This window comes from Actinoplanes sp. NBC_00393, assembly GCF_036053395.1.
In the GTDB taxonomy this organism is placed as follows: domain Bacteria; phylum Actinomycetota; class Actinomycetes; order Mycobacteriales; family Micromonosporaceae; genus Actinoplanes.
This window is the reverse complement of the sequence record NZ_CP107942.1, coordinates 1,092,496-1,149,541: the sequence shown is the minus strand read 5'-3', so window position 1 is coordinate 1,149,541 and position 57,046 is coordinate 1,092,496. Positions and strand designations below refer to the sequence as shown.

At 71.3% G+C, this 57,046-nt stretch carries 48 protein-coding genes and 1 pseudogene (2 of these 49 running past the window's edge); 24 read left to right on the top strand and 25 right to left on the bottom strand.

What is annotated here, in order from left to right:
- Positions 1–273, top strand: the 3' end of a protein-coding gene (locus OHA21_RS05090) for a TetR family transcriptional regulator (protein ID WP_442875069.1). 306 nt of this gene lie to the left of the window's left edge; only the last 273 of its 579 coding nucleotides appear in the window; the start codon falls outside the window, past its left edge; the stop codon is at positions 271–273.
- Here OHA21_RS05090 and OHA21_RS05085 read toward each other — a convergent pair.
- Positions 221–1,258 (bottom strand): Ppx/GppA phosphatase family protein, encoded by a 1,038-nt coding sequence (locus OHA21_RS05085; protein WP_442875068.1) that lies wholly within the window; start codon positions 1,256–1,258, stop codon positions 221–223. The two genes, OHA21_RS05090 and OHA21_RS05085, sit on opposite strands and share 53 nt — an antisense overlap.
- A gap of 52 nt (positions 1,259–1,310) precedes the next feature.
- Here OHA21_RS05085 and OHA21_RS05080 point away from each other — a divergent pair, with 52 nt between their 5' ends.
- Positions 1,311–1,832, top strand: coding sequence for a sigma factor (locus OHA21_RS05080; RefSeq protein WP_328470645.1), 522 nt, complete (start codon positions 1,311–1,313; stop codon positions 1,830–1,832).
- Positions 1,833–2,088: 256 nt separating this feature from the next.
- Here OHA21_RS05080 and OHA21_RS05075 read toward each other — a convergent pair whose 3' ends face one another.
- Positions 2,089–2,673: a TetR/AcrR family transcriptional regulator gene (locus OHA21_RS05075; protein WP_328470643.1), complete on the bottom strand. Its 585-nt coding sequence runs from the start codon at positions 2,671–2,673 to the stop codon at positions 2,089–2,091.
- A 75-nt stretch (positions 2,674–2,748) separates the two neighbouring features.
- Between OHA21_RS05075 and OHA21_RS05070 the strand changes: the two genes are divergently transcribed.
- A complete protein-coding gene (locus OHA21_RS05070) occupies positions 2,749–3,528 on the top strand; it encodes an SGNH/GDSL hydrolase family protein (RefSeq protein ID WP_328470640.1) in 780 nt (259 codons plus the stop codon).
- Here OHA21_RS05070 and OHA21_RS05065 read toward each other — a convergent pair.
- Positions 3,514–4,215 (bottom strand): TetR/AcrR family transcriptional regulator, encoded by a 702-nt coding sequence (locus OHA21_RS05065; protein ID WP_328470638.1) that lies wholly within the window; start codon positions 4,213–4,215, stop codon positions 3,514–3,516. The two genes, OHA21_RS05070 and OHA21_RS05065, sit on opposite strands and share 15 nt — an antisense overlap.
- Positions 4,216–4,303: 88 nt before the next feature.
- Here OHA21_RS05065 and OHA21_RS05060 point away from each other — a divergent pair, with 88 nt between their 5' ends.
- Together OHA21_RS05060 and OHA21_RS05055 are read left to right on the top strand one after the other, a co-directional pair.
- Positions 4,304–5,575 (top strand): saccharopine dehydrogenase family protein, encoded by a 1,272-nt coding sequence (locus tag OHA21_RS05060; RefSeq protein ID WP_328470636.1) that lies wholly within the window; start codon positions 4,304–4,306, stop codon positions 5,573–5,575.
- Positions 5,576–5,698: 123 nt separating this feature from the next.
- Entirely contained in the window at positions 5,699–6,583 is an 885-nt protein-coding gene (locus tag OHA21_RS05055; protein ID WP_328478302.1) for an NAD(P)-dependent oxidoreductase, read from the top strand.
- Between the two features lie 397 nt (positions 6,584–6,980).
- Here OHA21_RS05055 and OHA21_RS05050 read toward each other — a convergent pair whose 3' ends face one another.
- Together OHA21_RS05050 and OHA21_RS05045 are read right to left on the bottom strand one after the other, a co-directional pair.
- Positions 6,981–8,468, bottom strand: coding sequence for a sodium:solute symporter family transporter (locus OHA21_RS05050; protein WP_328470634.1), 1,488 nt, complete (start codon positions 8,466–8,468; stop codon positions 6,981–6,983).
- A gap of 110 nt (positions 8,469–8,578) precedes the next feature.
- Positions 8,579–9,223 carry a TetR/AcrR family transcriptional regulator gene (locus OHA21_RS05045; protein WP_328470632.1) on the bottom strand — a complete coding sequence of 215 codons (645 nt, stop codon included), beginning with the start codon at positions 9,221–9,223 and terminating at the stop codon, positions 8,579–8,581.
- Positions 9,224–9,359: 136 nt separating this feature from the next.
- On the opposite strand from OHA21_RS05045, the gene OHA21_RS05040 reads away from it, so the two are divergent.
- The 5 genes from OHA21_RS05040 (at position 9,360) to OHA21_RS05020 (ending at position 18,032) form a co-directional block, all read left to right on the top strand.
- A complete protein-coding gene (locus tag OHA21_RS05040; RefSeq protein ID WP_328470630.1) occupies positions 9,360–10,280 on the top strand; it encodes an urea amidolyase associated protein UAAP1 in 921 nt (306 codons plus the stop codon).
- On the top strand, positions 10,277–10,873 hold the full coding sequence (locus tag OHA21_RS05035) for an urea amidolyase associated protein UAAP2 (RefSeq protein ID WP_328470628.1): 597 nt from the start codon (positions 10,277–10,279) through the stop codon (positions 10,871–10,873). The genes OHA21_RS05040 and OHA21_RS05035 overlap by 4 nt, the downstream gene beginning before the upstream one ends.
- Positions 10,866–14,432 carry an urea carboxylase gene (gene uca / locus OHA21_RS05030; RefSeq protein WP_328470626.1) on the top strand — a complete coding sequence of 1,189 codons (3,567 nt, stop codon included), beginning with the start codon at positions 10,866–10,868 and terminating at the stop codon, positions 14,430–14,432. The genes OHA21_RS05035 and uca overlap by 8 nt, the downstream gene beginning before the upstream one ends.
- Positions 14,429–16,126, top strand: a complete 1,698-nt coding sequence (gene atzF / locus OHA21_RS05025; protein ID WP_328470624.1) for an allophanate hydrolase — start codon at positions 14,429–14,431, stop codon at positions 16,124–16,126. The genes uca and atzF overlap by 4 nt, the downstream gene beginning before the upstream one ends.
- Positions 16,127–16,973: 847 nt before the next feature.
- Positions 16,974–18,032, top strand: coding sequence for a hypothetical protein (locus tag OHA21_RS05020; RefSeq protein ID WP_328470622.1), 1,059 nt, complete (start codon positions 16,974–16,976; stop codon positions 18,030–18,032).
- Between the two features lie 120 nt (positions 18,033–18,152).
- Here OHA21_RS05020 and OHA21_RS05015 read toward each other — a convergent pair whose 3' ends face one another.
- Both OHA21_RS05015 and OHA21_RS05010 read right to left on the bottom strand, forming a co-directional pair.
- Positions 18,153–19,088, bottom strand: a complete 936-nt coding sequence (locus tag OHA21_RS05015) for a hypothetical protein (RefSeq protein WP_328470620.1) — start codon at positions 19,086–19,088, stop codon at positions 18,153–18,155.
- A gap of 310 nt (positions 19,089–19,398) precedes the next feature.
- Positions 19,399–20,514, bottom strand: a complete 1,116-nt coding sequence (locus tag OHA21_RS05010) for an epoxide hydrolase family protein (protein ID WP_328470618.1) — start codon at positions 20,512–20,514, stop codon at positions 19,399–19,401.
- Positions 20,515–20,623: 109 nt separating this feature from the next.
- Between OHA21_RS05010 and OHA21_RS05005 the strand changes: the two genes are divergently transcribed.
- Positions 20,624–21,241, top strand: a complete 618-nt coding sequence (locus tag OHA21_RS05005) for a TetR/AcrR family transcriptional regulator (protein ID WP_328470616.1) — start codon at positions 20,624–20,626, stop codon at positions 21,239–21,241.
- A gap of 195 nt (positions 21,242–21,436) precedes the next feature.
- On the opposite strand, the gene OHA21_RS05000 is transcribed toward OHA21_RS05005, so the two are convergent.
- Entirely contained in the window at positions 21,437–22,723 is a 1,287-nt protein-coding gene (locus tag OHA21_RS05000; protein ID WP_328470614.1) for a S8 family peptidase, read from the bottom strand.
- Between the two features lie 136 nt (positions 22,724–22,859).
- Here OHA21_RS05000 and OHA21_RS04995 point away from each other — a divergent pair, with 136 nt between their 5' ends.
- Complete coding sequence (locus OHA21_RS04995; RefSeq protein ID WP_328470612.1) at positions 22,860–25,481, top strand: CHAT domain-containing protein; 2,622 nt, start codon at positions 22,860–22,862, stop codon at positions 25,479–25,481.
- Here OHA21_RS04995 and OHA21_RS04990 read toward each other — a convergent pair.
- Together OHA21_RS04990 and OHA21_RS04985 are read right to left on the bottom strand one after the other, a co-directional pair.
- The gene (locus tag OHA21_RS04990; RefSeq protein WP_328470610.1) at positions 25,459–25,911 is read right to left on the bottom strand and encodes a hypothetical protein; all 453 of its coding nucleotides are present in this window, start codon (positions 25,909–25,911) and stop codon (positions 25,459–25,461) included. The two genes, OHA21_RS04995 and OHA21_RS04990, sit on opposite strands and share 23 nt — an antisense overlap.
- The gene (locus OHA21_RS04985) at positions 25,889–26,485 is read right to left on the bottom strand and encodes an RNA polymerase sigma factor (protein ID WP_328470608.1); all 597 of its coding nucleotides are present in this window, start codon (positions 26,483–26,485) and stop codon (positions 25,889–25,891) included. Before OHA21_RS04985 ends, OHA21_RS04990 begins: the two co-directional genes overlap by 23 nt.
- A 170-nt stretch (positions 26,486–26,655) precedes the next feature.
- Between OHA21_RS04985 and OHA21_RS04980 the strand changes: the two genes are divergently transcribed.
- The 4 genes from OHA21_RS04980 to OHA21_RS04965 all read left to right on the top strand — a co-directional run bounded on the left by OHA21_RS04980 (position 26,656) and on the right by OHA21_RS04965 (position 29,429).
- Positions 26,656–27,870: a hypothetical protein gene (locus OHA21_RS04980; RefSeq protein WP_328470606.1), complete on the top strand. Its 1,215-nt coding sequence runs from the start codon at positions 26,656–26,658 to the stop codon at positions 27,868–27,870.
- Positions 27,870–28,076, top strand: a complete 207-nt coding sequence (locus tag OHA21_RS04975; protein WP_328470604.1) for a hypothetical protein — start codon at positions 27,870–27,872, stop codon at positions 28,074–28,076. The genes OHA21_RS04980 and OHA21_RS04975 overlap by 1 nt, the downstream gene beginning before the upstream one ends.
- A gap of 139 nt (positions 28,077–28,215) precedes the next feature.
- Complete coding sequence (locus OHA21_RS04970; RefSeq protein ID WP_328470602.1) at positions 28,216–28,707, top strand: SigE family RNA polymerase sigma factor; 492 nt, start codon at positions 28,216–28,218, stop codon at positions 28,705–28,707.
- Positions 28,704–29,429 carry a hypothetical protein gene (locus OHA21_RS04965; RefSeq protein WP_328470599.1) on the top strand — a complete coding sequence of 242 codons (726 nt, stop codon included), beginning with the start codon at positions 28,704–28,706 and terminating at the stop codon, positions 29,427–29,429. The genes OHA21_RS04970 and OHA21_RS04965 overlap by 4 nt, the downstream gene beginning before the upstream one ends.
- Before the next feature lie 144 nt (positions 29,430–29,573).
- Here the strand turns inward: OHA21_RS04965 and OHA21_RS04960 are convergent, their stop codons facing one another.
- A complete protein-coding gene (locus tag OHA21_RS04960) occupies positions 29,574–30,164 on the bottom strand; it encodes a hypothetical protein (protein WP_328470597.1) in 591 nt (196 codons plus the stop codon).
- 372 nt (positions 30,165–30,536) lie between these two features.
- Here OHA21_RS04960 and OHA21_RS04955 point away from each other — a divergent pair, with 372 nt between their 5' ends.
- Positions 30,537–30,788 carry a hypothetical protein gene (locus OHA21_RS04955; protein WP_328470595.1) on the top strand — a complete coding sequence of 84 codons (252 nt, stop codon included), beginning with the start codon at positions 30,537–30,539 and terminating at the stop codon, positions 30,786–30,788.
- A 79-nt stretch (positions 30,789–30,867) separates the two neighbouring features.
- On the opposite strand, the gene OHA21_RS04950 is transcribed toward OHA21_RS04955, so the two are convergent.
- From OHA21_RS04950 to OHA21_RS04930, 5 genes are all read right to left on the bottom strand, one after another.
- Positions 30,868–31,326 (bottom strand): hypothetical protein, encoded by a 459-nt coding sequence (locus OHA21_RS04950; RefSeq protein ID WP_328470593.1) that lies wholly within the window; start codon positions 31,324–31,326, stop codon positions 30,868–30,870.
- Positions 31,323–31,844: an RNA polymerase sigma factor gene (locus OHA21_RS04945; protein ID WP_328470591.1), complete on the bottom strand. Its 522-nt coding sequence runs from the start codon at positions 31,842–31,844 to the stop codon at positions 31,323–31,325. Before OHA21_RS04945 ends, OHA21_RS04950 begins: the two co-directional genes overlap by 4 nt.
- Positions 31,845–31,955: 111 nt before the next feature.
- Positions 31,956–33,422 carry a GGDEF domain-containing protein gene (locus OHA21_RS04940; protein WP_328470589.1) on the bottom strand — a complete coding sequence of 489 codons (1,467 nt, stop codon included), beginning with the start codon at positions 33,420–33,422 and terminating at the stop codon, positions 31,956–31,958.
- Positions 33,423–33,459: 37 nt separating this feature from the next.
- Positions 33,460–34,539, bottom strand: a complete 1,080-nt coding sequence (locus tag OHA21_RS04935) for a hemolysin family protein (protein WP_328470587.1) — start codon at positions 34,537–34,539, stop codon at positions 33,460–33,462.
- Positions 34,536–35,891, bottom strand: a complete 1,356-nt coding sequence (locus OHA21_RS04930) for a hemolysin family protein (protein ID WP_328470585.1) — start codon at positions 35,889–35,891, stop codon at positions 34,536–34,538. The genes OHA21_RS04935 and OHA21_RS04930 overlap by 4 nt, the downstream gene beginning before the upstream one ends.
- A 167-nt stretch (positions 35,892–36,058) precedes the next feature.
- Between OHA21_RS04930 and OHA21_RS04925 the strand changes: the two genes are divergently transcribed.
- Positions 36,059–36,712, top strand: a complete 654-nt coding sequence (locus OHA21_RS04925) for a hypothetical protein (RefSeq protein ID WP_328470583.1) — start codon at positions 36,059–36,061, stop codon at positions 36,710–36,712.
- A gap of 159 nt (positions 36,713–36,871) precedes the next feature.
- On the top strand, positions 36,872–38,041 hold the full coding sequence (locus tag OHA21_RS04920; RefSeq protein WP_328470581.1) for an MFS transporter: 1,170 nt from the start codon (positions 36,872–36,874) through the stop codon (positions 38,039–38,041).
- On the opposite strand, the gene OHA21_RS04915 is transcribed toward OHA21_RS04920, so the two are convergent.
- From OHA21_RS04915 to OHA21_RS04885, 7 genes are all read right to left on the bottom strand, one after another.
- Positions 38,038–39,828 (bottom strand): thiamine pyrophosphate-requiring protein, encoded by a 1,791-nt coding sequence (locus OHA21_RS04915; RefSeq protein WP_328470579.1) that lies wholly within the window; start codon positions 39,826–39,828, stop codon positions 38,038–38,040. The genes OHA21_RS04920 and OHA21_RS04915 overlap by 4 nt on opposite strands.
- A gap of 28 nt (positions 39,829–39,856) precedes the next feature.
- On the bottom strand, positions 39,857–40,858 hold the full coding sequence (locus OHA21_RS04910) for an ABC transporter permease (protein WP_328478300.1): 1,002 nt from the start codon (positions 40,856–40,858) through the stop codon (positions 39,857–39,859).
- A gap of 2 nt (positions 40,859–40,860) precedes the next feature.
- The gene (locus OHA21_RS04905; protein ID WP_328470577.1) at positions 40,861–41,817 is read right to left on the bottom strand and encodes an ABC transporter permease; all 957 of its coding nucleotides are present in this window, start codon (positions 41,815–41,817) and stop codon (positions 40,861–40,863) included.
- Positions 41,814–43,346, bottom strand: a complete 1,533-nt coding sequence (locus tag OHA21_RS04900) for a sugar ABC transporter ATP-binding protein (protein ID WP_328470575.1) — start codon at positions 43,344–43,346, stop codon at positions 41,814–41,816. The genes OHA21_RS04905 and OHA21_RS04900 overlap by 4 nt, the downstream gene beginning before the upstream one ends.
- A 58-nt stretch (positions 43,347–43,404) precedes the next feature.
- Positions 43,405–44,487: an ABC transporter substrate-binding protein gene (locus tag OHA21_RS04895; protein ID WP_328470573.1), complete on the bottom strand. Its 1,083-nt coding sequence runs from the start codon at positions 44,485–44,487 to the stop codon at positions 43,405–43,407.
- A gap of 395 nt (positions 44,488–44,882) precedes the next feature.
- On the bottom strand, positions 44,883–45,839 hold the full coding sequence (locus tag OHA21_RS04890; RefSeq protein ID WP_328470571.1) for a hypothetical protein: 957 nt from the start codon (positions 45,837–45,839) through the stop codon (positions 44,883–44,885).
- Positions 45,840–45,841: 2 nt separating this feature from the next.
- Positions 45,842–46,825, bottom strand: coding sequence for a helix-turn-helix transcriptional regulator (locus OHA21_RS04885; RefSeq protein WP_328470569.1), 984 nt, complete (start codon positions 46,823–46,825; stop codon positions 45,842–45,844).
- 62 nt (positions 46,826–46,887) lie between these two features.
- On the opposite strand from OHA21_RS04885, the gene OHA21_RS04880 reads away from it, so the two are divergent.
- Together OHA21_RS04880 and OHA21_RS04875 are read left to right on the top strand one after the other, a co-directional pair.
- Positions 46,888–49,191 carry an excinuclease ABC subunit UvrA gene (locus OHA21_RS04880; protein WP_328470567.1) on the top strand — a complete coding sequence of 768 codons (2,304 nt, stop codon included), beginning with the start codon at positions 46,888–46,890 and terminating at the stop codon, positions 49,189–49,191.
- 426 nt (positions 49,192–49,617) lie between these two features.
- Positions 49,618–50,708 (top strand): annotated as a pseudogene (locus OHA21_RS04875) (TIGR03619 family F420-dependent LLM class oxidoreductase).
- Positions 50,709–50,712: 4 nt separating this feature from the next.
- Here the strand turns inward: OHA21_RS04875 and OHA21_RS04870 are convergent.
- Positions 50,713–51,798: a serine hydrolase domain-containing protein gene (locus OHA21_RS04870; protein ID WP_328470565.1), complete on the bottom strand. Its 1,086-nt coding sequence runs from the start codon at positions 51,796–51,798 to the stop codon at positions 50,713–50,715.
- 131 nt (positions 51,799–51,929) lie between these two features.
- Between OHA21_RS04870 and OHA21_RS04865 the strand changes: the two genes are divergently transcribed.
- The gene (locus tag OHA21_RS04865; protein WP_328470563.1) at positions 51,930–54,182 is read left to right on the top strand and encodes a putative bifunctional diguanylate cyclase/phosphodiesterase; all 2,253 of its coding nucleotides are present in this window, start codon (positions 51,930–51,932) and stop codon (positions 54,180–54,182) included.
- Here the strand turns inward: OHA21_RS04865 and OHA21_RS04860 are convergent.
- Positions 54,142–55,062: a TetR/AcrR family transcriptional regulator C-terminal domain-containing protein gene (locus OHA21_RS04860; protein WP_328470561.1), complete on the bottom strand. Its 921-nt coding sequence runs from the start codon at positions 55,060–55,062 to the stop codon at positions 54,142–54,144. The genes OHA21_RS04865 and OHA21_RS04860 overlap by 41 nt on opposite strands.
- A gap of 103 nt (positions 55,063–55,165) precedes the next feature.
- Here OHA21_RS04860 and OHA21_RS04855 point away from each other — a divergent pair, with 103 nt between their 5' ends.
- Together OHA21_RS04855 and OHA21_RS04850 are read left to right on the top strand one after the other, a co-directional pair.
- On the top strand, positions 55,166–55,915 hold the full coding sequence (locus tag OHA21_RS04855; protein WP_328470559.1) for an ABC transporter ATP-binding protein: 750 nt from the start codon (positions 55,166–55,168) through the stop codon (positions 55,913–55,915).
- A protein-coding gene (locus OHA21_RS04850) for an FtsX-like permease family protein (RefSeq protein ID WP_328470557.1) crosses the window boundary here: on the top strand, positions 55,912–57,046 show its 5' portion. Its footprint extends 185 nt past the window's final position; only the first 1,135 of its 1,320 coding nucleotides appear in the window; the start codon lies at positions 55,912–55,914; its stop codon lies off the right edge, out of view. Before OHA21_RS04855 ends, OHA21_RS04850 begins: the two co-directional genes overlap by 4 nt.

The window sequence follows — 57,046 nt, the reverse complement described above, 5'->3', positions numbered from 1 at the left end:
GAGGCCTACGCGCGGTCGCTGGTCGAGCCGGACGGGGCGTGGGGCGGGTTCGCGCGGGCAACCGTGGAGGACTGGCTGGGGGTGCTGGCGGCATGCCAGCCGGCGGCGGAGCGGGACAGCGCGGACGGGGCTGCGCAGCGTACGCTCGCGCTGGCGGTGCTTCGTGGTGCGCTGCTCGATCTGCTGGCGACCGGCGACGCCGAGCGGGTGCGGGCGGCGCTCAGCGTGCTCGGCGACGCTCGTGGAGACGGGATACGCCGGGCGGTGCGGTGAGGCGTACGGCGCGAAGAGCGTGACCGCCGGGCGGTGGGGAGATCCGGCGCAGCAGGACGCCCTCGCGCAGGCCCCAGGGGCAGACTTCCAGGCGTTCGACGCCGAGCGCGGCCATGGTCGTCTCGGCGATGATCGCGCCGGCGAGGAGTTGCCGGGCGCGGCTGCGGGCCACGCCGGGGAGTTCGGCGCGCTGGGCGGGGGTCATCCGGGCCAGGCGGGGAATCCAGGAGCGCAGTTCACGGCGGCGCAGAGTCCCTGCTTCACCGGCGAACCGGGCCAGCTGCTTGAACGTCTTCGAGGTGGCGACCACCTTCTGCGGGCGTTGCTCCCAGTCGAGGCGGCGGACTGCGGGGGTGAGTACGTCGCGTACGTGCCGGCGCAGGCGCTTGACGTCTTTCCCGTCAGCCGGGTGGTCCGGCAGGTGGCTGTGGGTGAGGCGGCGGGCGCCCAGCGGGAGGCACAGGGAGACCGCGGGATCCTCGTCGCGGCCCTGGACGATCTCCATCGAGCCGCCGCCGATGTCGAGCAGCAGGAGGGGGCCGGCGGACCAGCCGTACCATCGGTGAGCTGCGAAGTAGCTGAGCCGGCCCTCGTCCTCGCCGGTCAGGAAGCCGATCTCGAGGCCGGCCTCGGCTCGCAGCGCGGCGACGATCTGGTCACGGTTGGTGGCGTCGCGCACGGCGGCGGTGGCGTACGCGAACAGCTCGTCGACCTGGTGTTCCCGGGCTGAGCGCACGGTCGCGCAGACCGCGGCGACCAGGCGTCGCACGCCCGCTGCGGTGATCGCGCCGTCGGCGCGGATCGCCGGGGCGACCCTGGTCAGGCGCTTCTCCCGGTAGACCGGCAGCGGCGGGGAGCCCGCACAGCTGTCGATCACCAGTAGCTGGGCCGCATTCGACCCGATGTCCAGAACCCCCATGCGCACGGAGCGGCGCGTACCCCGATCCTCGCTCGACATACCGGTGCTGAAAGTGAGGTCGGTCACTTGAACCTTTCGGGGTCTCAGATGAGTTGACACATCGACAGCGGACGAGAGGGTGTGCAGGGTGGCTGAGCCGGACGCCGAATTCGCGGCATATTTCGCCGGGCGGGTGAGTTCCGTGCGCCGTCTCGCCTTTGCGCTGTGCGGAGACTGGCACACCGCGGATGATCTGGTCCAGGTGACCTTCGTCAAGCTCTATCCACGCTGGGCAAAGATCAGAGACGGACAGATTGATGCGTACGTGCGACGCGTCCTCGTCAACACCCTTCCTGAGTCACCTGCGGAAGAACCGCTGGGAAAGGGTCGTCGCCGACCTGCCCGACTCCCCCGCTCCCGAGCCGGAGCGACACGACGACCGGCGGCCCGTCCTGGGAGACTCTCGACCCGGCGCCGTACTGCGCGGCTGCGGCGGCCGAGCCGAGCAGCCGGGCCACCGCGCCGACCACCCATGTCAGCGAGAACGGCTATCGGATCCGGATCCCGACCGAGCCGCCGGATCATGCGGCGGCGCGGATCAGCTGCTATCTGGCCAAGGCGGTGCCGCCGATGCTGTCCGGGGTCACCTATCACCCGGTAGCAGGTACGCCGCCGCTGCAGGCGTATCCGGCCCAGGTGTTCGATCCGGCCCAGCCGGGCGAGACGACACCACCGGGGTGACACGGTCGCGTTCGCCACCAGCGCGAACGGTGTCCCGGCTGAGCTGCCGGTTCCGGGCGAGGTGATCACCGAGAGCGAGTTGAAGATCGGGCGGCCGGATCTGCCGCTGAGTGCGGATCAGCTGGTCGAGCTGGCCCCCGCGCCGGACTTCGATCTCTTCCCGTGACCCGCGGGACCTATGTCGACACTCCGCGGAGCAGGGTGGTCAGGAGGTTGGAGGCGAACGCTTCGGGCGCTTCGGTGTTGGGCTCGAAGTGGCCGAGGAAGGCCCGCTGAAGGCAAGCACCGAGCAGCATGTCGGCGGCAGCGGCGGGGGCGAAGTCCCGGTTCAGGCGGCCGAGTCGCTGTTCCTTCGACAGATAGGCGGCCAGTGCCCGGCTGGGCGCGTGCGGGCCGGCGCCGCGCTCCTGCAGTGCGGTGCGGTGGGCGGCCAGCAGAGCCGGCTCGGAGAAGAGTGAGGCAGCCATGGGGAAGCCCTGCTCGTAGAAGTCGATCGCGGCCAGCACCACCTCGCGCAGCACGGTTTCCACCGGGTCTGCTCCGGCGCGCTGCGGAAGCCGGGCGAGGACGGCGCTGAGCGCGGTGGGACCGCGTTCGCCGAGCACCGCCAGGAACAGGTCGGTCTTGTCCCGGAAGTGCTTGTACAGCGCCGCCTCGGACAGGCCGGCTGCCCGGGCGATCTCCTTGGTGGTTGCCCGGGCCAGACCGTGACTGCGGATGACGTCCGCTGCGGCGGTGATGATGCGGTCGCGGGTGCTCAAGCCTTCTCCCTTGACGTGTGGGTGAGTGTTCACTAACTATAGTGGTTAGTAAGCACTCACTAACCAGGAGCCGATATGAAACGTCGCTGGACACTGACGCTGGTTGCCGTTGCCGCTCTGCTGGGCGCGACGGCGCCGGCCGGATACCTCGCCTTCCTCCGGGCTCCGACGGGCAACCCGGCGGACGCCTGTCCGGCGGCGGACGGGCGGCCCGTGGTGGTTGCCGCCGGGGCCAGCATCACCCAGGGCACCCTGGGCGGCGACTGGGTCGGCGGTCTGCGCCGGAAGCCGGAGCTCGCCGGATACGACCTGGTCAACGCCGGGATCAACGGCAACACCTCGGCTGATCTGCTCGGCCGGCTGGACACCGATGTGGTGGCCTGCCGGCCCGAGGCGGTGGCCGTGCTGGTCGGGACGAACGATGTGCGGGGCGAGGTGCCGGTCCCGGAGTACCGGGCGAACCTGGTCGCGATCGTCGAGCGGATCCGCGCCGGGAGCGATGCCCGGATCGCGCTGGCTTCGCTGCCGCCGCTCGGCGAGGATCCGGGCACTGAGATCAACCGGCGGCTGGAGGGGTACAACGCGGCCGTACGCGAGGTGGCGGAGCAGACCGACGCGGGTTATCTGCCGGTGCATGAGCGCATGACTGCACTGCTTGCCGGCCAGACCGAGCCCTTCGCGTTCTCGTTCGGGGTGGCGTTCTGGGCGGCGGTGCAGCACTACACGTTCCGGCGCAGCTGGGACGAGGTCGCGGAGGCGGGTGGGCGGACCCTGTTGGTGGACCACATCCATCTGAGCGACCGGGGTGCCGCGCAGGTCACCGACCTGGTGGCTACGTGGTTACTGGCGGGATGAGCTGTGGGCTATGCCGTTCAGCAGAAGGTCGAGGGCGGCGGGGTAGGCGCTGGTCACCATCTCGGCGGCGAGCAAAGGTGCCACCCGGGCGATGTGCGGGTGGCTGCTGGCGGGCAACCGGGCGTAGGTGGACTGCCACACCACCTCCTCGGCCCGCAGAGCGGCGTTCGGCAGGGCGACCGACGCCGCGTCGAGAGCGGCGAAGGCGAGCGTCTGGTCGATGAAGGCGTGATAGACGCGGACGGTGTCGGCGGGTGGGAGGCCGGCGGAATTCAGCACGGTCAGGACCACCTCGTCGGCGGCCAGCTCGTTGGCCCGGCCGGTGACCCGGCTGGTGGTGAGGACGGCGGCTTGCGGGTGCGCCACGTACGCGTCATGGATGCGCAGGCCGAGCGCGCGCAGGTCGGCCCGCCACTCGCCGCTCGGGGTCCACCCGCGCAGGGCTTGGCCGATCAGAGCGTCGCCGATCGCCAGGATGATCTCGTCCATGCCGCGGAAGTAGCGGTACAGCGTGCTCGGGTCGCAGTCCAGCGCCAGGCCGAGCCGCCGGGCGGTGAGACCGGTGCTGCCGTGTTCGCGCAGCAGGCGCAGGGCCGCCTCGACGATCAGCTGCTCGGACAGGACCGTGCCGCTGCGGGTGGGACGGCGACGGCGCCGCTTCTCCTCGGGGACGACGGCCTTGGGCATCGGTGCTCCTCCTTATGCCAACGCCGTTGACCTTACGACACCGGTCCGCGTTTCATCTAGGCGAGGACGACGAGAGGAGTTCCACGCCATGCGAGTACTGCTGGTGGGAGCGGGCGGTGTCGGCACGGCGATCACCAGGATCGCGGCGCGGCGGCCGTTCTTCGACGAGATGGTGGTGGCCGACTACGACCTGGCCCGGGCACAGGCGGCGGTCGCGGCAACCGGTGACAGCCGGTTCCGCGCCGAGCAGGTGGACGCCTCGGACACCGCGGCGGTCGCGGCGCTGCTCCGGGAGCACGCCTGCGACGCGCTGCTGAACGCGACCGACCCGCGGTTCGTGATGCCGCTGTTCGACGCCGCGAAGACCGCCGGGGTCACCTACCTGGACATGGCCATGTCACTGTCCCGGCCGCACCCCGACCGGCCGTACGAGCAGGTCGGCGTCAAACTCGGCGACGCCCAGTTCGAGCAAGCGCAGGAGTGGGAGCAGGCGGGCCGGCTGGCGCTCGTCGGCATCGGCGTCGAGCCGGGACTCTCCGACATCTTCGCCCGCTACGCCGCCGACGAACTGTTCGACGAGATCGACGAAATCGGCATCCGGGACGGGGCGAACCTCACCGTCGACGGCTACGACTTCGCGCCGTCGTTCAACATCTGGACCACCATCGAGGAGTGCCTCAACCCGCCGGTGATCTACGAGCGGGACCGCGGCTGGTTCACCACTCCCCCGTTCAGCGAGCCCGAGGTGTTCGACTTCCCCGAAGGCATCGGGCCGGTCGAGTGCGTGAACGTGGAACACGAAGAGGTCCTGCTCATCCCGCGCTGGGTCTCGGCGCGACGGGTCACCTTCAAGTACGGGCTCGGGGAGCAGTTCATCGGCACCCTCAAAACCCTGCATCAGCTCGGCCTGGACCGAACAGAATCGGTCATCGTGCCAGGCAAGGCCGGACCGGTGACAGTCTCACCGCGCGACGTGGTCGCGGCGAGCCTGCCGGATCCGGCAACGCTGGGCGCACGCATGCGAGGAAAAACATGCGCAGGAACATGGGTACGGGGTACGCGCGACGGCGTCGAGAAGGCGGTCTACCTCTATCACGTCGTCGACAACGAGTGGTCGATGGCGGACTACGGAAGTCAGGCCGTGGTGTGGCAGACCGCGATCAACCCGGTTGTGGCGCTTGAGCTGCTTGCCGGTGGGGTTTGGTCCGGGGTGGGCGTTCTCGGTCCGGAGGCATTTCCGCCGCGGCCCTTCCTTGATCTGCTTACGGAGTACGGCTCGCCTTGGGGGCTGCGCGAGGAACCAGCCACCGGTGGGCAGCACGCCCCGCAACAGGTCGCGCGGGAACAGCGGGCCGCGTGAGTCGCAAGTCGCGGCCGGCCGGCGGCTGACGGGCAAAGCGGCCGCCCCGTGCCAGCGGCGATGGGCCCGCGCCGCAGCGGGATTGGGTGAGCAGCAGACCAATTCCGGCCGGATTGGCATCGGCTGCTTTCTCCGTGGCTGCGTAACGTCCGGTCGGTGACCACGGGATTTCTTGGCCTCGGCGTGATGGGGCAGCCGATGGCGCTCAACCTGGCCCGCGCCGGCACCGACCTGATCGTCTGGAACCGCACGCCGGAACGCGCCGGGCCGCTCCGCGAGGCGGGCGCGGTCGTTGCCGCCGACCCGGCTGAAGTCTTCGCCAAGGCTGACGTCGTGATCGTGATGCTGGCCAACGACACCGTCATCGATCAAGTGCTCGGCCGGTGCGACCTCGCCGGGCGGACTGTGGTGCATATGGGCACTACCGCGCCGGAGTACTCGGCCGGGCTCGCCGCGCGGGTCCGGGTGGCCGGCGGGTCCTACGTCGAGGCGCCCGTGTCCGGATCGCGCGGCCCTGCCGAGGCCGGCGAACTGGTCGTCATGCTGGCCGGCGAAGAGCCGGACGCCGCTCGGGTGGAACCGCTGCTGCACCCGATGTGCCGGGAGATCGTCCGATGCGGCGCGGTGCCCGGTGCCCTGCTGATGAAGCTCGCCGTGAACACCTTCCTGATCAGCATGGTCACCGGCTTGGCCGAGGCGTTCCACTTCGCTGACCGGCACGGCCTGGACCGGGGAACACTGCTCGCCACGCTGGATGCAGGGCCGATGGCCAGTCCGGTCTCCCGGGTGAAAGGCCGCAAGTTGCGCGATGGAGACTTCGAGGTGCAGGCCGCGGTCAGAGACGTGCTCTACAACAGCGAGTTGATCGTGCGGGCCGGGGTGGAGTCGCCGCTGCTGGAGGTGTGCCGGCAGTTGTATGCGGAGGCAACCGCTTCAGGTCACGGCGGCGAAGACATGGCCGCGGTGGTGCGAGCGTTCGAGGCCCGATCGCGCGGCCGACACCAGTGACCGCCGGCTGCGGTGCGGGACCGACAACGACCCGCAAGCCGCGCTCAAGGGTCCAGCTCGTCATGGCGGCTGTACCGGAGCTACGGAAACTGCCGTGAGCGCCAGCCACGAGACCCCAGCTGGCGCCGAGGGCTGCTTCCGGCCCGAAGAAACAACCGTGAGAGCCAGCCAGAAAGATCAGCTGACCCTCACGGCTGTATCCCGGCCGCGGAAACGACCCTGACAGTCAGCCGGGCTGGGTCAGAGTGACCGGCAGTTGGAGTGAAGGCGGAAGCGAGTGAAGGCGGAGGGTGATCGGTGGCAGGGATCGGGCGAGCGGGTGACCGGCCGCAGCGATGAGGCGCGGGGAACGTAAGGGCGGCCGGCGAGGGGATGGTCGCCGCTAAGGGTGCCGGGGTCAGGCCGCGGGGACGGTTTCGGCTGTGCGGTCGGCGTGGCGCAAGTTGTGTTCCTCGGTGTGGTGGGACGTGGTCAGCAACGCCGTGACCACGAACGAACCGACCCCAGCCACCGCAGCAACCATCGTGGCCCAGCCGTCGAATCCCGCCCCGACCAGCGAATTCTCGATGTAGAACAGGTCGTTGGGAACGCCGTACAGGGTCGGGGTCAAGGCCAGCAGGACCAGCCGGACGACCAGGCCGACCCCCGCGCCGACCAGGGCCGCCGTGGAAGTGGCGCGGCTCCAGAACAGACCCAGCAGGAACGGCGCGATCAGGCAGGCCAGCATCAGGTCGAAGGCCAGGGTCAGCAGGATGCCGGTCTGGCTGACGCGCAGCGCGAGGAACACGCCGAAGACGACGATCGGGAGCATGGCGACGCGGGTCCAGCGCAGCAGCGGGTCGTGGTGGCCGGGGGCGACTTCCCGGCGTACGCCGAAGACGTTGCGGACGGCGACGGCCGCGGTGGCCAGGATGGCGCCGGAGGCGGTGGAGAAGGAGGCGGCGACGATGCCGGAGAGTACGAGGACGGCCAGCAGGATCGGCGCATGGTCGTCCAGCAGCTGGTAGATGATCGGCGCGTTCTCGGCGGACAGGCCCAGGGCGGAGACGCCGGTGAGGGCTACCAGGGACCAGATCACGCCGACGACCGCGGTGGCGCCGGCGCCGATGAAGCAGGCGCGCTGGGCGACCTGCGGGGTACGCGCGGCGAAGATCCGCTGCATGAAGTCGATGGCGACCAGGTCTCCGATGCCGAGGGAGATCAGCGTCGCCCAGTTGACCGGCGCGCCCTGGCTGCTGTCGGTGAGCTGGCCGAAGTCGAACGGGCCGAGGCCGTCCGGGACCGAGATGCCGTATTCGCCGGCCACCCAGAGGAACAGCACGATCGTCGCGACGCCGGTGATGACGGCCTGGATCACCGCGGTGTAGGCGTCGGAGAACAACCCACCGCCGATCGTGTAGGCCAGGACCAGCAGGACCGCGAGGACAACACCGATGGTGTACGACATGCCGGTGAAGTACTCGACCAGGAACCCCATGGCGACCAGGTTGCCGGCGAGCAGGATCGTGAACGCGAAGATCATCAGGACGGAGGCGGTGACCTCGACCCGCCGGTTGTAGCGCCGCGCGAAGAAGTCGCCGAGCGTGAACAGGCCCATCCGGTTCATCGGCTTGGCCAGGAACAGGCCGGCCAGCAGCAGACAGATCGCCAGGCCGAGCGCGAGGGAGGCGCCCGCCCAGAACCCGTAGGCGGAGCTCAGGTCGGTGTTGCCGACGGTCGCGTTGCTGTCGACCGCGGCGGTGGTCAGTGCCACGGCGACGAGGGGGACGCCGAGCTGGCGTCCGGCGACGAGGTAGTTGGCGCTGTCGCCGTCGATCTTCCGGGCCACCCCGATGCCGACGACCAGGACTATGAAGACAGTGAGCGCGACTCCGGTAATGATCATGAGGGCTCCTGGGCGATTATTTCTGTCGGTCGACAGATATTGATCACCATTGAGCCGCCGCCTTGTTACGGCGTTGCTTCCCGGACCGGGACAACTTTGTTAATGGACCGTCACAACGGCTGTGCGGCGCCCCGAGCGCGAGCCACCGCGTCCTCGTCGAGCCCAGCGACGCGCAGCGCGGCGTCAGCGATCCGCGCTTCCATTCCGGGACCCAGGTCGGCGTCCGCACGCCGGCGCAGGATCACGCTCTCCACCAGCCCGAACACCAGGTGGGTCACCGCCGCCAGGTCGGCGCCGGCAAGGTGGCCGGCAGCAGAGACGAGATCGCGGTACGTCTCGAACAGCCGCTGCCGCTCCACATGGAACGGGGCGAACCGCTCATCCCCGAGTTCGGGCAGCAGGTAGAGCGAGCCGAGGTTCTCCTCGCCGGAGAGCAAGAGCCGGGCATCGTACGCGCAAAGTCGCCACAATCGGGTGGCCGCAGGCTCGGTGCTCGCCGTCAAATCCGCGGCGAACTCGACCGACGGCCGGACCGTGTCCAGGAGCAGCGCGAGCAGGATTTCGTGCTTGCCGGCGAAATAGTGGTACATCGTCGCCTGCGAGATCCGGGCCGCCTGGGCGATCTTGTAGGTGCTGGTCGACCCGTACCCCTCGGTGCAGAACAGCCGTGCGGCTGCCGCCCGGATCTCCTGCTCGGTGCTGAGCCCCGAGGCCGGCACACCCGATGCGCGCGGGCGTCCCCGTCCTCGTGCCATGGCAGGCAACGTACCAAGCGGCGACCGCCCGGCCGGACCCGCGGCCCGGGTTACATCGTGTTCATGGAACGGAAACGCGCGCGAGAGCCATAGCCGATTGACTTTCGGTCAATCGACAGAAATTGAGGTGGTGCTCGTGTCGCCCGACCAGCCGCAGCCGACAGCCACCACGGCCGGCGCCCGCACCCAGGAGACGGCCGCGCCGACAACCGGCGCCGGCACTCAGGAAGCGGCCGCACAGCCGACGGCCACCACGGCCGGCGCCCGCGCGCATGCCCGCGCCCAGGAGGCGGCCGCCTCGAACGGCGGCTTCCCGGACCGGCCGACGGTGCCGGCTGCCGCGGCCGACGTGCCCGGCGAGGTCGTCTGGGCCGAGCAGGTGGCCCCCGGCGGCTACGCGCATCGGGTGCTCGCGGCCGGCACCGCGATCCAGCTGACCGATCTGGAGGGTGACGCCTGCGCGTCGCTGCTGCTCTACCACGCGGACATGCCGTGGGAACGGCTCAACGTGGCCGACACCGTCAAGGTGCAGTGGCAGGTCTACACCGCCGCCGGGCAGCTGCTGCTCAGCGACCAGGCCCGAGTCCTGGCCACGGTCACCGGTGACACGTCGGGCCGGCACGACACCATGTACGGCACGTCGGCGCAGGCCCGCAACGAGCAGCGGTACGGCGACGGCTCCCCCGAGGGCCCCTCCCCCGCCGGCCGGGAACTGTTCATCCTCGGCGCTTCCAAACACGGTTTGGGCCGCCGCGATGTGCCGCCGTCGATCTCCTTCTTCCAGGGCGTGCGGATCGACGCCGACGGGCGACCGGAGTGGCTCGGCTCGGCGGGACCCGGTGCGACGGTCACGCTCCGCACCGAACTGCCGGTGATCGTGCTGGTCGCCAACGCCGCGCACCCGCTCGACCCGCGTCCCGCGTACACCTCATCTTCTTTGCGGATCACGGCCTGGCGCGACCGGGTGACCGCGCCCACCGACGACCTCTGGAATGCGACGCCCGAAGGGCGGCGTGCCTTCGAGAACACCGCCGACTACCGCAAGGGACGGGCATGAGCAGAGAGACGGTACGGCCGCGGGCGCCCTGGTCGCGAATTCTCACCCGCGGCCAGACCTTGACCATCGTGGACCTGGACGGGAATCAGGCCGTCGACTTCCTCGCCTACGACGCGGCCGACACCAGCCGTGCCTACAGCGCGCAGGCCACCCTGCAGGCGCAAGAGACGATCTTCCTGACCACCGGCAGCGTGCTGCGCGACAACGAGTACGACCCGCTGCTCACCGTGATCGCGGACCAGGTGGGCCGGCACGACACGCTCGGCGGCGCCTGCTCGAAGGAGTCGAACACGCTGCGGTACGGGCATCACACCTACGCCCAGCACGCGTGCGTGGAGAACTTCATGCGCGAGCTGTCCCGCTACGGCATGGGCAAACGCGATCACGTCTCGAACGTCAACTGGTTCATGAACGTCCCGGTCGACCCGGACGGCGCGCTCGGCATCGTGGACGGCATCTCCGCGCCCGGCCTGTCGCTGAGCCTGCGCGCCGAGAAGGACGTCCTGGTCGTCGTCTCCAACTGCCCGCAGATCAACAACCCGTGCAACGGTTTCGACCCGAGCCGCGCCGAGATGGTGGTGTCCGGTGGCTGAGCCGCGCACCCTGCTCGTCGCCAACCGCGGCGAGATCGCCTGCCGCATCCTGCGGACCGCTCGTGAGCTGGGGTTTCGTACCGTCGCGGTGTTCTCCGACGCGGACCGCGGCGCGGCGCACGTGCGGCTGGCCGACGAGGCGGTCCGGCTCGGCCCGACCGCGCCGGCCGAGAGTTACCTGAACGTCGACGCCGTTCTGCGGGCCGCGGCGGCCACCGGCGCGGGGTTCGTGCATCCGGGCTACGGCTTCCTCTCCGAGGACGCGGGTTTCGCGACCCGGGTCGAGGCGGCCGGGCTGGCGTTCGTCGGGCCGACGCCTGATCAGTTGCGGACGTTCGGCGACAAGCACACCGCGCGCCGGGCCGCGGTCGCCGCCGGAGTGCCGGTCTTTCCCGGCACCGGCCTGCTCGCCGACGCCGGGGACGCGGTCGCGCAGGTCGCGGCGATCGGCTACCCGGTCATGCTGAAGGCGACCGGCGGGGGCGGCGGCATCGGCATGACGGTCTGCCGCGACCCGCAGGAGCTGCGGGCCGGGTTCGAGAAGGTCACCCGGCTGGCCACGGCCAGTTTCGGCAGTGGCGGCGTCTTCGCCGAACGGTACGTGGAACGCGCCCGGCACATCGAGGTGCAGATCTTCGGCGACGGGACCGGCGGGGTCGTCTCGCTCGGCGACCGGGACTGCTCACTGCAACGCCGCAACCAGAAGGTCCTGGAGGAGGCGCCGGCGCCCGCACTGCCCGACGCCGTCCGTTCCCGTCTGCACGCCGCCGCGCGTGATCTCGCCGCGTCCGTCCGGTACCGCTCGGCCGGCACGGTCGAGTTCATCTACGACCCGGTTCGCGAGGAGGCCTCGTTCCTCGAGGTCAACGCGCGGCTGCAGGTCGAGCACCCGGTCACCGAGGCGGTCACCGGCGTCGACCTGGTCGGCTGGATGCTGCGGCTGGCCGGCGGCGAGAACGGTCTGCTGGCGTCCTATCTCGGGGACGGTGTCGTGCCGGTCAGCGGGCACGCGGTCGAGGCCCGGGTGTACGCCGAGGACCCGGCCGCCGGTTTCCGGCCCAGTGCCGGCACCCTGACCAGGGTGGAACTGCCGGGCGGCGAGGGCGTCCGGGTGGACGGGTGGGCGGCCACCGGCACCGAGGTCAGCACCGCGTACGACCCGCTGCTGGCCAAGGTGATCGCGAGCGGGCCGGACCGCGCGACGGCCATCTCCTGCCTGCATCTCGCGTTGACCGGGACCCGCTTCGACGGCATCGAGGTGAACCTCGGACTGCTGCGAGCGGTCGGAACGCTGCCGGACTTCCTCGGCGCGGTCCACTCGACGGCCACGCTCGCTGACGTCGGGGATCCGGAGCCGCGGATCACCGTGGGCCGGCCCGGTCTGATGACCACGGTTCAGGACGCTGCCGGGCGGCTCGGACTGTGGCAGGTCGGGGTGCCGCCGAGCGGCGCCATGGACGACCGGTCGCTGCGGCTGGCGAATCTGGCGCTCGGCAACGACGAGAACGCGGCCGGCCTGGAGTGCACGGCGGGCGGGCCGCAGCTGACGTTCACCCATCCCACGCTGGTCTGCGTGACTGGGGCGCCGGCGACCGTCACCGTCGACGGCTCACCCGTTCCGATGTGGGAGCCGGTGCCGATTCCCGCCGGGGGCACCCTCGACGTGGGTGAGGCTACGGCCGGGCTGCGGACCTATGTGGCGCTGGCCGGCGGGCTGGACGTGCCGGAATATCTGGGCAGCACGGCCACCTTCACGCTCGGGCAGTTCGGCGGGCACGGCGGCCGTGCCCTGCGGCCCGGCGACGTGCTGCGAACCGCGTCGGCCACCGGCACACCCGCCGGGCCGGTCGCCCTGGATCTGCGGCCGGCCTTCGGCGAGCACTGGGATCTGGCCGTCACCGAAGGGCCGCACGGCGCACCCGAGTTCTTCACCCGCGACGACATCGAGCAGCTGTTCGCCACCAAGTACGCGGTGCACTTCAACTCGGCCCGCACCGGCGTACGCCTGACCGGCCCGAAACCCGCCTGGGCCCGCACCGACGGCGGCGAGGCGGGACTGCACCCGTCGAACATCCACGACACGGCGTACTCGATCGGCGCCCTCGACTTCACCGGCGACACCCCGATCCTGCTCGGGCCGGACGGGCCCAGCCTCGGCGGATTCGTCTGCCCGGTGACCGTGGTCAGCGGCGAACGCTGGAAACTCGGCCAGCTGCGGCCCGGCGACACCGTCTCGTTCCGGCCGGTCCGGGCGGTCGACGCGCCGTCGCCGCGGCGGCTCGCCTTGCCGGGGTATCCGGACCGGTCCGGGGACGGCGACGACGGGGTGCTGCTCCGGCTCGACGGCGATCCGGCGGTCACCTACCGGCGGGGTGGGGATGACAACCTGCTGATCGAGTACGGCGACATCGTGCTGGATCTGGCCCTGCGCGCCCGGGTGCACGCGCTGCACACGGCCGTGGCGTCGCTGGAACTGCCGGGCGTCGTGGACCTCACCCCCGGGATCCGGTCGTTGCAGGTGCACGTGGATCCGGACGTGTTGCCCGTACCCAAGCTTCTTGCACTTCTGGTGGAGCTGGAAGCGACGCTGCCGGCCGCGACCGACCTGGTGGTGCCGAGCCGGCGCGTGCGGCTGCCGCTGAGCTGGGACGACCCGGCGACCCGGCTCGCGATCGAGCGCTACATGGCCGGGGTCCGCGACGACGCGCCCTGGTGCCCGTGGAACATCGAGTTCATCCGCCGGGTCAACGGCCTCGACTCCGTCGACGACGTGTACCGCACCGTTTTCGACGCGGACTACCTGGTCCTCGGCCTCGGCGACGTCTACCTGGGTGCGCCGGTCGCCACCCCGCTCGACCCGCGGCACCGGCTGGTCACCACGAAATACAACCCGGCCCGCACCTGGACCGCGGAGAACTCGGTCGGCATCGGCGGCGCCTACCTGTGCATCTACGGGATGGAAGGGCCGGGCGGCTACCAGTTCGTCGGGCGCACCACCCAGGTGTGGAGCCACCACCGGGAAACCCCGTGGCTGCTGCGGTTCTTCGACCGGATCAGCTGGTACCCGGTGACCGCCGAGGAATTGCTCGACCTGCGCGCCGACATGGCCGCCGGGCGCGGCACCGTCGACATCACCGACGACACGTTCTCGCTGGCGGAGCACGCGCGGTTCCTCGAGGAGAACGCCGAGTCGATCGCGGCGTTCCGGGAACGGCAGGGCGCCGCATTCGCCGCCGAGCGGGACGCGTGGCAGGCGGCCGGCGAATTCGACCGGGCCGAGGCGGTCGCGCTCACCGGCGGACCGGAACCGGCCGAGGTCGCGGTGCCTGCCGGTGGCTCGCGGGTCGACGCGCCGTTCGTGTCCAACGTCTGGAAGGTCGAGGTCGAGGTGGGCGAACACGTGCAAGAGGGGCAGACGCTGGTGGTGCTGGAAGCCATGAAGATGGAGGCCGCGGTCACCGCACCGGCGGCCGGCGTGGTCAGCGCGCTGATCGCACGCCCCGGAACGCAGGTGGCGCCCGGGGACGCGCTGGTCGTGCTGGGGCCGGTGGCCGCATGAGCGTGTGGATCGCGAAGCGCGACCCCGCGGAGGTCGCGGCCGAGCTCGGCGCCGCCACCGGGCCGCTGGCCGGGCTGCGGCTCGCGGTCAAGGGCAACGTCGACGTGGCCGGGTTCCCGACCACGGCCGGATGTCCGGCGTACGCCACGGAACCTGCCGCAACCGACGCCGTCGCCGTGGCCCGGCTCAAAGCCGCAGGCGCCACCGTGGTCGGGGTGACCAACCTGGACCAGTTCGCCACCGGGCTGGTCGGGCAGCGCAGCCCGTACGGTGGGGTGCGCGACGCGCGCCGCCCCGACTACGTCTCCGGCGGCTCCAGCTCGGGATCGGCGGTGGCGGTCGCGCTCGGTCTCGCTGACATCGCGATCGGCACGGACACTGCCGGGTCCGGTCGGGTGCCGGCCGCCTTCCAGGGGATCGTCGGGATCAAACCGACGCTCGGCACGGTCTCCACCGACGGCGTGGTGCCGGCCTGCCGGTCCTGGGACGCGGTCACGATCTTCGCCCGCGACCTGGACACCGCGGACACGGCGATGGCGGCGATGGCCGGCGGGCCGGGCACCCGCGCGTGGCCGGCCGATGCGCCGCTCGCCGCGCCCTACGCGGCTCGGGTCGCCGTTCCGGCCTCGCTGCCGGCCATGGCGCCGGGCTGGGCTGCCGCCTTCGCTGCCGCCGCCGACCGGCTCCGGGCCGACGGCTGCACGGTCTCACCCGTCCCGTTCGACGCGTTCCTGGCCGCCGCGAAGCTGCTCTACGAGGGCGCGCTGGTGGCGGAACGGCACGCGGCGGTGGGCGACTTCGTGGATGCCCACCGCGACCTGGTCGACCCGACGGTGGGCGCGATCATTGCTGCGGCCGGTGCGGTGCGCGCGACCGACATGGTGCGTGACCTGCAGCGGTTGGCTTCGCTGAAGGCCGAGGCGCTGGGGCTGTTGGAAGGGTTCGACGCGTTGCTCGTGCCGACGGCGCCCTGCCATCCGACGATCGCCGAGGTTGCGGCCGCACCGATCGCGGTCAACTCGCGGGTCGGCACGTACACCAATTTCTGCAACCTCTTCGACCTGTGCGCGGTCGCGGTGCCTTCGGGCTCGGTCGACGGCGCGCAGTTCGGCGTCACCGTGCTGGCCCGGCCGTTCCACGACGCGGTCGCCCTCGACCTGGCCCGGCGGGTGCACCTGGCCCCCGACCCGGTCGCCGCTGTAGATGCCGCGCTCCCCCGGATTGCCACTGCGGAAGCTGCGGTCCCCCGGATCGCCACTGCGGAGGCCGCGCCCGCGCTGCCCCGGCCGGAGCTGCCCTGGCCCGCACATGCCGGCGCGACCGCGGTGCCGCTTCTGGTCGTGGGCGCGCATCTGCGCGGCCAGCCACTCGAGCACGAGCTGGTCACGCGCGGTGCGCGGTGGGCCGGCCCAGTCAAAACCGCAGCGGCGTACGCGCTACGCGCGCTGACCACGACACCACCGAAACCCGGCCTGGTCCGCACCGGCGCCGGCGGTTCCCCCATCGAAGGCGAGTTGTGGCTGCTCCCGGTCGCGGCACTGGGCTCGTTCCTGGCCGCGCTGCCCGCCCCGATGAACCTGGGCCCGGTCGAACTCGACGACGGCCGCTGGGTGACCGGCTTCGGCTGCGCCGCCGACGCCACCGGCACCGACATCACCGGCTACGGCGGCTGGCGGTCCTGGCTGACCGCCTGATCCGGCCCGGGCGGCACCCTATCGCCGCGCAGGCTGAGCCGTGTCGTTCCCCGCGGCCACCGACATGCCCCTCGCAGGGCTGCGCCCAGAAATCCAGCTGGGTCTGAGGGCTGTTTCCGACCCGCCGAAACAGCCCTCAGCGCCAGCCACCACAATCCGGCTGGCGCTCACGGCTGCCTCCAGCCCAGCGAAACAGCCCTCAGACCCAGCCACTACAATCCGGCTGGCGCTCACGGCTGCCTCCAGCCCAGCGAAACAGCCCTCAGAACCAGCCACCACAATCCGGCTGGCTGGCGCTCACGGCTGCCTCCAGCCCAGCGAAACAGCCCTCAGAACCAGCTACCACGGTCCGGCTGGCGCTCACGGCTGTCTCCCGCGCTGCGAAGCGGCGCTCGGCGTCAGCTGGACCGGCGCATCAGCCCGGGCGCGGGCTGGGGCTTGAGACTTGCGGGCTGCCGCTCACGCCTGCCTCCCGTGCTGCGAAGCGGCGTTTCGCGGCAGCTGGACCGGTGCATCAGCCCGGCACGGGCGGTGGGGCCTGGGGAGGGCCGCGGGCTGGCGCTCACGGCTGCCTCCCGCGCTGCGAAGCGGCGTTCCGCGGCAGCTGGGCCGGCGCATCAGCCCGGCGCGGGCGGTGGGCTTGGGGAGGCCGCGGGCTGGCGCTCACGGCTGCTTCCCGGGCAGGGAGGGGGCGCTTGGTGGCAGCGGGACCGGCGCATCAGCCCGGCGCGGGCGCTGGGGCCTGGGGTGGCTGCCGGCTGGCTTCGTGCGGCGGGACGGGGTAGGTGGGGTTGGGGACGGGGATGCTCGTACCGGGAATGTCGCACTGAAGGGTTAGTGTGCTGGCATGCCGGTGGGGGCGGCGCTGGCCGCGATTTTGCTTGCGGCCGGGTCGGTGCCGGCTGCGGCCGGCGCGCCGGAGCCGGTGTGCCGGATCGAGGATGACCGGCTGGTGGAGATTTCCGGGCTCGTGACCGACGGCAGCGGCTATGTGGTGGTCAACGATGGCGCGGATGATCCGGATGGGCGGCGGATCTTCTTCCTGAACCGGCGGTGTGGGGTCAGCCGCACTGTGGGTTATCCGTCGCGGCCGCGCGACACCGAGGATCTGGCGCGTGGGCCGGACGGCACGCTGTGGGTGGGCGACATCGGCGACAACGGGCGCAACCGGGAGACGATCGCGTTGTGGCGGCTGGCGCCAGGGGGCCGGGCGCCGAAGATCTACCGGATGGCTTATCCGGACGGGCCGCATGATGCGGAGGCGTTGCTGGTTTCGGGGGACGGTACGCCGGTGGTGGTCACCAAGGATCCGATGACGGCTGGGGTTTATGTTCCGGCGGTGGCGCTCAAGGCGGGGAAGACTACGCCGCTGCGCAAGGTCGGGGATGTCGCGGTTCCGTTGACGGCGACCAGCAATCCGTTCGGGCTGCCGGGGCGGGTGGTGATTACCGGCGGGGCTACCAGTCCGGATGGTGGTCGCGTGGTGTTGCGGACCTATGCGGATGCGTTCGAGTTCGATGTGAGCGGTGGGGATGTGGTGCGGGCTATCACCGAAGGGAAACCTCGGGAGATTGCTCTGCCGGATGAGCCGCAGGGGGAAGCTATCGCCTACAGCCGGGATGGGACGGCATTGCTGACGGTTTCGGAAGGTAGGGATGCGCAGTTGTTGCGGTATCCGTTGGCTGGTGTGACGCCGGTTCCGGCGGGGTCGCCGTCGGCTGCCGCGCCCTCGTCGTCGACGCCGTCGCTGCCTTCGGCCTCCGCGCCTGAACAGCAGGCGGTCGAACCGGTTGCGGCATCCGGTAGCCCGGGACTTCCGGTGGGCGCGCTGGTGGCGGGTGTCGCTCTTGCTGGTGCGGCTGGGGTGCTCGCGCTCGTCATGCTTCGGCGCCGCCGCCTCCGCTGAGCCGGCCCGTTGCTCTGCTGCGCCGCCTCGGCTGAGCCGGCGCATTGTTCGGCTTTGGACTCGGCTGGCTCTCAGGGCTGTTTCTACGGCTTGGGAACGACCCTCAGGGCCAGCCGGGGTTCAACGGGCGCAGCCTTCGCACGGCGGGCGGGTGCGCAGGTGGTAGTCGGTTGCGGCGGCGAGCAGGCCGGCTCCGAGGACGCAATAGGCCGACATCGCCACCCAGAGAAAAGCCGCCGGGTAGTCACTGACCGAACCGCTCGCCTGCTGGACCATTCCCATGCCGAAGTAGGCCACGATGCCCGCGCCGAGGCCGAAGCCGGGGATCAGCAACAGCAGGCGCGGGATGGTACGGCCGGCGAGCAGCGGCACCCAGCCGGGCCAGATCCGGCCCCACCGGTGCACCAGCGCAAGCGGCAACAGCACCCCGGCCAGCAGCATTCCGACCTCCAGGCCGATGATCGACGGGCTCTGGGTGAGCCCGTCGAAGCCCACCACGGCCTGCGCCGCGAACCGGATGGCCAGGCCGGCAACAGCGGCGTACGCGGCACCCCATGCCCACCACGCAGGATGAGTCTGTGTCCGTCCCGGCTGCCCGGTCCGGCAGCAGGACGGGCAGTCGCCGCGGGTGCGCCGCTGGTAGCGAGCGGTGGCCAGCCCGAGCAGCACGGCGCCGGTGACACACCCGATCCGGCTGGCGAAGGCGACCGGGTCGAAGTACGGACCGACCACGAAGAGCAGGAAGCCCACGAGTTCGGGCAGCAGGATTCCGGCCGCCGCGACCAGCGCACCGGCGACGGCCCAGGCCGAGCCGGCGAGCGCTGGTCGCCACGTGGCCGCTCGGTCCATGGCGATGGCGAGGACGCCGGCCAGCGCGCACAGCACGACGGAACCCCAGCCGGGAAAGCCGAGCAGGTCCGATCCGAACGGCGCGAAGTCCGGTGCGTCGCCGACCGTCCAGGCCAGACGTACGCCCCCGTACGCCACGGCCCAGCCGAGCGCGACGTACGTCAGACCCCGGCCGGCTTCACGGGAGATCAATACCGAAACAGCCATACCCCGATCGTCGCGGCGCCCGGGCGCGGACGGCTCCCGCCGGCGGGGGTTCGCTCTCCCCCGAGCGAGGGACTCACCGACGAGAAGGCAGGGCCTGCCGGCGAAGGAAGACCGGTGCCGCCGAGCAGCCGGCCGCCGATGGAGGAAAAGCCGACGCCGACGAGATCGGCCGGCGGAGGAAAGCCGGTTCCGGCGAGCAGGCCGGACCGCCGACCGAGGAAGTCCCATCCCGCCGAGCAGGCCGGACCGGCAAACGGAGGAAGGCCGACGCCGATGAGTCGGCCCGGCCTTGATCCGGTGGTGCGCTGCTTCAGATGGCCTGGAAGAAGGCGCGGACGTCGTCGGCGAAGAGTTTGGGCTCCTCGGCGGAGAGGAAGTTGCCGCCGGCCGGCAGCTCGGTCCAGTGGGTCACCGGGGCCTCGCGCTCGGCGAAGCGGCGCACGGTGACGTCGGTGACGCCGAGGGCGACGCCGAGCGGGACCTGCGATTTCGGCTTCGGCGTCCACGCGTTCGGGTCGTGGGTCATCTCCCAGTACAGGTTGGCGGAGGAGCCGGCCGTGCCGGTGAACCAGTACAGACTGACGTTGGCGAGCAGCAGATCCCGGCCGACCGCGTCCTCGGGGAGCTCGGCGGACGGGTCGGTCCACTCCTTGTACTTCTCCACGATCCAGGCGAGCTGGCCGACCGGTGAGTCGTGCAGGCCGAAAGCGAGGGTCTGCGGCCGGGTGGACTGGATGACGTTGAAGCCCATCTTGTCGTCGCGGAACTCCTGCAGCCGGCGCAGCCGGTCCTGCTCGGCCTCGGTGAGGTCGGCGAAGTCGGCCGGGTCGTCGGACGGGAACGTGATGTGCCCGTTGACGTGCACACCGATCACCTTGTCAGGGGCCTGACGGCCCATCTCCACGACGGTCGCGGCGCCACCACCGGTGCCCTGTACGCCATACCGCTCATACCCCAACCGCGCCATGACCTCGTGAAAAGTGGCAGCGATCTTGGGCGCGGCCCAGCCCGGCCCGGTCAGCGGACCGGAGTAGCCGACCCCCGGGGTGCTGATCAGCACGAGGTGGAAATCCTCCCGCAGCGCCTCGACGACCGGCAGGTAGAGGACGAACGAACCGGGCCAGTCGTGGGAGATCAGCAGCGGAACCGCGTCGGGGTTGGTGGAACGGACGTGCGCGAAGTGCAGCGTCTGCCCGTCGACCTCGGTGAGGAACTGCGGCAACTCGTTGAGCCGCGCCTCGACAGCGCGCCAGTCGAACCCGTTCGCCCAGTAGTCGGCCAGGCCGCGCAGGTAGTCCACCGGGACGCCGCGCTGCCAGCCCTGGCCCGGGATCTCCGGGGTCCAGCGGGTGCGGCTCAGCCGGTCGCGGAGGTCGTCGAGGTCGGCCTGGGAGATCTCGATGCGGAAGGGGCGGATCTCGGTCATTGCCAGCTCCTAGATACCTAACGGAACGGAATGCTTCGTTCCGTTCAAGCGTAGCACCGTGCGAGACGGAACGGAATACTTCATTCCGTTCCGGTGTAGGGTGGTGTTCATGACTGGCACCACGGCTGGCCGGGCCCGGCAGGCGGCCCGCAACAACGTGACGATCCTGGCCGCCGCGCGCGACGTCTTCCTGGAGGACAAGCGCGCCCCGATCTCGGCCGTCGCCGAGCGGGCCGATGTCGGGATCAGCGCTCTCTACCGGCGGTATGCCGGCAAGGACGAGCTGCTGCGCACCCTGTGCCACGAGGGTCTGCGCACCTTCATCGAGCAGGCCGAGCGGGCCGGCGCAGAGCCGGACGACTGGGCCGCCTTCGAGACGTTCATGGTCGGCGTCGTCGAGGCGGACGTGCATTCGCTCACCGTGCATCTGGCCGGCACGTTCACGCCGACCGAGGAGATGAGAGCCGACGCCGTCCGCGCCAATGAGCTGGCGGTCGCCCTGTTCGAGCGGGTCCGCCCCCAGATGCGTGCCGAGGCGGTCCCGGCCGACATCACGATGATGCTGGAGATGTGCGCCGCCGTGCGGATCCCCGATCAGGCGCGCACCGCGCAGCTGCGCCGCCGCTACCTGGCCGTGCTGCTGGACGGCCTGCGCGCCGGCGGCCCACTGCCCGAACCACCGCCGACCATCCCCGAGATCAACTGGCGCTGGTCCACCCCCACCTGATCATCACGCCGCCAGGGCGCCGGGCCGAAGGAGACAGCGGCGGGTTGAGGGAGAGTGCGGCGGGTTGAAGGAGAGTGCGGCGGGCCCAAGGAGAGTGCGGCGGGCCCAAGGGGAGAGCGCCGGGCCCAAGGGGAGAGCGCCGGACCGAAGGAGAGGGCGCCGGGCTCAAGGAGAGGGCGCCGGGTTGAAGGAGAGTCAGCGCCGCCGGACCCAGGACGGCCAGCCCAGAGTGTCCGGCTCGATCAGCAACGGTTCCTCCGCCCGCCGGTTCTCCCCGGCCGCCTCCTCCGCCTGCCGCACGATCCATTCATAGGCCTGCCAGGCCGAAGCCCGCCCCGGCACAGTCCGCGCCGCGATAGCCCCGCTGATCGCCGCCGCCGCGAAGGACGTGCCGCTCCACCGGGCGAAGCCGTTGAAGCCGCGCTCACGCCGCGCCCCGTCCGGCTCGTCCCACACCCGCACGGTGCCGTCCAGATAGGTGCTCTCCACGTCCTCCCCCGGCGCCAGCGCATCGATCCAGGCCCCGACCGGTGTGAACGAAGCCGGCTCCCCATCACCGCGAGCACTGGACGCCCCCACCGCGACCACATCGTTGAGCGCCGCCGGCCACGCCACCTTGCGTTCCTGCCCGTCATCGAGGAACCCGTGGTTGCCGGCCGCCGCGACCACGACGATGTCCGGGTCGAGCCGGTCGATCGCCGTCGACAGCACCAGCGGCGGCATCCCGTCGTCGGTGTAGCTGACGAACGACAGGTTCAGCACGTCCAGCCCTTCACGGCCGAGCTGCACGATGCGAACCGCCGCCTCCCACGAGTCGGCGACACCGGAGTCATCAAGCAGGGCGGTCACCGACAGCGTCGCGCCGGGCGCCTGCCGCAGAACCAGGCCGGCGATGAAGGTCGCATGTCCGGCTTCGGCCGGCAGCCCACCCGCGTACGGCAGCCCGTTCTCCTGCTCCCCGATCCACGCGCCCGCTAGGTAGTCGTGGCGGCGCAGAGCGGTGTCGACGATGCCGACCCGCGCGCCCCGCCCGGGCGTGGTGGCCCGCGCCTTCGCCCACCCCGGCTCGTCCACCTTGCGGGGTGCACCGCCGCCACCGTGCGAGACCTCGCCCGCTCCGCTGACGCCGGCCCGCGGGTTGCGCATCCCGGGCACCCGGCCGACCGCACGGTTCTTACCCATGGTCGGCGTCCACCCGCCGTTGAGCGTCGCGAACCCGGCCCGCAGGTCGATCAGCACACGATCGAGGGCCGGTGTGGACGTGGCGGCCGGTTCCGCCCCGGGGCGAACCTGGCTGTACCAGTCCGCGACGTGCTCGGCGACCGAGCGTGGGTCGCGCAGCGTGATCCGGGCCAGGCCCAGGTCAGCGTTGCGATCCGCCATCTCGACCATCCGCCCGGCGCCGGCTTCCTGCAGCACACCGAGGATCAGTTTCTCGTGCGGCAGGGCCACCACCAGGTCGACCGGCTCTTCCGTCTTCATGAGCGCACCTCCGTCGGGCCGCCCCTCACGCTATCGACATCGATCGACATCGCCAGCGTAGAGTCCGCTCTGCGACACCCCGAAGCCGATCTATGATTGCCCCCTCACCTAGGAGGCGGGCATCGAGGCAAGCCCCGTGGAGGCTCTGCGCCTGGCCACGATCGACCCGGCCCGGGCCCGTGTGCTGGCGGTCCGTGCCGAGAGCGCGGCGCGGCGGGCCGGTGACCGGGCCGGTGAGAGCGTTTCCCTGCGGGCGCTGGGTGTGGCGGCCATGCAGTTGCGTGATCTCGACGAGGCGGTGCGCCAGTTGCGCCGCTCGGTGGCCGCCGCCCGCCGGGCCGGTTCCGCGCAGCTGATCGGTGAGGCGCGGATGAGTCTCGCGTCGGCGCTGGCGCTGCGCGGCCTGCCGGCCCGGGCGATCCGCGAGATCGAGGCCGCCCGCCGCGAGCTGGACGGCGTCTCGGCCGCTCGCGCGCTGGTCCAGCGGTCGGCGATCCTGCTGGAGATGGGCCGCCACGACGAGGCCTTGGAGAGCCTGCGGCCGGCCTTGCCGGCGTTGCGGCGCGCCGGGGACGCACAGTGGGAGACCCGGGCGCTGAGCAACCGCGGGTTGCTGCATCTGGCCCGGCGCAGCTTCGCCGCGGCCGAGCAGGACCTGGTGGCGGCGCTGCGGCTGTGCGCGGAGCACGGTTTGGAACTGCCTCGGGCGTACGCGGAGCAGAACCTCGGTTGTGTCAAGGCCTACCGGGGTGAGGTGCCCGCCGCGCTCGAGCATTTCGACCGCGCCGAGCAGCACTATCACCGGCAGGGCATGGAGGTCGGCTCCCTGCTGGTAGACCGCGCGTCACTGCTGCTGTCGGTCCGCCTGGTCGACGAGGCCCGCGCCACCGCCGAGGCGGCCGTCAACGCGTACCGGAAACAGAAAAGAATGCACCTGCCCGAAGCACGGCTGCTGCTCTCCACGGTCGCGCTGGTGCAGGGCGACCTGGAGATCGCCGAGTCGGCGGCGGCGCAGGCGGCCCGCGAGTTCGCCCGGCTCGGCCGGCGCAACTGGGTCGCGCTGGCCCGCGACGCCCGGCTGCAGGCGCTCGCCCGGCAACATCCCGACCGGGTCACCCCCGCACAGGTGCGCCGGTCCGCCGAGGCGTTGTCGCAGGCCGGCTGGACAGTGCAGGCGCTCGCGGCGCGCGTACTCGCTGGGCGGTTGTCTCTTGATCGTGGCCGGCTGGCGCAGGCGCGCAAAGATCTCGCGCTGGCGGGCCGGGCCCGCACGGCCGGTCCGGCCGATTCGCGGGCGCGGGCGTGGCTGGCCGAGGCGATGCTGCGCCGGGCGGACGGCAATCGGTACGGCGCGCGCCGGGCCCTGGCAGCCGGTCTGCGGATCGTCGAGGAGCACCAGGCGACCCTCGGCGCGACCGAGTTGCGGGCGCACATGTCCGCGCATCGCGGCGCGCTGGCCCGGCTCGGCGTGCGGATCGCCCTGGAGGACGGTGACCCGCACGGCGTCTACTCCTGGTCGGAACGCGGTCGCGCGATCGCCACGCTGCTGCATCCGCTGCGCCCGCCCGCCGATCCGGAGTTGGCCGGGCACCTCGCCGACCTGCGCGCCACGGTGACCGAGTTGGAGGAACGCCGTGGTAGCGGGCAGCCGACGACCGCCCTGCTGCACCGCCAGATCACCCTGGAACGGCAGATCCGCGACCGGTGGCGTACGTTCACCGGCTCCGGCGGCGCCCCGACCGGACCGCCCTCGATCGCCCAGCTCGCCGCCCACCTCGGCGACGCCGCGCTGGTCGAGTACGTGCTGCTGGACGACGTGCTGCACGCCGTCACCGTGGTGGACGGCCACGCCCGGCTGCACACCCTCGGCCCACTGACCGCGGTGCTGCACAACCTGACCCACCTGCCGTTCGCGCTGCACCGCCTCGCCGACGCCCGGACCGTCCCGGCGAACGCCGCGGCCGCCCGCCTGGTCCTGGAACGCGCCGGGCGGGTCTTCGACGAACTGCTGCTCCGCCCGCTCGGCGCCGTCGTCGGCGACCGGCCGCTCGTCGTCGTGCCGACCGGGGCGCTGCAGTCGCTGCCCTGGTCGATCCTGCCGTCGTGCGCCGGCCGGCCGGTCACGGTCACACCGTCGGCGACGCTCTGGTACCAGTCGGCGCGCCGGCCGGCCGTCGACCCGGCCGGCGCCGTGGTGGTCGTCGCCGGGCCGGGGCTGCCCGGGGCGCGTACCGAGGCGGACGCGGTGGCCGCCCTCTACGACGCGCCGCTGCTGCTCACCAACGGCGCCGCCGACGCCGCGCACGTCACCGCGGCGATGCGCGGCGCCACCATGGCGCACGTCGCCGCGCACGGGCAACCGCGCTCGGACAACCCGCAGTTCTCGTCGCTGCGGCTGGCCGACGGGCCGTTCACCGTCTACGACCTGGAGATGCTCAGCGAGGCGCCGCGGCACGTGGTCCTCGCCGCCTGCGACACCGGCCGCTCGCACGTCGTCGGCGAGGAGGTCCTCGGGCTCACGTCGGCGCTGCTCAGCCAGGGCACCGAGACGCTCGTGGCGCCGGTGGTGCCGGTTCCGGACGGTGAGACGGCGCCGCTGATGCACGCGTACCACTCGCGGTTGCGCTCCGGGAACTCACCGGCCGAGGCGCTCGCGGCGGCTCAGCAGCGCAGCCGCACCGAAGGTGGGCTGCAGCTGGCCGCCGCAGCCGGCTTCGTGTGTCTCGGGGCCGGCCTCAGAGCCGGATCCAGTCGGTGACCACATCGGCTGTCGGGGATCGCCAGCGCAACCGGAACGCCTCCGGTGGCACCGCCGGCATCGAGAAGCAGCCCAGCTCGTCGGTCTGCAGCCAGGTCGCGTCGCCGCCGGCCAGCAGCACCCCGATCTCGCCCTCCTGAGCCGGGACGACCTGGCCCACCACCAGGCCGGCGTTGCGCTCCACCTGCACGGTCACCGACGAGCAGGCGAACATGACGGTACGGTGCAGCTCGCCGCGGACGGTCAGCTCCTCGTCGAGCAGTGAGTCGTGGATCAGCGTGGCGAACTCGAGTTCCTCGTCCACCCCGTACCAGGCGAAGGCGCCCTCACCGAGCGTCGCGATGCGCTCCTGTCCCGCTGCCGCTCCGCGCAGCGCCGAGGCGAGGTCGCGCAACAGTAGTTCGTCGTCATCCCAGGGTCGCGATACCACCGCGGCCACTCCTCTCGCCGTTCGCGTGTTCCAGGCACTCCCGCAGGCGGCGCAACGCACGGGCGCGGGTCGGCCCGATGCTGCCCACCGGTACGCCGAGCCGCCGACTGATCTCCGTGTACGGGATCGGCGGGTCGGCGGTCAGCAACAGCAACAACTCCCGGTGCCGGTCGGACAACTCGGCGAACGCGGCCAGCAACCGCTGATGGCGCTCGCCGTCGAGCAGCGCCTGATCCGGCTCGGCCGCCTCCCCGACGTGCAGGGTCTCCCCGTCGAGGGTCGGGTCGACCGGCCGCAGCCGCTTGCCCGCCTTCAGGACACGCACGCACTCGTTGCGCGAGATCGTGATCAGCCACATCGGCAGTGCCCGCGGCTCGCGCAGATCCCGCAGGTGCTCGACGAGACGCAGCCACACGGTCTGCGCCACGTCCTCGGCGTCCGCCCCGTACAGCCGGTGTCTCACGATCACCGAGCCGACGAGCGGCGCATATCTCTCGACGAGGGCCTTCCATGCGCCCGCGTCCCCCTCTCCGGCCGCGGCCACCAGCGCGGTCACTGTGGACGTGTCCACCATGCTGGACCTCCTCACGACGAGGGCCGTCGATCTGCGGATGCCTCCACAGGGTTATTGATACTCGGCGACCGTGCCGGATTCCGGTGCAGAGCTGTCGGGGAGCCGACGTATCACCGCGACCGTTGCGGGGCTCTGTCATGTGTTCGAACCCGAGGAAGGGTCAACCGAAGATGCGCATCTTGACCGGCGTCAACATGGCGTCGAAGGAGCTCGTCCTGGTGCACGGCCACAGCGACCGGCTGGTCCGGGTGCCGCTGGCGGGCATCAGCGGCTGGGAGCCCGCCGCGCCCCGGCACGCCTGGATCACCGCAGACGAGCGCACCGTCTACCTTGCGACAGATGCCGTTCCGCCGTACCGGGCCTCGATCGTGGCGCTGCGCCTGCGCTCGGTCGACTGGGACGCGGGGACCGCCGATCTGCGGCTGCTGCAGATCCTGCCGCTCGACCCCGCCGGAACCCCGTCCGACATGCCACACCTGGCCCAGGTGGATCCGCGCCAGCCGATCCCGGCCTGGTCGCGGCCGTTCCACACCCAGACCAACGGGCCCACCTTCCTGCCGCAGGCGCCGTTCACGTACGTCACGCACTGCACCGACGACCGGGTGCGCGGATTCCGGATCGGCGACGACGGCACCCTGACGCCGACCCGGGTCTACGCGGACCGGAGGCTGACCCGGCAGACGCACGGCATCGACTTCAACCCGTCCGGGACGCTCGGGCTCGGCGTCGGCTACGACTACGACCTGCGCGAGGTCCGGGTGTTCCGGCCGGACCGGCACACCGGCCAGGTCCGGGTCACCCAGGCCGTCGAGCTGGGCACGGCTGAGCGGTACGGGTCTTTCGCGCACGCCGCGACGTGGCTTGATGATCGGTACGCGTACGTCGGCGCCATGCAATCCGGACCGACCTCGCGCACCCTGCCCGGCGCCCGGATCGTCGGCCCCAGCATCTGGCTGATCGACACCGTCGAGAACACCGCCACCCTCGTCGTCGCACCGACGAGCCTGGTCGAGGGCGCCGGGATGTTCCGCTGCCCGTCCGACGTCGCGATCGCCAACAGCAAGCTGTACGTGGCCGAGGAGGACTCCTGGACCGGCAGCCCGTGCCGCCCCGGCGACGGCTTCCTCTCCGTCTGGGACCTCGACGACCCCGGCAAACCGCACTTCATCAAGCGGTTCCGCCCGGACGTCGAACTGCCCGCCGACTTCCGCGACGCGCACACCACGACCGCCACCGCCGACGAGGAGTCGGTGTTCGTCTCCAGCTTCACCAGCGACCACCTGATCCGGATCGACACCGGCACCGACAAGGTGGCGAAGGTGTTCTCCGCTTCTGACGGGCTGGCCCGCTTCCACGGCGAGTTCGCCGCCGGGCGCAACCGCTGATGGCCGACAACCCCGCCGACGAGCTGGTCATTCGGCATCACGACGACCGGATCACCCGGTACCGCGACGTGCGCTACTGCCTGTGGTCCGGCGGCGTGACCATCTACCGGCACGGCGCCGAGATCGCCCGGCACACCGACGTGGCCGGCGTGCAGGCGTTGACACTTCTCTCAACCTTGGGACCCTCTACCGCGTGCAGGCGTTGACACTTCTCTCAACCTTGGGGCCCTCTACCGCGGGCAGCGTTGATACTTCTCTCAGCCTTGGGACCCTCTACCGCGGGCAGGCGTTGATACTTCTCTCAACCTTGGGACCCTCTACCGCGTTCAGGTGAGGGAGGCGGGATTGAACGAGAACGAATTCACGGCGTTCGCGGTGGCGAGCGGACCGCGGCTGATGCGGTTCGGCGTGCTGCTCTGCGGCGACCGCGCGCAGGCCGAAGACCTGGTCCAGGAAGCCTTGGCCCGGATCTACGTCCGCTGGTCGCGGATCGGCGCCGACCGCCCGGAGGCCTACGCGCGCCGCATCATGGTCAACTTGCAGACCAGCTGGTGGCGTTCCCCGTGGTCGGCCCGCCGCGCCGCGGTCGTGCCCGACGTGGAAGCCGCCGACGAGCTCAGCGGCGTCCACGACCGGCATCTGGTCCTCGCCGCGCTCCGGCAGCTCCCGGCCCGCATGCGCGCCGTCGTCGTGCTGCGCTACTGGCTCGGCCTGAGCGAACAGGAGACCGCCGACGAACTCGGCGTCTCCCCCGGCTCGGTGAAAAGCCAGGCCTCCCGCGGTCTCGCCCGCCTCCGCGACCTGCTGTCCGACCAGTCCCCGGAGCGTGTCCGATGACCGAAGACGAGCTCACCACCCTGCTCGACCGGGCAGCCGGCCCCGGCGACCTCCCGCCCGGCTTCACCGCCCGCGCCACATCCCGCGGCCGCCGCCGACGCTCCCGCCACCGCGCCACCGCCGCGGTGGTTGCCGCGGTCACCGCCCTCACATTCTTCCTTTCGGTACGTTCGGTACCCGACGAGCCCGCACCCACCGCCTCCCCCCTGCTCTCCCGCTTCACCGCCCAGGTCCCCCGCCTCGCCGACGTCCTGTTCGCCGAGTCGCTGGCCGGCTACGACGTGGTCCTGCTACGCGAACAGCCCGGCCAGGTCGACGCCGCCACCGGAAGCCGCGCAGCCTCGGTGTGGCTCAGCAACGGGGGCCCGTTCCGCGAACTGAGCAACTACATCGCCTACGGCACCAGCTGCTACGAGGGCGACTTCGTCTGCGTGAGCATGCGCCCGGAAACCGGCTTCTTCACCGCCCTCACCACCCCATCCGGCCTGGTGTTAGCGGTCGTGATGCTCCCACCGGGCAGCACCCTGACCGGCTTCGACTTCCGAACCGGCTCCCGCCTGGCCGCTGCGGGCCCCTTGACCCGCTTGGACCTGGCCAGCCCGACCGCAGCCTGGGAGCTGCGCCCGGCGGTCCAGACCCCTGACGGCCGCGAATACCACCTCCCCATCCCAGTGGGTGGCGTAGTCCACGCCGACCCGTTCACCCTGCGAAGCTCTCCCTGATCGGCCGCACCCCGTCGTATAGAATTTGCCGGCGCCGGAAAGCATTTCCGCCATTTCGGTGGGCCGACACCCGCTTCGCCAGATGTCACGAAGACGGCAATAAGAAATCATCATTAAGTTCGAAGGAATTGCTGCATCGCGCGACTATAATCGAAGGAGGCCCGAGACCGGATCAATCCAACCGCTGCCTGCCGGCCCTTGCCCGCCTCCCCCTTTCCGGCGGGCTCCGATTCCGCGCGAATCGGCTCGCTCTTCGAGACCTGCCGCCGATTTCCTGCGCTCTCGGATCGACCCTCGCCGGAGCAAGGTTGCGAGGCTTCCGGCGCGCCCACGGCGAGGGCCCACCGAACCGACTGCCACCAGGGTGCCCGCCCGTCCGATCACCGCGACCACGCTCCGCGTCAGAACAGTCGCCACCACGATGCTCGGCACCCGATCGATCACCGCCACCGGACTCCGCACCGGACCGACCACTGCCACCAGGTTCCGCGCGGGACCAACCACTGCCACCAGGCTCCGCACCGGACCGACCGCCGCCGCCACCAGGCTCCGCGCAGGACCGATCGTCACCAGGATGCTCGACACCCAACCGATCGGGGTCGCCAGGATCTGTGCCGCATCGGCCGCCCTCGCCGGCTCTGCTACCAGCGAATCCCGCATCGCCAATACCGGCACCAGCCAGTTCAGCACCGCCGGGTACAGCACCGCCGGGTACAGCACCGCCGGGTACAGCACCGCCGGCGCCCTCACGAGCGGGCCTGGGCGACGAAGCCATGGCGCCCTCGCTGCACAGAGGCGTTGTCCGCGGGCCACGGCTCGCCCCGCGCGCCCGCCGCAAGCGATCGGCGTGGCGGCGGCGCAGCCCCCACGCACGATGGCGCTCATGCTCGCGACGGAATTCTTCACCGGCCGCTGAATAGTTGCGCGAGGCGGTCCGGTCGCGCATTTCGGCCAATTTCGCCGCGGTGAAGAACTGCATCTGACCCATACAGATATTATCCCTCATCGGCCACGCCGAACGCATCCCCTAATTCGTATTGATCATGCCAGAATTGAAGCAGCCTCCGACCTCTTTGCCGCCCATCACCGACGGGAAGGAAAACGTTATTGGCCGCCAAGATCTTCGCTGCGGCAAGCCCGGGAGTCGGCAAGCAGACGTCAACAAAGGCCGCGCCGGCAATCCGCCAGCCGACGCAGACCGGATCCAAGGCAACACCAGCAAGCCGCCAGCCGACGCAGACCGGATCCAAGGCAACACCAGCAAGCCGCCAGCCGACGCAGACCGGATCCAAGGCAACACCAGCAAGCCGCGAACCGACGCAGACCGGATCCAAGGCTGCGCCCGGCAAGCCGAACTAGAGGAAGGACAAAAGACGTGAACGTCGTAATAAGGAATGGAGCCGGAGCCGCGAGGGGATCCGCTGGCGCCGGGCTGGGATTACTGGCTGATGGCTGCCTCCAGCGCCAACAGCTCGGACCGCCGGGCCCGGGCGCGGCGGAGCGTCAGGATCGCGAGGGCCACGCAGACCAGGGCGGCCGCCGCGACGGTGAAGGCCGGCGCGCTTGGGCGCATCGCGGCGACGATGAGGGCGACCACTGCGGTGAGAGCGCTGAAGACGGTCGCGAGCCAGCCGCCGATCACCCGATCCCGGGCGAACAACGGCATTCGGGTCAGCGCCCAGGCTGCGTACCCGGCCCAGGTCATGTTGATCAAGGTCAGCGCGGCGAAGGCGGCGTGTGTGCGGGCCGGCAGCGGGCCGGGTTCAGTGAGCCAGAGTTGCAGCAGGAGCACGGTTCCGGCTGTGGCGGCCAGGCCGGCGGTGAAAAGGACGACTCGGCGGCGTAGCGACATGGTGCGCAGTACGGCGTCGGCGGGGTATCCGGGGCGGTCGGTCATGACGGGGAACCCTTCTCGGTGAGGCGGTCGCGCAGCATTCGGCGGGCCCGGAACAGCCGGGACTTCACGGTGCCGGGTGGCACGCCGAGGATCTCCGCGCAGTCGAGCAACGTCAGATCCTGGAGGTGGAAGAGTTCGAGGACTTCCCGTTCGAGGGGTGGCAGCAGGGCCAGGCCGGCGTCGATGCGGGTGCGGTCGAGCATCGCGTCGAGGTCGTCCCGCTCGTCGGGTGGTTCCGTGTCGAGGGGTTCGGGTGCGGCGTAGCGCAACCGCAGATGGTCCATGACCGCACGCCGGGCGATGACGAACAGCCACGCCGCGAACCGTTCCGGTTGCCGGAGCCGGGGCAGCCCGGCCAGGGCGGCGACCCAGGCCTGCTGCGTGACGTCGTCAGCTGCGGGGCCGACCATGCGGTGCACATACCGCCAGAGCCGTTCGTGCCAGTGCTCCACCAGCCGGGTCAGCGCTCGCCGGTCGCCGAGTTGGGCCCGAATCACGAGCAGGGCCACCTGATCCACTTCCACACCATGGCAGTCGCGGCGGGAGGCAGAAAGGTTCAGCGGACCGCGACGGAAGACGGAAACCAGCCGAGGCGGAAGGCGAGAGGCCGAAGGCGGAAGGTGAAGCGGTCAGGCCGCGAAGTGCTTCCGGGCCCGCTTGTTCGCATACATCCGCTCGTCAGCATGCGCCAGCAGCACATCCGGAGCAACCAGCCGACGCTCGGTCCAGAGCGTAGTACCCACCGCCGCCGTAACGCGCAGCGAGACCCCCTGCCAGGGCAAAGGTTCCGCGACCGCGTCGGCGATCCGGTCGCTCAGTTCGTACGCCGCAGCCTTGTCCGTATCAGGACAGAAGATCAGGAACTCGTCGCCGCCGATTCGCGCGACCACATCCTTGCTGCGCACCACAGCGCTGATCCGGGCCGCCGTAGCCCGCAGCAGATCATCGCCGGCCTCATGCCCATGCCGATCGTTGACCGGCTTGAAATCGTTCAGATCGCAGTAGATCAGCGCCAGATCACCGGCCGTCCCCTTCGCATGCCGGGCGATCGCCTTCTCCATCACCGCGAACAGCCGCCGCCGGTTGACCAGCCCGGTCAGCTCGTCATGCGCCGCCTGGTGAGCGAGGGCGTGCTGGTCACGGGCCCGCTGCGCGTTGAGCCGCCCGATCCGGACCAGCACGAGCGGAATGGTCAGCATCGGCGCGATGGTCAGCAGCAGCCCGTCCGGCGGCGCGCCCATCAACTGCCCGATGCCACCGATCACCGGCACCACCAGCATGGCCGCGCCGAACAGTTCCAGTTGCAGGCGCTGGCCTCCGGACGACGGCGGGACACTCGGTTCCATCAGCCCGAGCACGCTGGGATGGATGCCGGCCGCGCCGAGGCACAGATAGCCGAGGGCGAAGCAGAGCGCCGGGAACGACGCCTGGTGCTCAGAGGCCGACGGCATCACGTTGACCGCCGCGATCCCGACCACGGTGCAGCCCAATGCGGCGAACAGATAGCCGAGGCTCGTACGGCCGGTCCCGCAGGTCCGGGCCACCCGCAGCAGCGCGCCGCAGATGCCGAACAGCACCAGGATCTGGGTGAGCACGATGAGCTGCTGGCCGATGCCGGCGTGTTCGTGCAGCAGGCGCGGCCGGAACGCGAACGCCCAGATCGGCGCGGCCACCGCGATGCCGGCGACGGCCGCGTCGATGGTGCCGCTGCCGTCGCGGGGAGCGTGCTTCAGCACGATCATCAGGCTGGCGGCGAGCATCAGGGCGTACCCGGCGATCTGCGGCGGCGCGACCATCCAGGGCGGCGGCTCCGGCCAGGGCATCGGCAGCACGGCGGTGGCCAGCCAGGCGCCGTTGACAGCGCTCAGCGCCAGCAGCGCGATCATCACCAGCGTCCAGGGACGCCGATCAGTCACCCCATTGATGCGTACGCCCACCGCGACGGCCACCGCCGCGACGAGTCCCGCGGCGAGCAGCAGGCTCAGCCGTACCAGCACCGACCCGGTCAGGTGGCCGACGGCGAACACCACTGCGAGCAGCGCGAAGCCGGCTGTCACCCCGGCGGGGCGCAGTCCGGACGTACCTGGCGGGCGCACGTCCGCACTATCGCCCGCCGCGCCCCCGTCTTGAGAGCTATCGGGCGGTGCCTGCGGTGCGGCCCGCCCGCCGGGCCGCGTCGATCACCGGGTCGGTCTCGTCGTCGAACTGGCCCATCACCTGTTCGAGCAGGTCCTCCAGGGTGACCAGCCCGATCACCGCACCCGCCTCGGAGACCAGCGCGAGATGGCTGCGGCGCTGCCGCATCGCCGCGATCGCGTCCAGGACGCTGGTGCCGGCCGGCAGCGGCAGCGGCGCGGTCATCAGGCTGCCGGCGGTGGCCGCCTCCCCGTTGCTGGTGGCCTTGGCGACGTCCCGGACGTGCACGACCCCGACCAGCTCACCCGCGGCGTCGGCGACCGCCAGCCGGGACCGGCCGGTCTCGATGCTGCGCAGTTCGACCGTACGGGCGTCGTCGCCGGCGGACACCGCGACGATCCGGTCGATCGGGACCATCACCTCCCGCACCGTGGTCGACTGCACCGCGAGCATCGCGGTGAGCAGCTCGTGTTCCGCGTCGGCGATGGTGCCGTGTTCCTTGGAGGTCTCCAGCAGCATGCGCAGCTGCTCCGGGTTGTGCACCTGGGCCAGCTCGTCCTGCGGGGTCACCTTGACCAGGCGCAGGCACGCGTTGGCCAGCCCGTTCAGCGCGGACAGGACCGGGCGCAGCACGGTGGTGAAGCCGACGAACGGGATGGCGAGCAGCTGGGCCGAGGTCTCCGGGTGGCTGATCGCCCACGACTTGGGCGCCATCTCGCCGACGACCACGTGCAGGAAGCCGACCAGCGCCACGGCCAGGATGAACGCCACCACGTAGGCGGCGCCCTCGGGCAGCCCGACCGACGTGAACACCGGTTCGAGCAGGTGCGCCACCGCCGGTTTGGCCAGCGCGCCCAGCCCCAGCGTGCACAGCGTGATGCCGAGCTGCGCACCGGCCAGCATCATCGACAGGCTGCGGGTCCCGGCCAGCGCGACGCGGGCGCCACGCGAGCCGTCCGCCGCGGCCTGCTCCAGCCGGTGCCGCTTCGCGGCGACCAGCGCGAATTCGGCGGCCACGAAGAAACCATTGAAGACCAGCAACAGTACGGAGACGAGCAGCGCCCAGGTCGTGCTCATGCCGGAACCTGCCCGTCCTCGATCACGGTGAGTGCCACCTTCTCCGGGACGTGCCGGTGGACCGCGAGCACGGTCAGCCGGGCCACCCCCTGCGGCTGGAGCTCGCCGTCCTCGTCGACCAGCGGCGGCAGCTCCACCTCGACCTCCTCGCGGGCGTCCGGCAGCCGGCCGAGCCGTTCCAGGATCAGCCCGGACACGGTGTCGTACGCGTCGTCGTCGGGCAGCTGCACCCCGGTCGCCTCGGCGATCTCGTCGACCCGGGCCCGTCCCGGGATCGTCCAGGTGCCGTCGCCGGTCCGTTCGATCACCGGTTCCGGCAGGTCGTCCTCGTCGCGGATCTCACCGACCAGTTCCTCGGCCACGTCCTCGAGGGTGATGATGCCGGCGAAGCCGCCGTACTCGTCGACGACGATCGCCATCTGCCGGTGCGCCTCCTTGAGCCGGTCCAGCACCTCCGGCAGGCGGGCCGACTCGGGCAGCGCGACCGCGGCGGCACACAGTTCGCGTACCGGGGTCGTAGCGCGGGCCGCGGGCTCGAGGGTGACCACGTCAGCGATCGTGACCACCCCGACCACGTCGTCGACGTCGTCGCCGATCACCGGGAACCGGGAGTGGCCGGTGTCCAGCAGCTCGACCACCCGGGATGCCGGGTCACCGGCCCGGATCGTGGTGACGTCCACCCGCGGGCGCATCGCTTCGGCGGCGTTGCGGATCCGGAAGTCCAGGCCGTGGTCGAGCAGCCGGGCAGCCCGCTCGTCCAGGACACCGTGCGTGCTCGCGGCGGCGATGATCCGGTCCAGGTCCTCGGTGGTGGCGCCCTGCGGCAGCTCCTCGACCGGCTCGATACCGATGGCGCGCAGCAGCCGGGTGGCGGTGGCGTCGAAGACCCGGATCAGCGGCCCGGCCACGGCCAGGTAGATCAGGGTCGAGCGGGACAGGGCCCGGGCCAGCGTCTCCGGTTTGGCGATGGCCAGGTTCTTCGGGGCCAGCTCGCCGAAGACCATCTGCACGATGGTGGCGAACAGCAGCGCGAACACCATCGAGATGGACGTGCTGACACCCTCGGACACGCCGGTCGCGCCGAGCAGGTCGGCGGTGCCCTGGCCCAGGTACGGCTCGGCCACGTACCCGGCGAGCAGGGCGGTCACGGTGATGCCGACCTGGGCGCCGGACAGGACGAACGACAGCCGCTGGGTCACCTTCAGCGCCCGTTCGGCCGCGGGGTCACCCTCGTCGGCGAGCGCCTTGAGCTGTTCGCGGTCGACCGCGACGTACGCGAACTCCTGCGCGACGAAATAACCGGTGGCCACCGTGAGCAGCACGATCGCCAGCACCCCGACGGCGATCAGCATGTCCGGTCACCGCGGGCGTCGCGGGCGGAACGTCGAGCACAGGGCCGGGTCGTACCCGGCCGGATATCACTGCCTTCGGACACGCACGAAAACTAACATGCAGGCCCGGGGCCTGCTGATCGCCTCCGCTGCTCAGTGCGGCCGGGACGTGCGGTACAACCACCACCGTGACCCTCGTCTTCTGCACCGACCTGGCGGCGGCGTCCTGGATCGCCGAGAGCGAGCTGGACTGGTCCGACCTGGTGACGCTCGGCCCGGCGGGTTTCCCGGCGTACGCGCGACTGCGGTTCCTGCCCGACCCGGTCCCCCCCGGCATGAGCGAGAACGACGCCGTGTTCGAGGAATGGCGTGAGGAACAACTCCCCCGGCTCTACGAGATCCTCGCCGAGCACACCACCACGCCGGACGACTGCCACTTCTGCGTCTGGGACGGCTTCGGCCAGTGGGACAACCCGCCGGAGGAGGCCGTTCCGGCGGACTGGTCGCCGGAGGCCGTACCCGGCCTGGCGCCGCCGTTCGAGCACCCGGACGGCGGCCCGAAGGTGGAGCTGCCGGCCCGCGCGTATTGGCTGTTCCGGGGCCCGCTCGCTGAGGTGGGCACCTGGTCGCAGGCCGACGGGTGGCCGGGCCAGGTGCGCCTGCACGACGAGACCCCGGCCTTCGCCTGGCCGGCCGACCGCGCCTGGTGCTTCACGTCGGACGTCGACCCGCACTGGGCCGGCATCGCCGGCACGCCCGAGCTGATCGCACGGCTGATCGCCGACCCGCGCCTGGACGTGGTCCCCACCGACCACGACGAGATCCCACCGTTCTACCGGTAGCCTCGGGCCGGCCGGTGATCGTACGCTCGGCGTCGTCTCCTGTCTGGCAGCCGCCGGCACCCTCGGGGCGTTGATCCGGGCCTCGGCCACCGGCCGCCTGAAAGCACGCTGGTGGCTGGCCCTGCGTTGCCGCGCGGCACGGAAGCGTTAGCGTGACGCATGCAAATCCGTCGCGCCCGGATCGCCACCTCGCTGGTGTTCCTGCTGTTCGGCACTGCGCTCGGGGTGTGGACCGCGCGCATCCCGACGATCAAGGAGAATCTCGGGCTCAGTGACGGACGGCTGACGTTCGCGCTGCTGGCGTTCGCGGCCGGCTGCATCCTCGGCATGCTGGTGCTGGGCCGGCTGACCGACCGGTTCGGCAGTTCGCGCGTGCTGATCCCGGCCTCGATCCTGGAGGGCCTGCTGCTGATCGCGCCCGGCTTCAGCGGCACGCTGGTCGCGCTCTCGATCGCGCTGTTCGCGTTCGGCGCGGTGCACGGCACGCTCAACATCGCGATGAACGCCAACGCCATCGAGGTGCAGCGCGCCTGGGGCAGCCCGATCATCTCGTCGTTCCACGCGATCTACAGCATCGGCGGCTTCCTCGGGGCGCTGACCGGCAGCCTGTTCGCCCGAGCCGGAGCCGGCGCCGACCTGACGTTCCTGGCCGTCGGCGCGAGCGTGGCGGTCCTCGCCGGGCTGGCCGCCCGCTGGATCATGCCGGGCACACCGGTCATCGAATCCGTCACCGCAGAGCCGGCATCGAAAAGGACGCCGCTGCTGTTCTTCTTCGGGATCCTCGTGCTCTGCACCCTGGTCGGGGAGGGCGCGGCCGCCGACTGGAGCGCGGTCTACCTGCGCGACAACCTGGGGACCACGACAAGCTTCGCAGCGTACGGCTACGCCGCCTTCGCGATCATGATGACGCTCGGCCGGCTCGTCGGCGACCGGGTGACCACCGCCCTCGGCCCGGTGCTCCTGGTCCGCCTGAGCGGCGCCCTCGCCGCCCTGGGCCTGGGCACCGCGCTGCTCCTGGATCACCCGTTCGCCGGCGTCGCCGGTTTCGGCCTGCTCGGCCTCGGCCTGTCCTGCATCGCCCCGCAAGTCTTCTCCGCCGCCGGCAACCTCGACCCGGCCCGCTCCGGCCGCGCGCTGTCGCTGGTGGTGAGCATCGGCTACCTCGGCTTCCTGCTGGGCCCGATCCTGATCGGCGCCGCCGCCACCGTCGTCGGCCTGCCCACCGCCCTGTGGATCCCGGTCGTCCTGGCCATCTTCGTAGCCGCCAGCGCCCCCACCATGCGGCTGGTTGACACGGCTGTTCCCGAGCCCTCCGAACAGCCCGGTTAACCAGCCACAAATCCCTCGTCGGCGCGCTCGCGGCGCAGGTGGGCCTCGGCCCGGCGGGCCATCGGGCCCTTCTCCGCCGCGAGCCCGTCGTACATGGCCTTGACCTTCTCGTACGGCTGGCCGGGCGGGAGCAGCGGGATCGCCGGGTCGACGACGGCCTCGATCAGCACGGGCCGGTCGGCGGTCAGCGCGGTGTCCCAGGCCCCGGCCAGTTCGCCGGGGTCGGTGATCCGCACGCCGCGCAGTCCGAGCAGCTCGGCGTACGCGGCGTAGGGGACGTCCGGCAGGTCCTGCGAGGTGGCGAACCGCGGCTCGCTCTCGGACTCGCGCTGTTCCCAGCTCACCTCGGCCAGGTCCCGGTTGTTCAGCACGCAGATCACGAAGCGCGGATCCGCCCAGTCCCGCCAGCGGGCGGCCACCGTGACCAGTTCGGCCAGCCCGGCCATCTGCATCGCGCCGTCACCCGCCAGGACCACCACCGGGCGCTGCGGGGCCGCCAGTTTGGCCGCGAGCCCGTACGGAATCCCGCACCCCATCGACGCCAGAGTGCTGGACAGGTGCGCCGGAACGCCGCGCGGCAGCCGCAGGTGCCGGGCGTACCAGTAGACGACCGACCCGACGTCGACCGCCACCTGCGCGTCCTCCGGCAGCCGGTCGGTGAGCGAGCGGACCACCAGCTGCGGGTTCACCGGTTCGGCGTCCGCGGCGGCCCGGGCCGCGCTGATCAGCCGCCAGCGCTGCACCCACTCCTCGACCCGGGCGGCCCACGCGCCGCGGGGCCGCGCCGGCACCAGGGAGAGCAGCTCACGAACGGTTTCCGCGGCGTCGCCGAGCAGCGGGACCTCGACCGGATACCGGACGCCCAGACGTCGCCCGTCCACGTCGATCTGCACCGCCCGGGCCTGTCCCGGCGCCGGGTAGAACTCGGTCCACGGGTCGTTCGTGCCGATCAGCAGCAGCGTGTCGCAGTGCCGCATCAGCTCGGCGCTGGCCGTGGTGCCCAGGTGTCCCATCACGCCGGTGTGGAACGGCAGGTTCTCGTCGAGCACCGGCTTGCCGAGCAGCGAGGCGGTCACCCCCGCCCCGAGCCGGTTCGCCAGCTCGACGATCTCCTGCTGTGCCCCGTACGCCCCCTGGCCCACCATGATCGCCACCCGCTCACCGGAACCGAGCAGCTCAGCGGCCTCCTGAAGATCCTGCTGGCGGGGCACCAGCCGCGCGGGGCGCAGCCCCGGGCTGGTCGCCAGCACACCGTGCTCGTGCGCGCCGGGATCGGGCGCCGGCTCCGACTGCACATCGTGCGGCAGGATCACGCAGGTCGGGCTGCGGGTCGCCAGCGCGGTCCGGAACGCCCGGTCGAGCAGCATCGGCACCTGCTCCGCGGTGTGCGCCGCCTGCACGAACTGGGCGCACACGTCCCCGAAGAGCCGCACCAGGTCGATCTCCTGCTGGTACGAGCTGCCGAGCACCGTCGACAGCTGCTGCCCGACGATCGCCACCACCGGCTTGGAGTCGAGTTTGGCGTCGTAGAGGCCGTTGAGCAGGTGCACCGCGCCGGGCCCCTGGGTGGCCATGCAGACGCCGACGCCACCCGTGTACTTGGCGTGCCCGACAGCCATGAAGGCCGCCGCCTCCTCGTGCCTGGCTTGCACGAACGTGGGTTTCCCGGCCCGGCGCAGCGCACCGAGCACCCCGTCGATCCCGTCGCCGGAGTACCCGAAGACGCGTTCCACGCCCCAAGCGGCGAGGCGTTCCGCTACCACATCCGACACAGTCCGTTCGCTCATGCACGGTGGCTACCCGCAGCGGAGCGCTTCACGCGTCGCGGCGCAGGCGGACCAGATAGGTCTGTGCCACCACGACCAGCGCCAGGAACGCCCCGCTGATCACCTGCTGCCAGTTGCTGTTGACGTTGCCGACCTGGTTGATCAGGTTCTGGATCACGCCGAGCAGCAGCACGCCCGCGACCGTTCCGGCGATCGTGCCGGCGCCGCCGGTAAGCAGCGTTCCGCCGATCACCACCGCGGCGATGGCATCCAGCTCCATGCCCGCGCCGAGCACGGTCACCCCCGAGCCGAGCTTGGCCGCGTTGATCGCTCCGGCCAGGCCGGCCAGCAGGCCGGACATCAGATAGACGGCGACTTTGGTACGGCGTACCGGCACCCCCATCAGCGCGGACGCGTCCTCACTGCCGCCGACCGCGTAGACGCTGTTGCCGAACCGGGTCCGGGCCAGCAGCAGCATCCCGAGCAGCACCACGACGGCGACCAGCCACACCTGGTAGCCGATGCCGAGGAACGAGCCGGTGCCGAAACGCCGGAAAGCATCGTTCTGCACCAGGTAGGTGGTGGACCCTTCGTCACTGACCGCACGCATCAGGCCGCGCGCGCCGAGCAGCGCGGCCAGGGTCACGATGAACGGCGCCATCCGGGTCCAGGCGATCAGGACACCGTTGAGCAGACCGATCAACCCACAGACCAGGAGGGGTACGCCGAACGCGGCGAAGAACCCGTACTCGGACGCCCACGCCGCGAGAACCCCGCCGAGCACGTAGAGCGACCCGACCGACAGGTCGATCCCGCCCGTGATGATCACGAAGGTCATGCCGAGCGCGATCAGCATCGGCGGCGCCGCCGCGACCAGGATGGTCGCCGCGTTGTCCAGGCTGCGGAAGTTCGGAAACGCGACGAGCGCGATCAGCACCACGACGGCGAGCACCGCGACCGCGCCCTGCCGCTGGACCGCGCCGACGATCCGGTCGGTGCGCTCGGCCACGCGTGGATCCGCGATCGCCGCGGCTTTCTCAGCGGTTCCCATCGTCACCGGGACTTCCTTTCTCGGGCCACGTAGACGGCGACGAGGATGATGACCGCCTGCACCATCTCGGCGGTCGACGGCGGCAGGTTGTGTTTGATCATCGTGGCCACCACCAGTTGCATGAGCAGGGCGCCGGCGACCGTGCCGAGCACCCGGACCCGGCCGCCGGTGAGCGGGGTGCCGCCGACCACCACCGCGGTGATCGCGGACAGCTCGATCAGCAGGCCGACCGACGAGGCGTCGCTGGACTGGATCCGGGCCACCGAGAGCAGCCCGGCGATCGAGGCGAGCACCGCACACAGCACGTACGTGGTGATCAGCACCCGCTGGACCGGAAGCCCGGCGAGCTCGGCGGCCGGCCGGTTGCCGCCGACGGCCAGCAGGCGACGGCCGAAGACGGTCCGCCGGATCACGAACGCCACCACCAGCACGAGCAGCGCCGCGATCCAGACCAGCACCGGGATGCCGAACAGGTCGCCGGAGCCCAGCCAGATCAGGTCTTCGTTCCGGACGTCCTTGAGCTGGCCGCCGGAGATCACCACGGCCAGACCGCGGCCGCCGACGAACAGGGCGAGGGTGGCGACGATGGGTTGCAGCCCGACCTTCGCCACCAGGGTGCCGTTGATCAGGCCGACGGTGAGGCCGGCCAGCAGCGAGACGAGGATTGCGGCGAGCACGCCGTACCCGAGGTAGAGCGGGATCAGCGCCGCGGCCAGGGCCATCACCGAGCCGACCGACAGGTCGATGCCCTCGGTGCCGATCACCAGGGCCATGCCGAGCGCGACGATGATGACCGGGGCCACCTGGATCAGCTGGATCCGCAGGTTGCTGCCGGTCAGGAAGTACGGGGTGAACACGATGTTGTAGGCGACCAGCAGGACGATCGCGACGTAGACGCCGTATCGCGGTAGCCAGTTCGGGATTCGTGCCCGGACAGCGGGCGCCGTCAGGGTGCTCATACCTCTTCCTCCCCCGCGGCCTCTCCTGCGGCCGCGATCGTGGCGAGCAGGTCCTCGGTGGTCACGCCGGTTCCGGTGAGGACGCCGGCCACCGCGCCGTCGCGGAGCACGACGACCCGGTCGGAGCCTTCGACCAGTTCCTCGGCGTCGGAGGAGACCAGCACGACGCCGAGGCCCTCACCGGCCAGCTCGTCGATCAGGTTCTGCACCTCGGCCTTGGCGCCGACGTCGATGCCGCGGGTCGGTTCGTCCAGCAGCAGGATCTTCGGGTTGGTGGCGAGCAGGCGGGCGAGCAGGACCTTCTGCTGGTTGCCGCCGGAGAGGTCGCCGACCAGCTGGTCGGGACCGGACGCCTTGATCCGCAGCCGTTTCATGTACGTCTCGACGACCTGGTCGATCTTGGCGTCGGAGACGAGACCGAGCCGGGACATCCGGGGCAGCACGGCGAGGGCGATGTTCTCGCGTACGGATAGGCCCGGAATGATTCCTTCGGCCTTGCGGTCCTCGGGCTGGACCGCGATGCCGGCCTGGACCGCCTTGACGGTCTTCGCCGGCACCGGTTTGCCGTCCACCTCGACCGTGCCGCTGTCGATCGGGTAGGCGCCGGCGATCGCTTTGATGGTCTCGCTGCGACCCGCGCCGAGCAGCCCACCGAGCCCCACCACCTCGCCCGGGCGGACCTCGAAGCTGATGTCGCGCAGTTTGTGCCGGCTGGTCAGGCCCGCGGCACGCAGCACCGGCGGCGAGGCGGTGTCGGCGTCGTGCCCGCCGCCGAAGACGGTGAAACCCTCCCGGCGTACCTCGGCCATGTCGCGGCCCAGCATGAGCGAGACCAGCCGGATGCGTTCCAGGTCGGCCAGCCTGCCGGTGTGCACCAGCTTGCCGTCGCGCAGAATAGTGACCGCGTCGCAGATGCGGTAGAGCTCGTCCATCCGGTGCGAGACGTAGACGATGCCGATGCCGCGTTCGTGCAGGTCACGGATCACGCCGAAGAGCGTCTCCACCTCGCGCGGCTCCAGCGACGAGGTCGGCTCGTCCATGATCACGACCTTGGCGTCGATCATGACGGCCCGGGCCAGGGCGACCATCTGCTGCGCGCCGAGCGGCAGGGTGCCGAGCCTGCGGCGCACGTCGGCGGTCACGGAATAGCCGGCCAGGATCTCCCGGGCCTCGCGTTCCATCCGGCCGCGGTCGATCAGCCCGAGGCGGTTGCGGGGTTCGCGGCCGAGGAAGAGGTTCTGCGCCACGCTCATCAGCGGGACGAGGTTGACCTCCTGGTAGATCGTCGAGATCCCGGACCGCTGGGCGTCCATCGGCGTGCCGAACCGGACCGGTACGCCCTGGTAGCGCACCTCCCCGTGGTCCGGCTGGTACACGCCGGTGAGGATCTTGATCAGGGTGGACTTGCCCGCGCCGTTCTCCCCGACCAGCGCGTGCACCTCACCGGGCTGCAGGGTGAAGGACACCTCGTCGAGCGCGCGGACACCGGGGAACGTCTTCGATACGCCGGCCACTTCCAGCAGCGTCATGCCTTGCCTCTCGAGAAAGGTGCCGGCGCCCGGACCGTGCCCGGGCGCCGGCGGTGGTTCAGTACGCGCTGCCGATGTCGCTCTTCGCGTTGCTCTCGTCGTAGGCCCGGTCCTCGATGATGATGTCCTGGCCCACCGGCTGACCTGCGAAGAAGTCCGTCGCGGTCGAGAAGGCGAGCGGCCCGAACCGCGGGTTGGACTCGATCACCGCGGAGATCCAGCCGTCCACGATGCCCTGCACCGCACCCTTGGTCCCGTCGATCGACACGATCTTGACGTCGCCGGCCTTCTTGCCCGCGCCCTTGAGCGCCGTCACCGCGCCCAGCGCCATCTCGTCGTTCTCGCCGTAGATGCCGTTGATGTTCGGCTTGGACTGCAGCAACTGCTCGGTGACCTTCTGCCCCTCCTCGCGGGAGAAGTTGCCGGTCTGCTCGAACGTCACCTTGATGTCCGGGGCGACCTTCGCGATCTGCTCCTTGAACCCGCTGGTCCGCAGCGTCGTCACGTTGTTGCCCGGCGACCCGAGCAGGATCGCCACCTCACCCTTGTTGCCCAGCGCCTTGGCCATCTCGTCGGCCGCCCGCTTGCCCTGCTCGGCGAAGTCCGAGCCGATGAAGGACAGGTAGTCCTTGCAGGCCGTCGCGTTGATCTTCCGGTCGATCGTGATGATCGGAACCTTCTTCGCCGACGCCTTGGCGAACACCGAGTCCCAGCCGTCGGAGTTGAGCGGCGCGATGATCAGCAGCTGGGCGCCCGAGTCGATCATCTGCTCGACGTCGCTGATCTGCTTGTTGAACTGCGAGTTCGCATTCGCCGTCGTCAGGTTCGTGATGCCGAGCTTGGCGGCCTCGTCCTTGATGGACTGGGTCTCGGCGATCCGGAACGGGTTCGCCTCCTTCTCGGACTGGGAGAACCCGACCTTCGCCGTCTTCAGATCGATCTTCGTGCCGCCGTACTGGTCGATCGTGCAGCTCGCCGCGCCGGGCGCCGCGGACTGCACCACCTGCGTGGCCTCCGGGGCGGCGCCGGCTCCGGTCGTGGTGTCGCCGCTGTCCTCGGACTTCGCGCAGGCACCCGCGCCGGTGAGGGTGAGCACGAGAACGAGGGCGAGAACTGTCCGGCGGCCGGGAATGGTCTTCATCAACTGGCTCCTCAGGAACGAACAGCAAGACACTTGGTTAGTCACGTCTTCACGCATGTTCGAACACATTCAGGCATCGGTAAACTTTGCTTGTCAAGGCCGCGGGGTTTTCGAAAATCATCACTGCCCAACCATCGGCTGGCTCGGATTACCGCTGCACAAGGGCCTGTTGGCGCAGCCTCTTCGAAGCCTTCGATGGGAACGCTCACATTGGAGCAGCAGGAGGTCGGGTCCGGTTCCGCAACGCTGAACGCCGATGTTCGATTTCGTTCACATCGGCCGGCACCGGCAGTCGCGGCGTGGCGCTGAGTGAGCGCTTGCGACCGGTGGCGTGATCTAACTGCAACGGAAACGGCCGCCCGGTGGGCGGCCGTTACAGGAGGTCTCGCAGAAGGTCAGCAGCCGAGCCGGTCGGCGCCGAGGGCGATGTCGTCGATCCAGAGGTTGAACTCGCGCGGCGTGGTGCCACCCTGGTACAGCTGCCAGCCGATCTTCACGGTGTTCACCGTGGGCAGGACGAACGGCACGTCGTTGCCGCCGTGTTCGTCGGTGGAGGCGGTGAGTTCCGGGTTGGCTTTCCCGTCGATCCAGACCGTGACGCGGTTGTCCGCGGGGTCGAGGGCCCACTCGAAGCACTGCCAGGTGTCCTCGACGACCGGGGCGGACTCACGCCAGTTCGTCCAGTCGCCGGTCGGGCCGCCGTCGGCGCCGACACCCCAGAAGATGCCGGGCACGGTCGGGGCGTACTGGCCGCCGATCGGCCGGACGACCTCCGAACTGCCGCTGCCGGTCGCCTCGACGAGCGTGAAGTGCGCCCAGTCCGGAGCGGTCGGGAAGGCGTCGACGCGCAGCCGCATCCGGCCGTAGAAGCGGTTGCCGGGCGCGGCGAAGTCGTCGACGCGCAGGAAGGCCCGGCCGTTGTCGACCGTACGGACGTGCAGCACCTTGCCGTGGCGGGCGCGTTCCACGGTGAGCGTGCCGTTGCGTGTGTCGACGCCCCAGTTCAGGGTGCTGGGGCCGCCGGTCGGCAGGCGTTCGAAGTCCTCGCAGAAGAGCAGGCCGCGGGTGCAGGAGCCGCGGTGGGCGGTTGCCGCGGCGCCGGCAGGGCCCCGGTCGGCGGCGGCCTTCGCATCGCCGGCGGGGACGCTGCCGGCGGTGGCCTTCGCGGCATGGGCCGGGACGCTGCCGGCGGTGGCCTTCGCAGCATGGGCCGGGACGCTGCCGGCGGTGGCCTTCGCAGCATGGGCCGGGACGCTGCCGGCGGTGGCCTTCGCGGCATGGGCCGGGACGCTGCCGGCGGCGGTGGCGCTGAGCATCAGGACAGCGGCGAGCGTGGCAAAGATCGAGCGCATGGTCACCTTCCAGTCTTGGGAGCGCTCCCATCCTCGCATGGCATCGATGATTGGCAATGGTTGTTCGCGAAGCGCCGCCAGGCGGATCGCACCTCGGCCGGCCCGTGGACGGTGACCTCGGCGTCCAGGAAAGCCAGCCCGGGCAGCAGCCACTGCCACGCGTCGACCACGACCACGGCGTGGGTGCGGCCGGCCGCCATCGGGGTCAGGTCGGCCTCGTGGTGCCGCAGCGCGTCGGCCACCGCGGGCATCGGGGCGTGCACTGTCAGCTCCACCCGGTGGCTGTCCCGGGCCAGGCCCTGCCGCAGGTAGTCGAGGCCGGTGCGGGCGGGCAGCGGGCGTGGCTCGTACCGCTGGAGGGTGTCGCGCGGGCCGGTGATCCGGTCGATGCGGAACACCCGCCAGTCGTCGCGGCCCGGGTCGAAGGCCAGCAGGTACCAGCGCAGCCGGAACTGGATCTGCCGGTACGGCTCGACCCGGCGCTGTGTGCCGGCCCCGGTCGCGTCGGCGTAGGTGAAGCTCACCAGCCGCCGGCCGGCGATCGCCTCCGCGAGCAGACTCATGGTGGCGGCGTCCGGGCTCGGCGCCGGCGTTCCGCCGGTCTCCAGGGCGTCGCGCAGGGCGGCCACCCGATGCCGCAGGCGCTTCGGCAGGAATTGATCAAGTTTGGCGTACGCCCGATCCGCCGCCTCGTCGACGCCGCCGCTGCCGGCGCCGGCCAGGGTGGCCAGCCCCAGCATGGCCGCCACCGCCTCGTCGTCGTCGAGCAGCAGCGGCGGCATGACCGCGCCCCGCGACAGCCGGTAGTAGCCGCCCGGCCCGGGTTGCGTCTCCACCGGATAGCCGTAGCCACGCAGCCGCTCGACATCGCGGCGCAGCGTGCGCGGGCTGGTGTCCAGCCGGCCGGCGAGCTCGTCACCGCTGAACGCCCGGCCGGCCTGCAACTCGGCCAGCAGAGCGAGGATCCGTTGCGTGACATCGGCCATCACCGCAGTCTGCCGGTAATCGCGGCCAGATTCCGGCCACATCTGCTCGTAGCGTCGGGCCCATGGCTGACCAACAGCGCATGATCCGCATCCGGCAGGCCCGCACCAACAACCTGAAAGCGCTCGACCTGGACGTGCCACGCGGGCAACTCGTCGTGTTCGCCGGAGTGTCCGGGTCCGGCAAGTCGTCGCTGGTGTTCGACACCATCGCGGCCGAGGCGAGCCGGCAGCTCACCGAGACGTTCCCGCCGTTCACCCGCAACCGGCTGCCGAAGTGGCCGAAACCGGACGTGACCCGGATCGACGGTCTGTCCCCGGTCGTGGTGATCGATCAGCGGCGGCTCGGCGGCAACGCGCGGTCGACCATCGGTACGGTCACGGACGCGTGGACGTACCTTCGGCTGCTCTTCTCCCGGCTCAGCACCCCGCACGTCGGCGAATCCAACCGGTTCTCGTTCAACGACCCGGCCGGCATGTGCCCGGCCTGCTCCGGGCTCGGCGAGCGCGTCGTCACCGACCTGGACCGGGTCCTCGACCTGGACCGGTCGCTGCGCGACGGCGCGATCCGGCTGCCCGGCTTCGGCGACGGCGGCTACTGGTACTCCCTCGTCGCCGACCTGGGCACCTTCGACGAGGACACCCCGCTGCGCGACTGGACGCCGGAGCAGCGCTCGGCCCTGCTTTTCAGCGGCGAAGCGTACGAGGGGATCGTCGACCGTTTCGAACGGATCTACCTGCGCACCGCCGACGACCTGTCCGATCGCAAACGGTCAGTGCTGGCCCAGTTCACCCGGTCGCAGGAGTGCCCGGACTGCCACGGCGACCGGCTGAACCCGGCCGCCCGCAGCGCCACCGTGTCCGGCCACACCATCGGCGAGCTGGCCCGCATGGAGATCACCGAACTGGCCGACCTGGTCGCCACGATCCGCGAGCCGAGCGCGCAGCCGGTGGTCGCCGCCCTGCACGAGCGCCTGACGGCGATGGTCACGATCGGCCTCGGCTATCTGCACCTCGGCCGGGGCACCGCCACGTTGTCCGGCGGCGAGTCGCAGCGAGTCAAGACAGTCAAGCATCTGGGCAGCAGCCTGATCGAAATGCTGTACGTGTTCGACGAGCCGACCGCCGGCCTGCACCCGGCCGACGTCTCGGCGATGACCACGCTGCTCGCCCGCCTACGCGACGCCGGCAACACCGTCCTCGTCGTCGAACACGACCCGGCCGTCATGGCCGCCGCCGACCAGATCATCGAGATCGGCCCCGGCGCCGGCGAGCACGGCGGCACCCTGATCTTCCAGGGCACGTTCCCCGAGCTCCGCCGCGCCGGCACACCCACCGGCGTCGCCCTCACCCAGCAGCCCTCCCCAAACGGCCACCGCCTCTCCCCCGCTTCCCCGGCAGCCCCCAGCGCAACCTCGCCACCCACCAGCGCAACCTCGCCACCCACCAGCGCGACCTCGCCATCCACCAGCGCAACCTCGCCACCCACCAGCGCGGCCTTGTCGGTCACCGGTGCCACCCGCAATAACCTGCGGAACCTGAGTGTCGATCTGCCGGCCGGGGTGCTGACCGTGCTCACCGGGGTGGCCGGCTCCGGCAAGTCCAGCCTGGCCGCCGAACTCGTCGCCCAACACGACGCCGTGCTGATCGACCAGCGCCCGGTCAGCACGAACAGCCGGTCCACGCCGATCACCTACACCGGTATCGCCGCCGCGGTCCGCAAACTGTTCGCCCGCCACACCGGCATGCCGGCCGCCCTGTTCAGCCCGAACTCAGCCGGCGCCTGCCCGGCCTGCGCCGGCCGCGGCGTGATCCGCACCGACCTGGCGTTCCTGGCCGACCAGGAGACGATCTGCGAGGTGTGCGAGGGCCGCCGGTTCACCCCGGAGTTGCTGAGCCACCGGGTCGACGGCCTGTCCATCGCCGACGTCGACGAGATCACCATCACCGAGGCCGTCCACCGGCTCCCCGACCCCGCCATCGCCCGCGCGCTGGAACATCTCGACGCCATCGGCCTCGGCTACCTACGCCTCGGCCAGCGAATGAACACCCTCTCCGGCGGCGAGGCCCAACGCGTCAAGATCGCCAGGGAGCTGCGGGAGGCAGACGGCCCAGCCCTGTACGTTTTGGACGAACCCACCACCGGCCTGCACCTGCACGACGTCGACATCCTGCTGACCGCCCTCGATCACCTGCTGGCCGCCGGCCACACAGTCGTAGTCATCGAACACCACCTGCAGGTCATCCGCCACGCCGACTGGCTGATCGACCTCGGCCCCGGCCCCGGCCGTCACGGCGGCCAGATCCTGTACGCAGGCCCCGTCGCCGACATCCCCGACACCCCCACCGGCCGAGCCCTGCGCACATAATCCCGCCCCCCGACGGCGAAACACGCCTGACCGGCGGCCCGCCCCACGAGCCGCCCAGCAGACGCCTCACAAACGCCCTGAAACCTCCCTGTCGGGCGGCCCGCGATCGCGAGCCGCCCAGCAGACGCCTCACAAAGGCCCGGAAACACGCCTGACCGGCGGCCGGTGATCGCCAGCCGCCCGACACGCGCCCTTCGAAGGCCTGGAAACACGCCTCACCGGCGGCTGGTGCTCGCGAGCCGCCCGGCAGGCACGTTTCGGGGCCCAGAAACACGCCTGACCGGCGGCTGGTGCTCGCGAGCCGCCCGGCAGGCACGTTTCGGGGGCCCGAAAACACGCCTGACCGGCGGCTCGTGCTCGCGAGCCGCCCGGCAGGCACGTTTCGGGGCCGGGAAACCTGCCTGACCGGCGGCTCGCGAAAGTGAGGTGTCTGGGACGCGCGTGAGCGGGAGGGGTGAGAGCGACCCCGTGCTTAAGCCCGGCGGGGGCGCTGGGGCCTGGGGGCGTGCCCAGGCCCCTGGGGAAAGCGAGAGCCGTTCGTCATGCGTACCCCTAAAGGTCTGTCGTTCGTGGAAGTGTGACGCGCATGGTGAAACTCGGCGTGAGCCTTCCGCAGTTCCAGCACTACACGCCCGGCAAGGATGTGGTGACCGCGGCGCGGGCCCTGGAGGAGATCGGGTTCGACAGTCTGGGGCGTTCGAGCGGGTGCTTGTGCCCGAGGATCAGAGTGGGGCGCACGGTCTGTATGGCGTGCCCGGCCTGCCCTGGCCGGACGTGTACCGCGGGGTCACCGACGCGCTGGTCACGCTGTCGATGGCGGCGGCGGTGACCGAGCGGATCGAGCTGGGCACGGGGGTGCTGGTGGTGCCGCTGCACCTGCCGTTGCGGCTGGCGCGGCAGCTTGCGACGCTGGACTCGGCGAGTGGGGCCGGGTGATCGCCGGGCTGGGGTCGGGCTGGTCGCCGGATGAGTTCGGGGCCGGCACGCCGGTGCCGCTCAGTGAGCGGGGGCGGGCGCTGGACGAGTTCCTGGACATCGCGGCTGAGACGTGGGGGCCGAACCCGGTCAGTTTCAAGACCCGGCGGTATCAGGTGGCGGCCGCGGACATCGGGCCGAAGCCGGCCCGGCGGATTCCGGTGCTGTTGGCCGGGAGTACGGAGAAGGCGCTGCGACGGGTGGCGCGGCGGGCCGACGGGTGGCTGCCGACCGCGGTTCCGCCGGCCGGGGTGGGTGCGATGCTCGGCCGGATCCGTGAGCTGGCCGAGGAGGCCGGGCGTGACCCGCAGGAGATCGGCTGCACGGTGCAGATCGGCACCGGCGATCTGACCGAGTCGAGTGAGCAGCCGCGGACGCCGTACACCGGAAGCGTCGCGCAGCTGGTGGAAGACGTGGCGGCGCTGGCCGAGGTGGGTGTCGACCACGTCTACGTGACGCTTCCGGCGGCGGTGCGTGATGTGCGGGAGCTGATCGACCGGGCGGCCGAGTTGCATGCGGGAGTGCGGGCCGCGGGCCTGTAACGGGCTAGCGGCAGAACACCTCGTCTAGGAAGGCATCGACGGCGTCGTCCGGGTCGGCGGTGAAGTTCGGCGTGAGCGCCACCGTCACCTGGCGGCGCCGGTCCGCGGTCCCGTATGACCAGGACTGGTAGGTCAGGGCGTCGCCGTCGTGGCCGTAGACCTCGATGCCGCAGGTGGTGACACGGGTGGCCAGACCGAGCCCCTGCCGCATCTCGGTGAGCAGCGAAGCGGGAAGCGAAGCTGGAAGCAAAGCGGGGAGCGAAGCGGGGAGCGAAGCGGGGAGCAAAGCGGGCATCAGGCGCCCGCCGAGCAGCGCGTCGAAGAACCGGCGGAGGTCGCTCGTCGTGGAGATGAGTTCGCCGGCCGCGCCGAACAGTGACGGGTTCATCTCGGTGAAGTCGACGAGACCCTGCGGACCCGGCACATAGCCGCGCGGATGCGGTCCGGGGATCCACGGCGAGGTCCCCGGCATCGAGGTGCCGCGCAGGCGCAGCGGCCGGATGATCCGGCGCTCGATCTCGGCGCCGGGCGAGCGGCCGGTCACCTTCTCGACCACCTGGCCGAGCAGCAGGTAGCCGGTGTTCGAGTACCGGGGCCCGGTGAACGGCTGGGTCAGCGCCAGACGGATCTGTTCGGTGGCGGTCCAGGTCCGCCACCGGTTGGCGAAGAACTCCGGGGACGGCGGCTTGGCCAGCACGGGCAGCACGTCGGGCACCCCGCTGGTGTGGTTGAGCAGCTGCCGCAGGCTGATCCGGTCGCCGCCGGGAACCGTGCCGGGCAGCCACTTCTCGATCGGATCGTCGACGCGCAGCCGGCCCTCGGCGGCGAGTTGCAGCACGACGGTGGCCAGGAAGGTCTTGGTGATGCTGCCGGCCCGGAACCGGCCGTCGACCGGGACCGGCCGGGTACTGCCGAGCGCCGCGACACCGCTCGTGCCGCGCCAGGTGCCGTGTTCGCCGCGGATCTCCGCCAGCACGCTGACCGCGCCGGCCGCCGCCACCCGGTCCAGCCCCTGCTGGTATCCGCCGCGCGGTGCGGCGACCGCCGCGGCCGGCGCGACCAGCACCGCCAGCACGGTTGCCGTAATCATCAGAGTTTTTCTCATAGGTCGAGCCAACCGCTTACCGTCGGGTGTGGACATCCGGGAACGCCCTGGCCGTGGTCGGGGTTCACCCCTGGGAGAACCTCAGATCATTCGCCGGCACGCCGATCGAGACTCTGATGACGAAGCAGAGTTCCCGCAGCGCACTGGTGGTCTCCACCGGTCTCGGCCTGTTCGCGGTGCTCGTCTTCGCGCTCAACCTGACCGCACTGCGGGGACCGCTGTTCCTGTTGTGGCTGGCCGGGCCGCTGTCCACGATCGTTCCGGTGGTCGTGGCGCTGCGCATCTCGTGTACGCCGTCGTTCCCCCTGCCGACCCGCAGGTTCTGGCGGCACCTGGCCACGGTCGCCGCCCTCGCCGGGCTCGGTTCGGCCCTCAACGCGTGGGACGTCCTCGGCACCGGCGCCGCGGCCCAGAACATGTCGGCACCGACCGTCGCCGTCTTCAGCGCCGCCGTGCTCACCCTGCTGTGGGGTCTGTTCCGGCTTCCGCTGGGGGTTTCCGGGCGGGGCGAACTGCTCCGGATCGGTCTCGACGCGGGCACCGTGCTGCTGGCCGCGGCGGTCTTCATGTGGCAGTTCCAGACCCGGCCGATGCTCGAGGCCACCGGTTACCAGGCCGCCTCGGTGATCGCCGCCAGTTTCACCCTGGTGCTGGAGTTGGTCACCGTCTTCGCGATCGTCAAGGTCGCGCTGGCCGGGCAGGCCTACCTGGCGCCGCGCGCGCTGCACCTGTTCGCGGCCGGCATGTTCGGCGGCGTGCTGAGCGGCTTCCTCCAGCAGTTCATCGTCGACCAGCCGCATCTGAGCCTCACCCAGATCTCGATCCCGCTCGTCATGATCTGCGCGACGGCGGCGGCCGAGGCACAGCGGCGCAGCGGAGTCCGGGCCCCCTCCCGGCAGAGCGCCGGCCGGTCGTTCAGCGTCTTCCCGTACCTGGCGGTGGCCGCGGTGGACGCCCTGCTGCTGGCGGTCGCGTGGCCGCACGAGGACCAGCGGATCGTGGTCGTCGCCGCGGTCGCGCTGACCGGGCTGGTGGTGTGGCGGCAGATCACCGCGTTCCGGGAGAACACCGAACTGGTGGCCCGGCTGGACCACAGCTCGACGCACGACCCGCTCACCGGCCTGCCGAACCGCGCGCTGTTCAACGACCGGCTCGCCGCGGCCCTGCCCGGCCGGGTCAGCGTCGCCCTGATCGACCTCGACGACTTCAAGACGGTGAACGACACCCTGGGTCACGGCGCCGGGGACGTCCTGCTGACCACGGTGGCCGAGCGGCTCAGCGGGTGCGTACGGGCCGGGGACACGGTGGCCCGGCTCGGCGGCGATGAGTTCGTCGTGCTGCTCGCCGGCCTGGACGCCGCGGAAGCAGAGCTGTCGGCGCAGCGGATGATCGCCGCGCTGGCCGAGCCGGTCATCGCCGACGGGCACGATCTGCTGGTCCGGGCCAGCATCGGCCTGGCCACCAGCGGTGCCGGCGACGACGCCGGGGAGCTGCTGCGCCGGGCGGACATCGCGATGTACGCCGCCAAGCACGGCGGCGGCAGCGACGTGCAGAGCTACACCAGCGGCATGGCCGGGGCGGTCGCCGACACCGCCGCGCTCGGCGCCCAGCTGCGCCAGGCCATCACCGGCGGGCAGCTGCGCCTGGCCTACCAGCCGATCGTCGCGCTCGACGGCAGCCGGCTGGACGGCGTGGAGGCGCTGGTCCGCTGGCAGCACCCGGACCGCGGGGTGATCCCGCCGGCCGAGTTCATCCCGGTGGCCGAGCGGACCGGGTTGATCGTGCCGCTCGGTGACTGGGTGCTGCGGACCGCTTGTGCGCAGCTCGCGGCCTGGACCGCTGAGCTCGGCCCGCTCGCGCCGGCGATGATGAACGTGAACGTGTCGGCCCGGCAGCTGTCCGACGCCGGGTTCGTGGACCGGGTGGTGCAGATCCTGGCCGCCACGGGAGTGCCGGCGCACCGGCTGACCCTGGAGATCACCGAGAGCACGGCGGTCGCGCTGGGTGAGGCGGCCGGGCGGCTCGCGGAACTGCGCGGGATCGGCGTACGCATCTCGCTCGACGACTTCGGCACCGGCCAGTCGACCCTGACCCTGCTCCACGAGCTCGCCGTCGACCAGCTGAAACTCGACCGCTCGTTCGTCCAGGACGACGCCGGACGTCCCGGCCTGAACATGCCGGCCGCCGTCTTCGCGCTGGCCGGCGCCGCCGGGCTGGAGATCGTGGCGGAGGGTGTGGAGACGCCGGAGCAGGCCGAACGGCTGGAACGGCTCGGCTACCGGTGGGCGCAGGGCTTCCACTTCGCCCGGCCGATGCCCGCCGACGACATCACCGGACTGGTGACGCGCCTGTCCGCCCCGGCTGCCTGAGCAGCGGCTCCAGCCCGTCCAGGAGGCGCTGCAGGCCGAACTCCAGCAGCGTGTCCAGGTCGAACGAGTGGTCGCCGGAGGCGATGAAGCGGGCGATCATCGGCAGCTCGCCGGAGGCCAGCACGGCCGCGAGCCGGGCCTGCTGACTCTCCAGCCACTCGGCCTCGCTCAGCCCCGACTCCTGCTCGGCCTGGGCCTCGCCCTCCAGGTTGACCGCCGTGCCGCGTACGTAGTTCGCGACCATCACCGCAGCCGTGAACTGGGTGCTCGGGTCGAGCCCGTGCCCGTCGAGGGCCCACATCATGTATTCGGTGTGCGCCATCGCGTGCGGGGCCAGCATCGGCCGGGTGAACGAGATGGCCTCGGCGAGCCAGGTGTGCCGCCGGTACATCGACCACTGCAACCGGGCGAGCCCCTCCAGGCAGGCCCGCCAGCCGTGCACCGCGGGCACCAGCAGCGGTGGCGGGTGTTCGGCCATGACCCGGTCCATCATCAGCAGGACCAGTTCCTCCTTGTCCGCCACGTGCCGGTAGAGCGACATCGTCGGAATGCCCAGTGACCCGGCGAGCCGGCGCATGGAGAGGCCGGGCAGTCCCTCGGCGTCGGCGATCTGCACGGCTGCCAGCACCACCCGTTCCCGGTCCGGCGTGGCCGGGGCCGAGCCGGCGCCGTGGCTGACCACCGTGCCGGAGCCGGGAACGGCCTGGACCAGGCCCTGCTCCCGCAGAGCGGCGATGACCTTCGACGCGGTGGCCATGGCGACGCCGTGGTCCGCCACGATCTGCCGGGTCGACGGGATCCGGTCGCCCGGCGCCAGCTCGCCGGAGACGATCCGGTCGGCGATCTCCGCAGCGATCCGCCGGTGTGCCGGCTGCTCCATGACGACCTCCTGGCTGCACTAGTGCGCTGAGCCTAGTGCACTACGACCAATGGGGGTGCTAGCCCTACCGACACCAAGTGTAGTGCGCTCGTACGGTGTACTCATGAATGAGGCCGTGCGATTGGAAACGCTGTACAAGACCTACGACGGCGGAGTGACCGCCCTGGATGGCGTCACCGCCTCCTTCGCCGCGGGCAGCTTCACCGCGGTGATGGGACCCTCCGGATCCGGCAAGAGCACCCTGCTGCACTGCGCCGCCGGGCTGGACCGCCCCACCGGCGGGCGGGTGTTCATCGGCGGCACCGAGCTGACCGCCACCACCGACACCGCGATGACGAAGTTCCGGCGCGACCGGGTCGGCTTCGTCTTCCAGGACTACAACCTGCTCCCCTCCCTCACCGTCGAGCAGAACGTGCTGCTCCCCCAGCGGCTGGCCGGGCGCCGGGCGGACCGCCGACGGGCCCGGGAGGTGCTCACCGGCCTGGGTCTGGGCGACCGGCTGCACGAGCACCCGGAGCGGCTCTCCGGCGGGCAGCGGCAGCGGGTCGCGGTGGCCCGTGCGCTGGTCACCGAGCCGGCAGTGGTCTTCGCCGACGAGCCGACCGGCGCGCTGGACCTGCGCAGCGCCCGGGAGGTGCTGCACCTGCTGCGGGCGGCGGTGCACGAGCACGGGCGTACCGTGGTCATGGTCACGCATGATCCGGTCGCGGCGGCGTACGCGGACTCCGTGCTCTTCCTCGCCGACGGCCGCCTGGCCGGCGCGCTCAGCGCGCCCACCGCGGACGCCGTGGCCGAACGCCTCGCCCACCTCGGTGACCTGGTCGCCACCCGCCCGTCCGGAGCGGTCGCATGATCGCCGTCGCGCTGCGCAACCTGCGCCACCGTCCCGGCGGTTTCATCGCCACCTTCCTGTCCGCGTTCCTGGGCGCGACGCTGCTGATGGCGTTCGCGTCGCTGATCGACACCGCCGCGGACGCCGATGCGGCCAGCAGCGAATCCCTGACCACCACCGCGGGCGTGGCCGGCGGCTGGTGCCTGATCATCGTGGCGTTCGCGGTCACCTCGACGCTGAGCCTGGCGGTCCGCCGGCGCGCCGAACAGATCGCCCTGCTGCGCCGCGTCGGCGCGACCGGGCCGCAGCTGCGCCGCATGATCGTCGGAGAGGCCGCGGTGGTCGCCGTCGTCGCGTCGGCGGTCGCGGTGCCGGCCGGGGCCTTGCTCGGCGGCGCGCTGGTCGAGTTGCTGCAGAACACCGGCCAGGTCGCGGAGCAGGTCGACGCCGTCTTCGGCCCGGTGGCGCTGGCCATGGGCTTCGGCGTCACGCTGCTCGGGTCGATCGCCGCCGGGATCGCGACGGCCCGGCGTACCGCGGCCCCGGCCGGCGCCAAACCGGCCCGGCCGCGCCTGCGCCGCATCGCCGCCGGGTTCTTCCTGCTGGTCGGCGCGAACTGCGCGACCCTGACCGCGACGTTGATGGACGGCAAGGGCGTGGACGCCATGCAGACCGCCGGCCAGGCCGGCATCTGGGCGTCGATCGGGCTGGCGCTGCTGGCGCCCGAGCTGCTGCGGCTGGTCACCGCGGTGCTGGGCCCACCGGTACGCATGCTCGGCGGCGTGGCCGGCGAACTGGCCGTCCTCGGCGTGCACTCACGGATCCGGCAGCTGGCCGGGGCGGTGATGCCGGTGCTGCTGTTCGCCGGGATCGCGACCGGAACCGTCTACATGCAGCGCATCGAGGACGACGCGTCCGCCGGCCAGGTCGTGCCCGACTACGCGCAGGACATCAAGACGCTGAACTACGTGGTGGTCGGCATGATCACCCTGTTCGTGGCGGTCATGCTGGTCAACATGCTGATCGCGGCGACTGCGGGGCGGCGGCGCGAGTTCGCTCAGCACCGGCTGGCCGGCGCCACCCGGGGGCAGCTCACCGCGATGGTGTCCCTCGAGGTCGTGCTGGTCACCGTGACCGGGGTGCTCGGCGGCA

Excerpts from the sequence above, each read along its gene's own strand:
- OHA21_RS05070 (WP_328470640.1), top strand. The coding sequence starts at position 2,749 with ATGAAACGTCGCTGGACACTGACGCTGGTTGCCGTTGCCGCTCTGCTG.
- OHA21_RS05065 (WP_328470638.1), bottom strand. The coding sequence starts at position 4,215 with ATGCCCAAGGCCGTCGTCCCCGAGGAGAAGCGGCGCCGTCGCCGTCCC.
- OHA21_RS05060 (WP_328470636.1), top strand. The coding sequence starts at position 4,304 with ATGCGAGTACTGCTGGTGGGAGCGGGCGGTGTCGGCACGGCGATCACC.
- OHA21_RS05050 (WP_328470634.1), bottom strand. The coding sequence starts at position 8,468 with ATGATCATTACCGGAGTCGCGCTCACTGTCTTCATAGTCCTGGTCGTC.
- OHA21_RS05045 (WP_328470632.1), bottom strand. The coding sequence starts at position 9,223 with ATGGCACGAGGACGGGGACGCCCGCGCGCATCGGGTGTGCCGGCCTCG.
- OHA21_RS05035 (WP_328470628.1), top strand. The coding sequence starts at position 10,277 with ATGAGCAGAGAGACGGTACGGCCGCGGGCGCCCTGGTCGCGAATTCTC.
- atzF (WP_328470624.1), top strand. The coding sequence starts at position 14,429 with ATGAGCGTGTGGATCGCGAAGCGCGACCCCGCGGAGGTCGCGGCCGAG.
- OHA21_RS05020 (WP_328470622.1), top strand. The coding sequence starts at position 16,974 with ATGCCGGTGGGGGCGGCGCTGGCCGCGATTTTGCTTGCGGCCGGGTCG.
- OHA21_RS05015 (WP_328470620.1), bottom strand. The coding sequence starts at position 19,088 with ATGGCTGTTTCGGTATTGATCTCCCGTGAAGCCGGCCGGGGTCTGACG.
- OHA21_RS05010 (WP_328470618.1), bottom strand. The coding sequence starts at position 20,514 with ATGACCGAGATCCGCCCCTTCCGCATCGAGATCTCCCAGGCCGACCTC.
- OHA21_RS05005 (WP_328470616.1), top strand. The coding sequence starts at position 20,624 with ATGACTGGCACCACGGCTGGCCGGGCCCGGCAGGCGGCCCGCAACAAC.
- OHA21_RS05000 (WP_328470614.1), bottom strand. The coding sequence starts at position 22,723 with ATGAAGACGGAAGAGCCGGTCGACCTGGTGGTGGCCCTGCCGCACGAG.
- OHA21_RS04985 (WP_328470608.1), bottom strand. The coding sequence starts at position 26,485 with ATGGTGGACACGTCCACAGTGACCGCGCTGGTGGCCGCGGCCGGAGAG.
- OHA21_RS04980 (WP_328470606.1), top strand. The coding sequence starts at position 26,656 with ATGCGCATCTTGACCGGCGTCAACATGGCGTCGAAGGAGCTCGTCCTG.
- OHA21_RS04975 (WP_328470604.1), top strand. The coding sequence starts at position 27,870 with ATGGCCGACAACCCCGCCGACGAGCTGGTCATTCGGCATCACGACGAC.
- OHA21_RS04965 (WP_328470599.1), top strand. The coding sequence starts at position 28,704 with ATGACCGAAGACGAGCTCACCACCCTGCTCGACCGGGCAGCCGGCCCC.
- OHA21_RS04950 (WP_328470593.1), bottom strand. The coding sequence starts at position 31,326 with ATGACCGACCGCCCCGGATACCCCGCCGACGCCGTACTGCGCACCATG.
- OHA21_RS04935 (WP_328470587.1), bottom strand. The coding sequence starts at position 34,539 with ATGAGCACGACCTGGGCGCTGCTCGTCTCCGTACTGTTGCTGGTCTTC.
- OHA21_RS04930 (WP_328470585.1), bottom strand. The coding sequence starts at position 35,891 with ATGCTGATCGCCGTCGGGGTGCTGGCGATCGTGCTGCTCACGGTGGCC.
- OHA21_RS04920 (WP_328470581.1), top strand. The coding sequence starts at position 36,872 with ATGCAAATCCGTCGCGCCCGGATCGCCACCTCGCTGGTGTTCCTGCTG.
- OHA21_RS04915 (WP_328470579.1), bottom strand. The coding sequence starts at position 39,828 with ATGAGCGAACGGACTGTGTCGGATGTGGTAGCGGAACGCCTCGCCGCT.
- OHA21_RS04910 (WP_328478300.1), bottom strand. The coding sequence starts at position 40,858 with ATGGGAACCGCTGAGAAAGCCGCGGCGATCGCGGATCCACGCGTGGCC.
- OHA21_RS04905 (WP_328470577.1), bottom strand. The coding sequence starts at position 41,817 with ATGAGCACCCTGACGGCGCCCGCTGTCCGGGCACGAATCCCGAACTGG.
- OHA21_RS04900 (WP_328470575.1), bottom strand. The coding sequence starts at position 43,346 with ATGACGCTGCTGGAAGTGGCCGGCGTATCGAAGACGTTCCCCGGTGTC.
- OHA21_RS04895 (WP_328470573.1), bottom strand. The coding sequence starts at position 44,487 with ATGAAGACCATTCCCGGCCGCCGGACAGTTCTCGCCCTCGTTCTCGTG.
- OHA21_RS04890 (WP_328470571.1), bottom strand. The coding sequence starts at position 45,839 with ATGCGCTCGATCTTTGCCACGCTCGCCGCTGTCCTGATGCTCAGCGCC.
- OHA21_RS04885 (WP_328470569.1), bottom strand. The coding sequence starts at position 46,825 with ATGGCCGATGTCACGCAACGGATCCTCGCTCTGCTGGCCGAGTTGCAG.
- OHA21_RS04880 (WP_328470567.1), top strand. The coding sequence starts at position 46,888 with ATGGCTGACCAACAGCGCATGATCCGCATCCGGCAGGCCCGCACCAAC.
- OHA21_RS04870 (WP_328470565.1), bottom strand. The coding sequence starts at position 51,798 with ATGATTACGGCAACCGTGCTGGCGGTGCTGGTCGCGCCGGCCGCGGCG.
- OHA21_RS04865 (WP_328470563.1), top strand. The coding sequence starts at position 51,930 with ATGACGAAGCAGAGTTCCCGCAGCGCACTGGTGGTCTCCACCGGTCTC.
- OHA21_RS04860 (WP_328470561.1), bottom strand. The coding sequence starts at position 55,062 with ATGGAGCAGCCGGCACACCGGCGGATCGCTGCGGAGATCGCCGACCGG.
- OHA21_RS04855 (WP_328470559.1), top strand. The coding sequence starts at position 55,166 with ATGAATGAGGCCGTGCGATTGGAAACGCTGTACAAGACCTACGACGGC.